The sequence below is a fragment of the Vibrio sp. Vb0888 genome (assembly GCF_033338835.1).
Taxonomy (GTDB): Bacteria; Pseudomonadota; Gammaproteobacteria; order Enterobacterales; family Vibrionaceae; genus Vibrio; species Vibrio alginolyticus.
The window spans coordinates 230686-288356 of record NZ_JAWOTL010000004.1; the positions used below are offsets into that span (position 1 = coordinate 230686).

Here is a 57671-nt window from a genome sequence, read left to right on the forward strand (position 1 = left end):
GTTACGTTGAAAATGGACGAACATGGCGTGTTGCATCCGGCCTCCACCATTCATTTTCATGTGGAACCATTTGAAGGCGCTAACTTAGAAAAAGAAGCGCTTGAATTCAATGGTATTCGTGAACCTTTCAGCCCTCTTCGTGGTGCTGTTTCTGAGCAAGAGGCGCTAAAGGAAATTTATAAGCTTATTCGAAAGGAACAAAAAGCCGCAGATTGCTCACGTGCAATTATGGTTGCTCATAACGCAGCATTCGACTTGGGTTTTGTAAATGCAGCAAATGAACGCTGTAAACTAAAAAGAGTCCCTTTTCATCCCTTTGCTACTTTTGATACGGCTACATTAAGTGGCCTTGCTTATGGCCAAACAGTTCTCGCTAAAGCATGCAAAACAGCCGGGATGGAATTTGATAACCGTGAAGCACACTCTGCGCTTTACGATACACAAAAAACAGCAGAATTATTCTGCGGTATTGTCAACAAATGGAAGGCCCTCGGCGGTTGGCCGCTTGTCGACGAAGAATAATAAGTAAACACAACATATTAGGAAAAGTATGAATCCTGTCGTTATATCAGTGTGCGTCATGCTCGTGTTAGCATTGATGCGCGTAAACGTGGTGGTTGCCCTCACGTTTAGTGCCATCGTAGGCGGCCTAGTCGCAGGCATGAGCCTTGGGGATACGGTTGCCGCATTTGAAAGTGGTCTAGGTGGCGGTGCAACTATCGCGCTAAGCTACGCCATGTTAGGTACTTTCGCTGTTGCCATCTCGAAATCAGGCATCACGGATCTACTGGCCAAAAGTGTTATCAAGCGCTTAAATGGTAAAGAAAACTCGGCGTCAACTACCGGGTTAAAGTACGCCGTGTTGGTGGCATTAGTGCTTGTCACGATGTCATCTCAGAACGTAATTCCGGTCCATATCGCCTTTATTCCAATTTTGATTCCACCTCTTTTGGGCGTATTCGCGAAACTTAAGCTCGACCGACGTTTGGTCGCGTGTGTTCTTACCTTCGGTTTGATCACACCTTACATGATCTTACCTGTTGGTTTCGGCGGTATTTTCTTAAACAACATTCTATTAAAGAACCTACATGACAACGGTTTGGAAAACGTGGTTGCAAGCCAAGTCCCAACCGCCATGTTACTGCCAGGTGCAGGCATGCTGTTTGGTCTATTACTGGCTATCTTTGTTAGCTATCGTAAACCGCGTGTCTACAAAGAAACTGAGTTGACTGTCGTTGACGAAACCGATCATGTCATCAATAAAAAGCACATCTTAGTTGCGGCACTTGGTATTGTCGCTGCATTGGGTGTTCAGCTTTACACGGGTTCAATGATTATCGGTGCTCTAGCTGGCTTTATGGTGTTTACTTTCGGCGGCGTTATTGCATGGAAAGAGACGCACGACGTGTTCACTAAAGGTGTACACATGATGGCAATGATTGGCTTCATCATGATTGCAGCGGCAGGTTTTGCAGCAGTAATGAAGCAAACTGGCGGTGTTGAAACACTAGTACAATCGCTATCAACCAGCATCGGTGACAATAAGCCTTTAGCTGCACTACTGATGCTGATCGTTGGTCTGTTGGTAACAATGGGCATTGGTTCATCGTTCTCTACGATTCCAATCCTTGCAACTATCTATGTGCCTCTTGCGCTAGCATTCGGCTTCTCGCCGATGGCAACGATTGCACTGGTAGGTACTGCGGCTGCGTTAGGTGATGCAGGCTCTCCAGCTTCTGACTCTACATTAGGCCCTACATCTGGTCTAAATGCCGACGGTCAACATGAGCACATTTGGGAAACAGTCGTTCCAACCTTTATCCATTACAATATCCCTCTAATCATCTTTGGTTGGATTGCAGCAATGGTGCTTTAATACTATTGCTTGGATGGATATACATTTAGTTACGAAAAAGCCGCTCAATGAGCGGCTTTTTGTTATTCATAACTGTGGTTATTGCGCTGGTATATTGTCAATAATACGCTCACGAATCAGCTTCAAGGTTGGTTCTGTCGACAGGTAATCGATGGCAATCGGAAAATAAGCGTCGTTAATTTTAAGAACCAAGCTAGGGTAAGAGCTCACACCTAGGCTCTTTGCAAGGCTCAATTGATCTTCGAACACACCTTCTAAGAAAGAGCCATCCATGTCATTCTTGAATTGCTGAACATTCAAGCCAATTTCTCTCGCTAGTTGCAAGTGAGTGGCTTCTTCATGAGGAGGCATCGCACGTAAGTAATACGCATGCTGAATCGCTTCTAGCATCTGCTCATAAGAGTCTTGAAAGCCCGCTGCAATAACCGCACGACAAGATTGGTAAGTGCTTCTAACTGGCGTACAAAGCTTCCAGAAATCGTAGTTAAACTTAGTGCCTAACTGGCGCTCAATCTGCTTCCAAATACCTTCGAGTTTTTGTTGCATCTCGGGCGGCATCGGTAAATTAGTATCTGGCGCAAGACCACCAACCACATACTCAAACTGAATCACACCTGGCAGTTGCTGTTTTAGTTTATCCAGCGTTGGTTTGTAACCCCAACACCAACTGCACATTGGGTCATGCACGTAGTAAAGCTTTATGTTCATTCCACTAACCTAAAAAGAAAAAGGAGCCAGTACGGCTCCTTCGTATTCTATCGCTAAATGTGAGTATTTACGAATTACTCAGCTTGATCTTCAGCGCGCGCTGCTGCTTCTTTGATTAGAGGCTGCAGTTCACCTTTTTGGAACATTTCTAGAATAATGTCACAACCGCCGATAAGCTCACCTTCAACCCATAGTTGAGGGAAAGTTGGCCATTGCGCGTACTTTGGTAACTCAGCACGGATATCTGGGTTTTGCAGAATGTCTACGTAAGCGAACTTCTCACCACATGCCATTAGTGCCTGTGACGCTTGAGAAGAGAAACCACAGCTAGGTAGTTTCGGTGATCCTTTCATGTACAGCAGGATTGAGTTTTCAGAGATCTGCTGTTTGATTTTGTCGATAGTTTCCATCGCTTCCTCATTCATGGGTTTGAACTTTATTTATTTGCCACATTCTACTCAATAACGACAGAATAAAAACCATATAATTAATAAGGCTTAATTTTAGGTTGCTCATTGGCGAGCAATGCAGCACTTCACCACTGCTAACCTCTTAAAATATTTTCATATCGGGGTTTTAATAAAGTAAAAACTTGCTAAAATACTTAGCAAGTCAGCCTTAAAGGCGACATAGCTATAAAAAAACACTGGAAGCAATCGAAAGGTCATCCTTTCAAATCAATGGAGAATCGAGTAATGGCATTTGAACTACCAGCTCTTCCTTACGCGAAAGACGCACTAGAACCACACATCTCAGCAGAGACTCTAGACTACCACCACGGTAAGCACCACAACACTTACGTTGTTAAGCTTAACGGTCTTATCCCTGGTACTGAGTTCGAAGGCAAAACTCTAGAAGAGATCATCAAGACTTCTACTGGTGGCGTATTCAACAACGCAGCGCAAATCTGGAACCACACGTTCTACTGGCACTGTCTTGCTCCAAATGCGGGCGGCGAGCCAACTGGCGCAGTTGCAGACGCAATCAACGCAGCATTCGGTTCTTTTGAAGAATTCAAAGCGAAGTTTACTGATTCAGCAATCAACAACTTCGGTTCTTCATGGACTTGGCTTGTTAAGAAAGCTGATGGCTCTCTAGAGATCGTTAACACTTCTAACGCTGCTACTCCTCTAACAGAAGAAGGTACAACACCACTTCTAACTGTTGACCTATGGGAACACGCGTACTACATCGATTACCGTAACGTACGTCCTGATTACATGAACGGCTTCTGGGCTCTAGTAAACTGGGACTTCGTAGCTGAGAACCTAGCGAAGTAATATACTTCCCCCTAAGTTCAATTTAGTCTTATTCAAAAGCTCGCTATTTAGCGGGCTTTTTTGTTTCGCCTTCCCTAGCACCTTTAAATAATTCCCTCTTTTACTAAAGTTCTTCTTATCCACGCCGTTAAAAGAGCATCGAGCGAGGAACATCATGCAAATTCATACTTTAGACAAAGCTGCAATTATCAACGAACTTCAGTTCGCTAATGGTATTAACCATGCCGTACACGACGGTCGTCGTGCGGATTTCTCGCTGATTCTGTCTATGTTCTCTAATGATGTTCGCGATGTGGTCCCAGTTGAAGAGGTCCAGGAAGTCATCACCAGTGACAGTATTCTTCGCCAACAATTGGGTTTATCGCAACCTCAAGCTCTTCGTTCTGATAGCAGCAGCTATGAACTCGCAGCTGAACAAGCGAAACAGTTTCACGATGCAGGATTGCCTTCCGCAAAGCTGAGCCATTACCTAAAACCAGATGCGCTGACTTACCTGCCTGAAGACACATTCAACCTACCAGAGGAGGTTTATCACAACCTATCTGGTCATGAGCGACGCAGATTGGGCGAACGCAACAAACAACTGATCCCAGATGCTGGGCTATATAATCAGCTAGTGACGGCTCAACGTCAGCATCAAATTCAAGCTAAAGCATAGAGATCCGCTTTTTATCCAATAGCTTGCAATACCTACACGTCAGAAATGTGACATCTTACAAATTACCGCACAATAGTCCTCACTCGAAAGCGTTAGTTTGAAGCCTTTCACACTGAACCCAACGAATTTCAACCATGCTATTAGCACAAACCACTGGTGTATTGTTTTTCACATATGGATACAGTGAAGGTGCTATGGATATCAAAGAATCAATTATTCTCGTCACGTCTGCAGGTTCGGTTATAGGAAGAACCTGTGCAAATCACTTTGCTCACCTTGGAGCAACGTTGATTCTTTGTGACCAAAATTCTAGCGCTTTGAGAGCGAGCTATGAGCAAATCAGCGCTTTCACTGACAAAGTGTATGCGATGAATGTGTGTAGTGATAACACAACGTCCATTAACTTATTGTTTGACCAGATAGAATCACAGCTACGTGCGACACCAGATGTGATTGTTAATTGCTGGACCAGCTCCCCTATGCCTGGCTTAATGGCGCCAGAACCAATGAGTACTTACATTGATCACTTGTCGTCTGCGGCACGCTTCCTTTATACCTACGGCCAAGTAGGAGCAGAGCGCTTTCGAGCCAGAAACAAGAAAGGCGTCATTGTTAACGTCATTTCTCATGACAACCATGAAGACTTTACGGGAGTTGAAAGCATGGCGGCGTTGGTGTCAGGTTTTACTCACAGCTGGGCAAAAGAACTCACACCATTCAACATTCGAGTGGGCGGCGTTATTCCCTCGGTAAATCATACAAAAGAGGAGCTCAACGAGAGACACTGGGCTGAGATCCAAGACGAACTAGTCCGCAACACAGCATACATCGTCGCGAATGAATACTTCAGTGGCCGAGTAGTTGCGACCGAAGTGTAAGCATACACAGCAACTCTGTTTTCCCGAGCCAGATGTAACTCCTGCACCAAAATAAAAAAAGCCCCAGTCACTTGACTGGGGCTTTAACCTTTTCCCGATTAAGGTTCCGTGCTAGCGAAAACCTTGCTCACTCGATTTTTTAATTACGCGTCAGCTTTTTCTTTCTTTGCTTTAGGTGCTGCTTTTGCTGCTTCTTGGTCTGCTTTCTTCTTGATAACAGTTGTACCTTCGAAAGTTTCGCCTTCAACAAATGCTTTACCGTAGTAAGAAGCCATCAACACATCTTTAAGTTCGCTGATTAGAGGGTAACGTGGGTTCGCACCAGTACATTGGTCATCGAACGCTTCTACCGCTAGCTCATCCAGTTTCGCTACGAAATCTGATTCAGCAACACCTGCCGCTTGGATAGACATTGGGATGTCTAGGTTAACTTTTAGTTCATCCAACCATGCTAGTAGACGTTCAATCTTCTGAGCAGTACGGTCACCTTCTTGGCTTAGGCCTAGGTGGTCAGCAACTTCAGCGTAACGACGACGTGCTTGTGGACGGTCGTATTGAGAGAACGCAGTTTGTTTAGTTGGATTGTCGTTCGCGTTGTAACGTACCACGTTAGAGATAAGTAGTGCGTTAGCTAGGCCGTGTGGCAAGTGGAACTCAGCACCCAGTTTGTGAGCCATTGAGTGACAAACACCTAGGAATGCGTTCGCAAATGCAACACCAGCGATAGTAGCTGCGTTGTGTACTTTCTCACGAGCGATTGGGTCATTTGCACCGTTCGCATAGCTTGATGGTAGGTACTCTTTTAGCATCTTAAGTGCTTGAAGAGCTTGGCCATCTGAGTATTCGTTAGCAAGAACAGAAACGTAAGCTTCTAGAGCGTGAGTTACTGCATCGTAACCACCAAATGCTGTTAGAGACTTAGGCATGTTCATTACTAGGTTCGCATCAACGATTGCCATGTTTGGCGTGATTTCGTAGTCAGCTAGTGGGTATTTAGCACCAGTCTTGTCGTCAGTAACAACCGCGAATGGAGTAACTTCTGAACCAGTACCTGAAGTTGTAGTGATACATACAAGCTCAGCTTTTTTACCCATTTTAGGGAACTTGTAGATACGTTTACGGATGTCCATAAAGCGCATTGCTAGTTCTTCAAAGTGAGTTTCTGGGTGCTCGTACATTACCCACATGATTTTCGCTGCATCCATTGGTGAACCACCGCCTAGCGCTAGGATAACGTCAGGTTGGTAGCTAGCCATTTGAGCCGCACCTTTTTCTACTACAGACAGTGTTGGGTCAGCTTCAACATCGAAGAATGTTTGAACTTCCATGCCTTGAGCTTTTAGTAGGCTTACTACGTCATCTGCGTAACCGTTGTTGAATAGGAAACGGTCAGTTACTAGGAATGCACGTTTCTTACCTTCTAGGTCGCCCAGTGCGATTGGAAGGCTACCACGACGGAAGTAGATTGACTTAGGTAGTTTATGCCACAACATGTTTTCAGCTCGCTTCGCTACAGTTTTCTTGTTGATTAGGTGTTTAGGACCTACGTTCTCAGAGATAGAGTTACCACCCCAAGAACCACAACCTAGCGTTAGAGATGGCGCAACGTTGAAGTTGTACAAGTCACCGATACCGCCGTGAGTAGTCGGGATGTTGATTAGGATACGAGCTGTCTTCATCTTGTCACCGAAGTAACGGATACGATCAGCGTTAGTATCTTGGTTAGTGTAAAGACCAGATGTGTGGCCGATACCACCAATCTCAACCATAGTTACCGCTTGAGCAACCGCATCTTCGAAGTTGTCAGCACGGAATAGACCTAGAGTTGGAGATAGTTTCTCGTGAGCGAATGCGTCATCGTGAGATACTTTACCCAGACCTTCACCAACAAGAACTTTAGTGTCTGCTGGAACTTTAACGCCTGCCATTTCAGCGATTGCTGCTGCTGGCTGACCTACGATTTTCGCGTTTAGCGCACCATCGATAAGAAGCACTTTACGAACTTTATCAGCTTCTGCTTTGCTTAGGACATAAGCTTTGTGAGAAGCAAAACGCTCTTTCACTTCGTCGTATACTTCATCAACTACGATTGCAGCCTGCTCAGAAGCACATACTACACCGTTGTCGAAAGTCTTGGACATAAGGATAGAAGCAACAGCACGTTTGATGTCTGCTGTTTCATCGATAACAACAGGAACGTTACCTGCACCTACACCGATTGCTGGCTTACCAGAAGAGTAAGCGGCTTTAACCATGCCTGGACCACCAGTTGCAAGGATAAGCGCGATGTCATCGTGTTTCATTAGAGCGTTTGAAAGCTCAACAGAAGGCTGGTCGATCCAACCGATGATGTCTTTTGGTGCGCCTGCTGCTACTGCTGCATCTAGAACGAGTTTAGCTGCATCGTTAGTTGAGTTTTTCGCACGTGGATGTGGTGAGAAGATGATACCGTTACGAGTCTTCAAAGAGATTAGAGATTTGAAGATCGCTGTAGAAGTTGGGTTAGTCGTTGGTACGATACCGCAGATGATGCCTACAGGCTCAGCGATAGTCATAGTACCTAGGTTGTCATCCTCTTCTAAGATGCCACACGTTTGTTCGTCTTTGTATTTGTTGTAGATAAACTCAGAAGCAAAGTGGTTCTTGATTACTTTATCTTCAACAATACCCATACCAGATTCTTCTACCGCTTGTTGAGCTAGCGGGATACGGGCCTGGTTAGCTGCAAGCGATGCTGCACGAAAGATTTTATCTACTTGCTCTTGAGAGTAAGTAGCGAACTCTTCTTGCGCTTTCTTAACGCGAGCAACCATTGCATCTAGTTCAGCCATATTAGTTACAGGCATAGGGAATCTCCTAAAATTAACAAATATTAAAAACTTTTTACTAAGGCTATTACTTATCGTTTTTACTGTTTATCAGTCACTTAGAAAACAAACGTCTTAGTAAATTGCTTTCAGGACTGAGTATAATATTTCAGAGTGTGAAAAAAATTGACTTGGATCAGTTCTCACCACCTAAATACTACCAAAGTGGTGCCTCATCACACCAAAATGACATAAATCACTGATAAACAAATAAATTAACTTTCATTTTTTATTGAGTAAAAAAGAAGCAAATGGACAAATAAATAAAAGAAACTACAACAACCTGTAAAAAAGTTTCATTTTTGACCAACAAAATTACATGTAGGCCCAATTCTTTGTGCTACTGAGAGTATATCGAACCGAATACATCTCTCTACAAACCACCTTGGTTTTTATCAAAAATGTGCGAATGTTAACGTTTATGTAAAACAGTGCAATTTATCAGCAACTTTATACGTAACATTTCCTTTCCAGATTAGATACAGTTTATTAAAGAATTAGTTTTTCTCACTTAAATGGCAGGGAATGCGTTAGTTTTTTTCATTTCTTACAACCTAACTTTTGCCTTACATTACGCCCAAATTACCCCTTCTCCTTTTCACTAATGTGAACTTTGATGAGTACGCAACATGCAAACTTTTGAACTTGCTATCTTCTTGCAGTTTTTTCTCGGTTTGGTCGCCGCAGTAAACCCTGTTGGTATCATGCCTGTGTTTGTGTCACTAACCGGGCATATGACACCAGACGAAAAGCGCAATACGGCAACAACAGCAAATGTGGCTGTTGCGATCATCCTGATCATTTCGCTTTTTGCTGGTCAGTTACTGTTAGACATGTTCAGTATTTCTCTGGATTCGTTTCGTGTCGCTGGCGGGTTGCTATTACTTAGCATCGCATTCTCGATGATGAGCGGTAAACTGGGGGAAGATAAGCAGAACAAACAAGAGAAAACGGAATACGTCAGTCGTGAACAGATTGGTGTGGTCCCTCTTGCAATGCCTTTAATGGCAGGTCCTGGTGCAATCAGTTCGACTATTGTTTATGGTGCACGCTACCCAAGCATGTTCGATACCGTGGGCATTAGTATTACGATTGGTTTGTTCTGCCTTTGTTCATGGCTATTATTCCGTTCTGCCCCATTGATCGTACGATTTTTAGGTCAAACTGGAATCAACGTCATTACTCGTATCATGGGTTTGATATTGGGCGCGCTTGGCATAGAGTTCATTGCGAATGGCTTACGCAACTTATTTCCAGGATTAGCCTGAGTTTCTATAAAATTGTATGATAGAGCGATTCAACAATGGATCGCTTTGTCATGACGACTGACTCTCTTAAACATACTCTATATGTCACCATTTTTGGTACTCATACCAAAGCTGGTAAAACGTTCGATATTGCTCTCATTATCGCGATCATCAGTTCGTTAATCGTACTGGTGTTAGATTCGATACCCTCCGTTCGGGCCGAGTGGGAAAAAGAGCTGAAGTTTATTGAATACACATTTACTGGCCTATTCACGATTGAATACCTTCTAAGGCTTTATTGCTCTCCTAAACCTGCCGCCTACGCAAAGAGTTTTTATGGTGTCGTCGATTTACTTGCGATTTTGCCCACTTATTTAGCACTCTTCTTCCCATCCGCTTCGTTTATGGGTGTGATCAGGGCGCTGCGAGTGATGCGAATATTCCGCATACTCAAGTTAGTCCGATACCTCCAAGAGTCCAATATCCTCTTACGTTCACTGCTTATGGCGCGCAGAAAGATTTTTATCTTCTTTAGTTCCGTCGCCATTATGGTAACGATTTTCGGCTCGTTGATTTTTATCATTGAAGGACCTGAAAACGGATTTACTAGCATTCCTAAGAGTATTTATTGGGCGATCGTGACCATCACAACGGTTGGGTATGGTGACTTGGTCCCTCAAACAGACCTAGGTAAAGGGCTTGCATCACTCACCATGTTACTGGGTTATTCCATTTTGGCGGTACCTACAGGTATTTTCACTGCCGAACTGCACCAAGAGATGCAATCGCACAAAGTATTGGTGAAATGCCCAAACTGCTCCCACGCAGGGCACGACTCTGACGCAATTTACTGTAAACATTGTGGTAGTGAACTGGCCGATCCAGACAAAAGAGTCGTTCGAACGGAAGACGACGCATGAAAAAAGAGCTCCCTAAGGAGCTCTTTTATTTTGTCATCAAATAAAGGATTGATGTGATTATGCTTTCTCAGACAGAATAATTCGCAGAGTACGACGCAACGGCTCCGCAGCACCCCAAAGCAGTTGGTCACCAACAGTGAAAGCATTTAGGAAATCATCACCCATTGCCATCTTACGTAGACGACCCACTGGTACAGACATTGTGCCCGTAACTTTTGCCGGTGTTAGCTCTTGAGCAGTGATGTCACGGTCGTTAGGAATCACTTTCACCCAATCGTTATGAGTGGCGATGATTTCTTCGATTTCGTCCATTGGTACATTTTGTTTAAGCTTGATAGTAAGTGCTTGAGAGTGACAACGCATCGCGCCAATACGCACACAAGTACCGTCAATTGGAACAGGTGAACTTTGAGAACCCAAAATTTTATTCGCCTCAGCGCCCGCTTTCCACTCTTCTTTACTCTGACCATTATCGCGCTTCACATCGATCCATGGGATCAACGAACCAGCTAGTGGCACACCGAACTTATCGGTAGGGAAAGAGCCGCTGCGCATTGTATCCGCGACTTTCTTATCGATATCTAGGATAGAGCTTGATGGGTTTGCAAGTTCAGAGCTAACAGAGTCATTGATAACGCCCATTTGCGAGATCAATTCACGCATATTTTGCGCACCAGCACCAGATGCGGCTTGGTAAGTCATTGCGCTTGTCCACTCAACAAGGCCTTTCTCAAATAGACCACCTAGCCCCATTAGCATTAAACTAACCGTACAGTTACCACCGACAAATGTGTTCGTGCCACCGTGGATGCCTTGTTGGATTTGCTTTAAGTTCACTGGATCAAGTGTGATGATCGAATCTTCAGCCATACGTAGCGTAGAGGCCGCGTCAATCCAGTAGCCTTTCCAACCAGCCTGACGAAGTGCAGGGAAAACTTTTTCTGTGTAGCTACCACCTTGACAGGTGATTACCGCATCAAGCTGTTTTAAGCTTTCAATATCATACGCGTCTTGCAGTAAGCCTGCGTCTTTTCCTAAGTTAGGAGCAGGAATACCAACTTGAGAAGTACTGTAGAATACTGGTTCGATTAGGTCGAAGTCTTTCTCTTCAACCATACGCTGCATAAGGACTGAACCAACCATACCGCGCCAACCAACTAAACCAACTCTCATCGTATTAACTCTCCATGTATTAAAAAAACTACCCCATAGTTAATTTTTCACAGCAAAATCTCAACCCCTATTTTGTAAATAAGCGCGTTTTTTAACCTTTTCCTCTGAAAAACCGGGTTACACGAGATTTTTTAGTGTTTGGTTTGCGGTTTTAACCATTTTTCAAGTAGGGAAAGCACTTTAGCCCCCTAATTGGTCTTACCACTCAATGAGAAAATAACACATGAAGCACAATAATTTCACATTACACAACATTTAAAACCAAAAAAGTTAAAACAAACTAACAGTTAATTTCACAAGCAAACGTTTTTACCGACGAACATCAAGATAAAACACCAAATGTTCGAAATATAATTTTTGTTAATGTATGTTATGCGCGATTACAACAAGGAGCGCCTTCCTCTATTGCTCCAAGATTGACAGAGGCACATATGAAGCAAGTTACACCACGCCTACCAAGCTTGATACAGGTATTTATCTCGCTCGGTTTATTTCTCCTGCTGGCATTTTCGTTCACAGCCAAGCTAGACCTACCGATTCAGCTAGCGCTATACATCGGTTGGTTCATTGTCATGATATTGGGCATAAAGCTTGGCCATCAGTATAAAGATCTGGAAAAAGCAGCACTAAATGGCATCTCCAATGGACTTGGAGCCGTTTTAATCCTTTTGGCCGTTGGCGCGCTTGTAGGTACTTGGATCTCTGGTGGTATTGTTCCAACCATTATTTACTACGGCCTTAAAGCAATCCACCCTTCCATCTTTTTGCTCGCGACCATGATCATCTGTTCATTGACTGCGCTAGCGACTGGCACGTCTTGGGGTGCGGCTGGCACGGCAGGTATTGCAATGATGGGTATCGGTCAAGGTCTTGGTGTTCCTGCACCAATCACTGCAGGTGCCGTACTTTCAGGCTGTTACTTTGGTGACAAAATGTCGCCTCTATCGGATTCAGTAATCCTTGCTTCATCTATGTCTAACGTTGAAGTGATGGAACATATTAAAGGCATGTTGCCGATAGCACTCATTAGCTACATTATTACAGGCATTATGTTTACTGCATTTGGCTTCCACTACGCAGGTCAAGTTGACATGAGCCAGGTAGACTCTGTCATTAAAGCGATGGAACAACAGTTCTACATCACCCCTTACTCATTTGTTCCTGTGATCATCGTATTGTCACTTCTAGCGATGCGTATGCCTTCATTCCCAGTGATCAGTTTTGGTTCTCTGCTAGGTATTATTTGGGCAGTGATGATCCAAGATGTCGATTTCCTAACCGCGTTCAACACGGCTTGGGCTCCGTTTGCAATCTCATCTGGCGTAGATTTCATTGACTCAATCCTTAACCGTGGCGGCATGTCTTCAATGCTTGGGTCGGTAGCGGTTATCGTATTTGGCCTTGGTTTTGGCGGTCTACTAGATAAAGTAGGCGTGCTAGAGACTATCGCGAAGCTGTTTGAAAAACGCGTTCAAAGTGCAGGTTCATTGGCAACAAGCACAATTGGTACGGCCTTTATGGGCAACGTATTTGGTTCAGCGATGTACGTTTCACTTATCCTGACCCCAAAAATCTGTGCGAAGAACTATGACCGTCTAGGCTACAAACGTAAGAATTTGTCTCGTAACGCAGAATTTGGCGGCACGCTAACCTCAGGTATGGTCCCTTGGAGTGACAACGGTATCTACATGGCCAGTATTTTGGGTGTTGCTACACTGTCTTATGCCCCGTTCATGTGGCTGAGTTTTGTATGTATCATCGTAACGATCTTCACTTCTTACATGGGTTGGTTTGTTGATAAGTGCGAACCAACAGCAGAAGCAGTTGAAGAAGCTGAAGGCGAATTAAAGCAGCAAACCGCTTAACTTCGCAGAGATAGGAAGAACCTCCCTTTCGAATTCAATACTAAAAAAGAGCGCTTTAAAGCGCTCTTTTTTTATTTCCAAAACAAATCGTTAGCTTTGTTTGACTAGCGTTTTCACGGCTGCACGCTTCCCAAACCAATAGCCCAAGCCAAGCGGTGCAAAGAATATAACGGCAATGAACAGAATAAAGTAGATGATGGTACTTTTGACAAGTTCAATCAGCTTAGTCATTGCGAGATTCACAACCTCTTGCGACACTCGATCCATATCTTGAGCAAACTTCTCGCGCTCATGGGTAATGATCTGTGCGATTTCTTGGCGCTCTCTGGCAACCATCAGCTCTATAGCTTGGCGTTCTTCACCCAACTGAGATAAACGCGCCTCCGTCCTTTGATCGATATCGTCAACCAAAGGTTGTAACTCCAGCGCCATTTGTTCTGCCAAATAACGCATGTACTCTGGGTTGTTATCGATAAAATCCCTCATCGAATCAGCGGTAACTTGCAAACTATTGAGCGCCGCATTGACTTTTTCGATACTGGCAGAGCTATTCAAGGCCAACAACTGCGCTTTCCACGTCATAATTTTTGGTGTCTGCTCTGATACCAGACTTAGACGATCAGAGACATCCCCAAGTGCTTCTGGCATCGTGCCTAGCGTTGTAACGGCTTCCTCTTCGCTAATTTGGTTTGCATCTAACCACCTACGGTAAGCCGGAGTCCTAATCATGCTTAAATCAGCGAATGGATGCTGCTTGGCGAACTCTGCAACAAACGTTTGTGTCTTGATGTATGCTTCTTTCTTCAATAAAGATTGAGCCAGTTTATCTACCTCTTTCGCTAAATAAACGGAAACTAACTTGGCCTCATCAGACGCAAAGAGCTCATTACCAGAAGCGGTAGTAAAGAACTGTTCCATTTGTAGCGTGAAAGTCCATGTATCAATCAGTGCAGCCATTGGGGACACTTGGTATGCAGAAGCTTGGATGCCTTCTTCAGCATTTATCTTCCAAAGTAAAATATAAGATTGATGAACTTTATCATGAGGCTCATATTGTTCGTGTAGTGCGTCTGCTGCTTGCTCAACCTGAGCAAAAAACTGCTGCGCATACTCACGAGTCAAAAGACGCATATTGAGCTCTTGTTTGGTAAGAGGGACGGTTTGACTCTCGATCTTGACTTCGAGCAGGGAACACCCTGAAAGCATCATAACCAGCCCTATCAACATCATTGAAGACATTCGGCGAACGGACATGAAAACACCTTTAACAAATTGTATAGAACAGGAATAAAGCGAACTAAGTCATATAGTTCGAGCCTTTATTACCTCAACTCTTATGACATTAAGTCAGAGCAATATCAATCTGTTAGCGCTTCTGTTATCTTTTCACTATTGAGAACATTATTAGCAAAAAGTATGGTTTGTTTTAGGACATCATCTAAACATGCCAACTTCTCTTCCGGCACTTTTTGCCCTTGTTTAATCAACAGTTCAATATCACCCGAAATACAGTGCAATGGCATTGCACCTAAACTCCCTGAGACCCCTTTAAGACTGTGTGCGGCTCTTTGCGCTTGCTCTTTATCCTCTTCTAACAGCTGATACATTTTAGTGCCATCGCCAGAGTGGTCCTGAATAAAGACCTCCAGTAACATCCGCACAGCGCCCTCGTCACCAGACAGAGAATCTAACATTTTATTGATATCTATGTACGGCTCACGTTCCACTACTTCCACTTGTGATGAATTCACCTCATTACAACTTTCTTCGTTCATTTGGACGTTTTGAAAATTTTCTGACTGAGCTGAGGGAACAGCGTTAGCTCCATTTTCATCATCGCCAACTTGCTCTGACTTTTTATCATCGGTTCTGGGTAGTGGTATCGGTTGAATCGTTTTTGGGGAGAAGGCTCCCCATGAAATGAGGAAAAGGAGCAAACCACTGATTACAGACAACCAAACAATAAAAGTCATTAGCTTCTGTTCCAACTGATCATTTATCGAAGTTAACTGGTTCGGGAAATCTGGATTAAGCAGTTGATTAGATAAATAACTGCCCTGTGCCTGAGCAGATAGTGCGCTTGAGGTTTGAGCAAGCTGGCGCTGAAGAGCGCTTCGCTCTTCGGGAGAGAGCGTCTCTGATTCAATAAAAAGTCGGTCTAAGTCACGGTAAGTATCGCTATTCGTTGCAGAGTCACTAAAGACAGACTCAAAAACAAGCGCACCTAAGCGATAGTACATTGCCTGAATTTGCTCAGAGTTTTCTGTTCGAGCACGGCTGCTTCGTAACTGTTCTGCTAACGAAACCAATTCACTGTCACTTCTTACAAAAGCTCGAGCACTTTCTAAAAATCGGTCGGTCGTATAAAGTAATTGAGTGATGTCTGGTGTGATTTTCCCTTCAGAAAACTCACTTTCAAGCTGTAAGCGAACTGCATAAGCCAACTGAAGTTTCAGTGAAATTTGGTCGACGTGTTTAACACGGTAAGGCAGATCGAAGTTAAAAAAGTGCCTGACTTCTTCAACTTTACTTCCTAACTCATTTACAGTCGAAATCGTTTGAATCGTTTGTTTGGCTTGCAGCCAAATGCCAAGTGCTAAAACACACCACAAAACGAACCAGAACCAAACAAACCGCCGTATTCCTTCTTTTAGCTTCAGCAACACTTGCCCCTCGCATATCTCCATTAATTACAAGCATATACTATGGATGTTTCTTATTCACATAAAAAAAGAGAGCCGTTTGCTCTCTTTATTTAACGATATGATTTTAATTGCGACTTAACTGATCTTTTAGATTTGGAGGCGTCCCTTTAATCGTTAAGGTATCCGTCTCTGGATCATAAAAAATACGCTCGCCAAGTAAGAGACTATCGAAGCTAATATTCAAACCACCACCAGCTCCAACAAATTTAGTCAGTTTGCGAACCGTCGCACGATCACCTGGGAAAGACTCTTCAAGCTCGTACCCTTGCTCTTTGGTGAAATCCATAAAGCTCGTGCCATCTTGGCTTTGAGGAAGCTCTCCGGAAAGCTCTGAGATTTGAACCTCATCACCGGATTTAATTTGCTCATTGCAGTAGTCGTAAACTTGTTTCTTGTACTCGTTCACTTCTTGCTTTTCTAGCTTCGAGTCAGCACAAAAATCATCTACCGCCTGCATCAACACTAAGTTTTGTTGTTTAGTATCTAAGCCAATATCCGCTTGCAGAAAATCTAGGAAGAAGTCCGCCACTTTACGGCCAACGCGTCCTTTAATGTATTGCAGATAACGATTGGATTCCTTGTCGGTCTCGTAGCTCGACAGGTCGATGCGTGCGGCAATATCCATTTTGGTGATATCTAAGTAATCTGTCGCACTGATGTCCAAACCTTCGGTCACTTTTAAACTCTGATTCATTGGTAAGATACCGATGAACAAGTAGTCCGTTGCTAAACTCTGATACTCAGCGAAAACCAAGATACCTTCATCCGCAAATGGGTACTTAATCAACTCTTCTTTCAAGCGATTTGCACTAATTTGTGAGAAGTCGTAAAAATCTCGCTCTCCTTTGCGCATTTCTTGAAGCCAAAATTGAAATTCGCTGTCTGACTGGAAAGCGCCAAAACCTTTACCAGCTTTAGAATGGAATACTCGGTGAAGCTCAGCGACTAAGTTTTCTGTAGATGCATCGTTCTCTAATGATGCTGGACGAAAGTTTACAACCAGCTCGTCCTGATCGTTTTTGCACAGTTGATGCAGAATAACGTTTGAAAGATGAAGACTCATAGTGATTTTATCTTGCTACAAGGTTTTAGTTGATGGGCATTGTAGGTTATCATAAGCCGCTTTTACTATCATTATTAGAGTCTTTATGCCGATTACATCTAAATATACTGACGAGCAAGTAGAAAAAATTCTTGCTGAAGTAGCAACAGTTCTTGAAAAACATGCTGCTTCTCCTGAGTTGACGCTAATGATTGCCGGAAATATCGCAACCAATGTCTTAAATCAACGTGTTGCTGCTTCACAACGCAAAGCGATTGCTGAAAAATTTGCTCAGGCGCTGATGTCTTCTTTAGAAACACCAAAAACACACTAATCACGGACAATAGAACACATACATGGTAGACAGCGGAAACTCATACGGCGAACGTGTATCTCGACTAGTTGGTTGGGGTCACTGGTTTGCATTCTTCAATATCGTTGCATCGATGTTGATAGGCACACGCTACATTGTTCAGTCTCCTTGGCCCGAGACGTTACTTGGTCAGTTTTATCTGGCGGTTTCTTGGGTTGGTCACTTTGGCTTTCTAGTTTTCGCACTTTACTTGCTTGTTCTATTCCCGTTGACGTTTATCCTGCCATCGCGGAAATTGTTCCGTTTGGTGGCAGTGATTTTCGCAACCGTTGGGCAAACCATATTATTAATTGATACCCAAGCGTATCAGTCGATCAATTTGCACTTAACTCCCGTTGTCTGGGAGTTACTATTCAGCGAAGACAAAAGTGCACTCAGCACTGACCTACAACATTTATTTGTTGTGATGCCGCTGATCTTCCTTATTCAACTCGCACTATCCGAATGGGTATGGCGAAAACAGCGCAAACTATCTCATAAGCACGTAGGACGCCCTCTCGCGGCCGTCTTTTTCCTCAGCTTTATGACCAGCCATTTGGTTTACATTTGGGCAGATGCGTATTTTTACAACCCAATTACTAGCCAGCGTTCAAACTTCCCGTTGTCTTACCCGATGACAGCGAAGAGTTTTATGGAAAAACATGGTCTACTTGACCGTGAGGAATACCTAAAACGTTTAGCAGAAAACGAAGGCAACGTAGAGTTAGTCAACTACCCTCTTGAAAAGCTTGAGTTTAACCGCCGAGTTAATAAGCTCAATGTGTTGATGATAAGCATAAACAATTTACGAGCGGATGCGCTGAACCAAGAAGAGATGCCTAACCTCTATGAGTTTGCTGAAAACAATCAGAACTTCCGTAATCATTACAGCTCAAGTAATGATACATACGGGGCCTTTGGTTTGTTCTATGGCTTACCGACCAGTTATGCATCAAGCATCAAGGCGCAAGGTGCTTCCCCAGTATTGCTCGATGTACTGAAAGATCAGGGCTACAACTTTGGTTTATTCAGTGGCAGTGGGTTTGAAGATGATCTCTACTCAGAAATTATTTTCCGCGACTTGAACTTAGCGGAAGACCTAGATGGCACGCAAGCTCATACCGATAAACAATCTATCGCAAACTGGAATACATGGTTAGCAGAGAAAGCAAGTCAGCCATGGTTTAGTTACATCGAAGTCACCACCGTTGATAATTTTGAATCGATTCCTTCAAATAATGACGAAGAAATGCCCGCAAGTGAGCGATTCAAAAAAGCTTATGAATATGCAGTGAAGTCGGCGGATAGAACTATCGCCGGTATTATTGATGAACTAGAAACGACGGGACAACTGACAAACACCATCGTAATCATCACTTCTAATCACGGTAGTGAATTTAACGAAACCAATACGAACAGCTGGGGAGCAAACAGCAACTACAGCCGTTATCAATTACAAGTTCCGATGGTGATCCATTGGCCTGGAATGCTGGCTGGCGAATTTAATCACAGCACAAGCCACCTGGACCTCTCGGTTACACTATTGCAAGATATGCTCGGCGTATCTTCCAACCCATATGATTACAGTAGTGGTCGCAACCTATTCGATGAAAGTCGTCGTCGCTGGATCTTGGCGGGCGATACTCGCGAGCTTGCCTTAATTACTAGCTCACAAACCACAGTGATCGATAAGTTTGGCAACTACAAGCTGTATGACAAAAACTACAAACGACTTCGAGATGATGCACCGAAGTTGCCAGTTTTGATGCAAGGTTTAACTGAGTTACAGCGTTTTTATTCTAAAAACGATTAATACCTAGCAATCCATATACTATTCAAACTCCCCTTTTTGGGGAGTTTTTGTTTATTTAAACAACACAAACCACAAATTTGCGCAGTAAACATCCAATCAGTTCAACTAGGGGTTTACAACATTTTCAAAGCCTTATATTATGCGCCTCAACAACGGAGAGATGGCTGAGTGGTTGAAAGCACCGGTCTTGAAAACCGGCATACGTTAATAGCGTATCTAGGGTTCAAATCCCTATCTCTCCGCCACTTTTAAATGAACAAAGCTCTGATTTTTCAGGGCTTTTTTCATATCTGATGCATACCAAAAGTCACCACTACATAGAGGTGATACATATGTATCTATTAAAACTCCCTTCCAGTGTTTACTACCACCGCTCCCCTGTACCTGTTTCACTGCGTGAACGAGGCTTTCCAAACGAAGTTCGCCTTTCTCTACTTACCAAAGATCGCCAAATTGCATTAGAGCGCAATATCCATGTATCTCTAGCAGTGAAGCAAAAATTCAGCCTTGCCTTTACCGATGACACACTAACCTACAATGACATCAAAGAAATTTTAATACAGAAACTATCTGAATTAAGAGCAGGTTATGTAGCTGACACTACCCAAGTATGGCGTCCTAACATTATTGCCACAAAGCCAAAGCAATTTGATGCTAGACATGCATTGTGTGAGTTTTTACAAGCTAAAGAATCAGATAGCATTACGGCGTTGACCCTGCACCAGCTCGAACAGCGTATAACGCATTGCTTAGATTTTCTTGATAGTTCGTCAAAACCTTACAATGAAGAAGCTCTAGAAGCGTATCTTGAGCACTTAAAATCTGAAGGGCGTTCAGCTAAAACGAACAAAGACTACTTTGCTGTTGTAAAACAATTTTTTGCGTGGTGCCACAGTAAGCGCTTAATCAAAGTAAATCCCTGCCAGAATCTCACGCCGAAGTTTAAATCTGACAAACATGCCAGTGAACAGCGTGATACGTGGAAAGCTAACGAGTTAGATTTATTGTTAAGCAGCGCAATATACAAAGCAAAACCAGATGACTTCCGCTATATCACCGAGTTGCAGATTTACCAAGGGTTACGTCCAAATGAAGCTTGTCAGTTGTACGTTGCCAATGTTCAACAAGAAGAAGGCGTCTGGTTTCTAGACATTACGGATATAGAAGAAAAGCAGCATTTAAAAAATGCTCACTCAGTCAGGCAAATCCCATTGCATCCTGATGTAGTGAAGAACGGCTTTATTGAGTTTTTTCAAGCAAGAGCTGCCTCAAATTTATCGAACTCTCCTCTTTTCAATTATCAGCCATATGGTGCGGACTATGATTGGTCAAAGTACTACCGTGTAGAGTTCGGTAAGTTGCAAACAGCTATTGGAATGAAACCTGGAGCTAGACCAACACCCTATGGTTTTCGCCATACGTTTATCGATGTGTTGAAAAACGCCGAATTAGCCGAGTCTCTTGTCAGTGAATTCGTCGGGCATTCAAATCAAGGAATCACGTTTGGTCGTTATGGAAAAAAACTCAAGCTTGAGAAGCTATTAAAAGTAGTTCAAACATTTGCTCTTCCTTCAAACAAGACAGGAGGCACCAGATGAAAAAGCTTACCGATATCATTCTAAAAGACATATTAGCTAGAAGAAAATATGTCGAAGAGTGGCAACGAGATTGCTCTAACCTGCTAGCTCAAGGTGTCTCTTTGCGTCAGATTGGCTTGGTAATCGATACCGCAAACCAGCTAGATGTTGCTCCGTGGCTTACCGATGATGATTTAATCAATGATGGTGTCGCGCTTAAAGAAATTCAGAGTACATTCACAAGTATTGTGAGACTCAAAAATTTACTCGGAATCAGCTACCATTTTGGGGACTACCTAAAGTCTAAAAATTTCGACCCTTCAACAGGGATAGAAATTCCATACTTCATATATCAACATTTTTATGAAGAAATCCGCAAAGACTATAGCATGGACTTTAAGCTAGATTGGCAAATATGTGTGGATTTGGGGAATAACTTAGTGTTGTCATCACTTCCACTTTTTGGAAAGTATAACGCTATTATACCAGCCACAGATGAAGAGGCGGCAGGCATTACTGCGGCTTTACTTGCTGACCGTTACCAATGTCTAAGCTATGACCCACTTACTAGCCTGTTACAGCTAGAAACGATAGATGATAAGCGCAAAGTTCAAATTGAAGTGCGCTGTCTCTCATCCAAATTTAAAAGCAACCGTCACTGTGGTGTTTGTGTTGTCGATGACAATGAAATATGCCATCCAAGAAGCAAGCAAAGTAAGAGGTTAAGCTTTTCTCATTTGTTAAAGCGACACATGCATGTCTGACTAATTTACTCACTCACTGACTAACTTTCTATGAAGGTTAGTCAGTCCTTCTCTCCCTCAAAAAATACACCCCTTATGTATACTATTAGCATAACTTATGTATAAAAATTCACTCGCTAACATTTTTTTGAAAAAAATTTAGGTTGATTTTCTTGTAGGCAGATCTGTACTTTAACCAAGTAAACAAAGGATAAACCCACGTTGACTTTTGTTTAAGTTATTGTATTAAATAGTTTTGTTGACTTTTATTTTGTTGCCATGGGATTTTTATTATGTATCATTGTTTATAAAAGAAGCATAAATAATAAAAATAAGGTAAATAATTATGCCAAATTACAACATTGATAGTCGGTCTGTTTTTACACGTCAAACATTAGAAAAATTTGAAGATTTTGCGTGGCTATTTTTTTCATCGAGAGAAAACACGCACGCGACGTCGACTTTACGTGCAGATAAAGCACGTATAAATAAACTTTGCAAAATTTTTGGACCGATGCTGATTTCAGCAATTAAGCATTCAGACTTGCTGAGGTGGTTGATGGCGATGGAATCAAAATATAAGCCAAAAACGACGGTTGAATATCTCAATCTATTAAAAGGGATTTTTAAGCTAGCAGTGCATGAGAAAGCAATTACTGAATCTCCTGCTGAACCACTTTATGTAGAAGTTGAGCCTTACTCCGCTCCAGATCCGTTCTTGAGGTCTGAGCTAGAAACGATGTCAGTAACACCAACTGAGTATATCTCCGATCATAATTTAATTATGTCCGATGCGACGTCTGGAGCCAGGGTATGTGAGTGGCTTGCCTCAAAGATGAGTGGTGTAAATTTGATCAAAGGGACCGTTCGCATAGATTCTAATCAGGTCCTTGGTGAAGCAAAATCGACGAAAAATACATACTCAGAGCGTTGTATAGAAATGAGTGAGCCGCTCAAGGTGATTATCACTGAGCAGATGAAGATCGCTGCAAAAAATGCTGAAATGACGATTACAGAAAAACTGAGAAAAACGAATCGTACTAAAACGTATCAAGACCGATACTTGTTCGTTAATCCTCGAACTGGTTTACCTTACAGAGATGTAAAAGATTTTAGCCAGCGGGTGTGGAAGCAATTTATGGCTGATGCGTCTGCTCTACATCAACAACGACATGGCAAGCCTATTAGATATCGCGGAATGTCTCAGCTCAGGCACACCTATGCGAGTCAAGCTCTTAGCGCAGGTGCAAACCCTGTTTGGTTAGCAAAACAACTTGGCCATGCTAATACTGACATGATATTCAAACACTATGCGAAATGGATTAAAGAAGACGCTCAGGTTGATAATAATCAAGCCGTTAGCCATCAATTTAGTCGACTGATCGGAGGGACAAAAGACCCGATCATTGTGGGTAGTATAAAAAAGCGAGCAGAGCTGAAAAGCTTGATGCAAGTAAAGCAAGCGCTGGTTTATTCAGAAGATAACTCTTTAAAACAAAGCATTGAGAACGCTATCCAAGAACTAAAAATGGAAATTGCACACTTCGATGAGGTGAATCATGGATAAGACAGAGCATGATTTTCATGAAGAGTGTAAAAAAGTTGGTATCAAAGATCCTTCACGCTTGAAGTTTACGTTTAATCACTACCTAGCTGTCTTTGTCGAAATGACAAAGAATGGGAAAGAGCGGATTAAAGTTAAAGAATACCATCGTGCTGTTGGAGGAGGTGAATATAAGGTAGCAAAAGTGGCTTACAAGCTGTTCACAACCCAAAGTGAAAAGTCCGAACACGCAGGTACTCCCCCTCCGCAATGGTATCAACAATTTGTTGCGAGTACTGCTGGTTTTGCTCAAGGTCTCTGGAGTGAAATTAGTACTGAAATTCAACGTGAAGTTGAAGAGCGTGTGCAAGTATCCGAAGCGGCTAGAAATAAAGCCGAAAGAGAGCAAGCAAGCACTGAAGATTATCTTGAAGAAGTCATTATTGAAAAACAAGAACTTGAGACCACAATCGAAGAATTAGCTGGATATCGAGAGCGAAACGAAGAACTGCATCATGAATTAAAGGATCTAGCGCGAGATAAACAGACAATTGAAGAAAAGTTGTCAGAAGCGATAGAGGAATTAAATTGCCTGCGTTTGCAGATGACCGAGCTGCAATCCTTAAAGATCCAATTTGCTAAAGTGGAAACTGAGCTTGAATTTAAAGCACAGCAAGTGATGGAGTTACAAGCCACTTTAGGAGTGTTCAACAACTTAAGAATGGTGTCTGATGCTACCGAGAGCCATAGTGAGCATGCCGTAAACCAAGAGGAGTGTGATTCATGATAACTCCTCGAATAATAGAAAAATGCAAGCGCGGGAGCGCTTGCTTATTCGTGCTTGGTGTGGCGTTGCTGGTGAAGGGAATGCGACAAATAAAGAGTAGAAAGGAACTGATACGCTTTAGTAACCCGCTACGCTTTCGTCACACTTTTGCGGAGCAAAAGATGCACGAAAGCTGCGGTCCAGAGAAGCTTCTCTGGACTCTCTCAAACATAACCTCGCAAGGAGGTTATGATGGCTAATCAAAATAGAACGATTCGTCTGTTCCACCGCCACGTTAATTTCAATTCCACCTCTAAGGACCGTAAGAAATGTGATAAGTCGCTCAAGCACTCTTTGAGAATTGCGCCATCTTCTGACTCTGTGAAACAACTGGAATGGAATCCCGAACTCACAAGCAACAATTTACTGTATATGGCGGGCAAATTCTATCGCCTGAATAATCAAATAAGCGATGACCAGCGATGGAAAGTGCTACTTGATATTGCTCCAAAACCCAAGCTCAAGATGCACACTAAGTATCAAACGCAGCATCGGCAATACCGCAAAAAACTTAAAGATGCAGCCACAGCAGAGAGAAAGCTTGGTAATGAAGTCAGTGCAGAGTGCCTAGAGCGTATTGTTCAAGAAAAAGGGGTAATTAAGCGGAAGCATATACAAGATATCCATCAAGTTGGATTCTCTAGGTATAAACAACGTATAGGCGCGATTCGGAAGTATGTGATAGCACACAATAAGCTTTGCCAGTATCCACCTAGCGCAAACAGTACGTTCGTACAAGAAGGAATTTTTAAAATCCCCCATCAATGGAAAGTCACATCTGATGATATTTCTTTACGAGAGTATGTACTTACAACCAAGCAGTTTCTAGAATCTCACTTTCCCGAGCATCCTATAAAAGCAATTATCGGTCATGATGACGAGCGTAGTGAGAATGAAAAAACTGGCTTGCACACCCATTACTTTCTCGACGGGAAAAATCAAAAAACTGGTGAATATGACCTGCGGAAACGTCAAATCTTGGTGGTTAATGAGTATATAGCTAAGAAAAGGCCTGAGGATGAACTTCTTCCCATCAATAAAGACTTAACTCGTCAACAATCTAGAGCGTTTGGGCATTATTGGCAGTGTTTAGTTCAGGATTTCATGAACGCTAAATTGCTCAACCCTAAGCGTTTGCATGCAGAGTTTAGTGACGAAACAGAGAAGAAAACCGAGCAGTATCAGTACATGATACGTCAAGGTAAATTGCCCAAATCACAACGCGATTTCAGCTATCAAACTCGTCTCATTGATAAGCTTAACCTGGAAATTCAGGTGCTCCAAAATGAGCGAGAAGGCGAATCGACGCGACTTAATACCATTAGCACTACCCTTGAGGAGCTAGCGGAGAATCTCAAAGCAAAGGCTTTTGAGTTAGAACAGCTTGAGTCACAAAAACACCAACTCCATCAGGAACTACAAGAAGCAGCGCATCGCTATATCTATTTAGAAGAATGCTTCGAGGAGAAAGATGCCAAGCTAAATCACGTTGAAATGCTACTCGCAGAGAAAGAGGCTCAATTTGCTGATATCGACATTAGAATGAAGCAACAGATGAAAGAGATCATACTAGACGCTTACATGCTAATGCAGGCGAGGCATAAAAAGTTTCCAAAGGCAGCGCGAGAGTTTGCACAGAAGATATCTGATCGACTAGACGGTGATATACCGAGTCAATTGTCTCCTCTGCTTGATGCAGCATTGACAGAGAGCGGGTATTACACTTCAACCAACGAGACTCTTGATTTTTAAGACTTAAGTTTGTGAGCGGTGTGATGTTGCTAATTGATAAATAAGAGCATTTATGCGGTTCGTAAAACGCGAACCGTGTTTTGCGAACTAAACTTATCAGGACGGTCTGAAAGCAAGCGAAAACCCTTTGAGTCGAAATAGTAAATCAGCCAAACTAACCTCGTTATTTTGAATTCATTTCGCGCTGGCAACTAGGAAGAAATCCTTCTTCGCGAATCACTTTCGCCCCAATCCTGTTGTCGAGTCGTTTACAGTTCTTGGTTGGTAACTCACTATGCTAGACAATATCTAATGTCTAAAACTCAAATATACTCTATAGGGTATATTACTTCCGTATACCCTGTGGAGTATATAATACGTACTATCTTTATGTCTAATGGAGGATATCATACCGCTAGTTGACATCCCCGACAGCCATCGGCAATGCTATACGCGAAACCCGAAAGAAAAACGGATTAAAGCAAACAGATCTTGACCTGAGATAAGCAACGGTATCTAGTTTTGAAAGCAATCCTGGAGAATCCACGATAGAAACCCTATTCAAGTTCTTATCTATCAATGAGCTAGAAATGCATAGTATGGCAAAGGGAACGAACCTTACTGAAATTAAAGTAGTCGCTGACAAATGGTGAATCGGCTTCATACTTACATGAATCGCGTCGAGGTTTCTTTTTCTAATCTGACAGAAGCAGTTTTTCCCCATTGTTGGCTAGTGTAAATAATCATACAAATCTTATTGACACGTATTTGTCCTAAAAACATATCGGAATCACACATATCTACACTGACTGTTACGTGAGGCGCAGTAGTTCAGTCAGTTCTTAACACTATAAGATAAAGTTACAGAGCATCGTATTTTTTCAGAAAAATAAACGATTAATTATAAGGTTTGCCCGCTAAGTTTGTATAAAGTTGAAGTTCGGAATACAAAGGGGTGGAAGGCTATATTAATCCAAGTTCTATAAATAACAGGAAGAAGTTCCTCAGTATCTTTCTCATACCCACCCCCCTTTGACTTGGCTGTTTTTTGTACTAATGTCATATGCAACAACAAAAAATTCTAAGCCGCAGAGGAACCCTGATCATGGTTTCGGATATAACAGCTATTACTATTCACGGACGAAGTCTACGATATTTAAAGCGTTTCTTATTTATCTGCTTATTATTATCAACGGTATCATGTACTACATATGATAGTTTTTCGGTAATTCCAAAAGAGCCTTCAAACTATGTAAGAGACCAACCAAAAGTCAATCTATCACCTCTAATTCAAAGTGACGAATACAACATCTATCAAGACAGTAGCGATGATAGTTTACTTTACCTTATTCCTACCAAATTACATCTAGGCAAATCATACAACCATAATTTGTTATCAATTAGTGTTGAAAGAAGCGATGGTGAACACATGATCCTTACGTCTTTGTTTATCCCAAATGAGCGATTACTAGAAACTGCAAAGATACATTTAAATCAACACGGTGTGAGCTATAAAAGACTCACCTACTACCCAATTAAGAATTTATTCATCGAACCAATAACAGACCCACAGGAGCCAGGATTAATCAAATTAACAGCAGTTCCAGGCTTAATTGGAACCGAACACCCTTTCTCTGTTTTGACAGTGTTTTATGTTAGTGGATATGAAAATATTCTTGGATTCAAGCAGGCAGTAAAGTCTGAGCTAGGCTATGTATTGTCTTTGAGGTTTTTTATAACCTTTGATGGCGATTTTGCAACAGAGAAAAGTAAGAGCATTCAACTTGTTTTAAAAGATGCTGTCGTAACAAACTTAACAATATAGAAGGACATTAGAAATGACTATCCAAATATATGAAACAGCTGCAGCAACAAACTTTATGACAGTTTATAGAGACTCTGACGATCCAAAGCTTTTCTACTATGTACCAAAATTTGCGGTAATCTCCAAATCTCAAGATGGAAGGCTAAGATTCGGAGCGAGATTGTTTGAGAGAAACCCTAACGATCCAAATGATGGGTTTGCCATCTACAATTTCGGTGTGACAGGAGTTACGCCAAGTCAGGATTTCAATCAAGTAAAGCAGCAGTTGGAAGCAAATTACGGGAAAGGCGTGCGACTTGCTGTAATATCTCCTGACGCGCAACATCCTTCCCTTTACCCACTTACTGGTGGGATTTATAGAAGTATCAATTGCCAAACTCGCGGAATCAATCTGTATACAGATTTGGCATGCTCATTCACGATTGATGAGTCACTTGAACCAGATATGTCACAGTTTTTTCAGCAAACGAACAACGGATGGGCTGGTGCGATAAACTTTGCCGTAAGGACATTGAAAACGGAATTTGAGTGGACAATAACAGCTAATTGGCACCGCGTCTTAGAGCACTTCAAATCGCAAGTGTCTGTTAAATATTGGTTTGTAAGCGCAAACCTCGCATATGAAACACAAAAATTGATTGAAAATGACACTATAAAAATAAAGATAAAGGGGGGAACTCCAAGCCAACGTGAAAAAATATACACATTTGCAGAGAAGATAGCTGCGCGACTGTTTGTCCCTACGCTTCAACCCAGCCCAACACCAGGACACCCAAGTGGAGCTGCCGTTTGCTTCAGCTTAAGCAAGTCGGTAGTTGAAGAAAACAGAGTGTCTGTTTGGGAAGGAAATGAAAGCGCTTATGAAGTGAAAGAACTTGGCCTTGCTGCCTATATTGGCAACATACCCGCTGATTATTTTAGTGGATATGATGGAACTAGGATTGATTATGACCTTGATGATACCGAAGAAGTATTTCGCTATCTGAAGCCATAGTTGTAAATTGTTTCTATACAGGAATTGGCAGAGGGATATTATGACCGCAGCAAAAAACTGGAGTGTTAGCTACCTTGACGCTTCCTTTTACCACGACTCATCCGATACAAGCCTATTGCACTATGCGCCTCGGCTTAACTGGGGAGAGTTTTCCTCAAGATCGATTGGAAATTCTATCACAACAGTACATTGTGAAATCGACCTTGGTTACACAGCAGACACTCTAGGAGATTTTCAACGTAAATTCCCCAATCACAGACTGGCTCCACTTATAGCCGAAGACGTAATAAACACACTCTCTCTAAGGGATGGTGTAGAAGAACCACATCAATCAAAGATAACCCTCATCAATACGGTTCCTTTCCCCAAAATTGTGTTAAATGTCACAGTCAAGCATTCCGATCCTAACTACAAGGCCCTTTTAGGGAAATTAAAGGATGACTGGGAGCATAAACGTATTTTTCAGGGAGATGTTGTATTAACTTATCCTATGGTGCTAGTGAGAAGCTCCTACAGTGTAGAGGTTAAGTATAAAGAAATTGCTGAAAAATTAAACGGAATCATTGGAACAGATGAGTTATTTTCAGCAAGAGCTGAGGATGCGGTTTTTGAATTTTTTGAAAGCAATCACCACCAATATTGTAAAACGTTATCCCCTGACAAAAGCTCGCCGCAACTCGAGTTTGTGAAAGAGTTTTTGCGGAATAAGATTATCGCAGGGGTTTTTCTGGAAGGAATTAAAGTGCATAGATTTGACTCAGGTGAGGAAGTGTTTGCAAAAAAAATTCGAGAAAGCTCATCACTACGTAATGACCCAGCGATTCGTTTAGGTTCGACTGAAGATACAATAGAAGTTCTTCGGTTGGAGACCTAGGGTCTGTTGACCCTTCGAGCTGATTTTTGCAGCAGTTTGTGGATTCTTTATACAAGGCAGAAGTTTTAAAATGTAGTTATTCTACCTGAGAAGCCGATAACGCAGTAGAAAGGAGCCACAAATGCTGCCCGAAGGGTTCGGCTAAAAGCGTTTTACTCTTTGTTGAGGTATTTTGCTTAGAATGACTAGGCTACAAACCTTTCGCCTCGATTAAAACGCTTTTATCTCGAACAAAATTTAACCGCAAAAGTTCAACAGACCCTAGGTAGTACAAAATACCTAAGCTTGATCCTTATTAATTGAATCAATTAAGCTTTATTACACTCATTTAAGTTACAATCGCTCAGACATGGAATACGTTCTCCATCGGAAAAGATTAATACTTTCAGAGTCATCTGGGCGCCAATATTCAAGAAGTTGAGTTCGTCACATAACAAATAAGAATAGGTGTCGCGCAGCCGATACCTTATTCGGGTGTTGAACAAGTCCGTTTCGTCTTTATTCAGTAAATAGCTCCGTTGAGCACAGGAAGACACTTCGCCCATCACTTATATCGGGACGAGCGCTGCTAGGATGTGAGAGGAAAGCCTTTCACCTCAATGTGTTACTTAACCCATCAAGGTAGTTTGCTGTTTCTGCTGTCAGGGAGACAATCAAACAGAAAGGAGATAGACATGAGTAAAATAGATGAAACAAGTGTAGACGAAAGTGTTGTAGATCTTTACCCACAAAACTTAACTGATGAAGACATTATAGAGTTCTTATCATCAGGTGAAGCACATAACCACCTTGAAGAAATTGACGGCTATGAAGATAAGTTGTCGGATACTGATGATCTAGAATTAAAAACAGCAGGATATAACGCACGCTATAGAGGGTGGTACGGCACAAAAAATAAGCCTCGATGGTGTCCTCAGCAAAGCAAATTTAATGGGCGCGGTGGGAATCATAAGGGGGTAGATTTAGCCGCTCTTTCTGGCACTAGGCTTGTTGCCTTAGTTAATGGATCCATTCAGTGGAACCCAAAAGGTTCTGGCGGTAAATGGGGCAATCATATATTTTTAAATTTTCGAAGTGGCAGAAACAATTACACATTTGTCTATGCCCACTTAGGTGGCCTCGTCGGAAGCGGAAACAGAAAAGTTAAAAAAGGTGAAGTTATCTGCACCAGTGGTTGTTCAGGTAATACTACCTATTGTGGTACTGCTAATAAATGTGGCAAGAAAGAAGATCATGTTCATCTCGAACTGTTTGGTCCTGAGGGTAGAATGGATCCTGTAGCAGCCTTGGGGTGGAATGTCGAGTACTCGAATGATATAAGGTGTATCTATCCTAGCTGCTAAGTTTAACAAGGACAGTCATAATGACACAACAAAGCTGCGCCTCTGCCCGCTCCGTTACCACATAGAAATTGTTATCCGAATTTCACCTGATACAGCCGACGACCTAACACACTTTCTTTTTAAAAAGTTTGCCAATAAAGGAGCGGGTATACTTTAGGTTGACGAACCTGATTCAATGACTTATGGTTTATGTGAATCACATTTGTTCAACCCTGACTTTGATGCATCAGGGTAATATCCTGAAATAAAAAGGATGTTTTTTAAGATAGCAGATTGAAATAGGGTTCAAATCCCTATCTCTCCGCCACTTTTAGAAAAAGCCCGCTAAGAAATTAGCGGGCTTTTTCGCATCTCCAGACTTAAAAAGATTTGTACAAATCGCTTATCACTTCTTGAACGCAACTAAGCACTCCGCCACTCTCAGAAAGAACCCACAAAAAATTAATGCCCTTTTCGTTCGTTTCAGTGTTGAATCAATTTGATATTTACGTCTAGTTGTATCTACTCATCAATAAAGACTTCTTTAGCGGCATTGATAAGCTGCAAATGAATTGGGACGAGGTCAACATGATTCGTTCGATATCCACCTCCAACGACAGCTGCGACAGGGATACCTCGAGATTTCACTGTTTGCATTAAAAATCTATCACGTTCTAAAATCCCTTGCGTCGACACATCAAAATATCCAAGCTCATCGTCTTGATGTATATCGACACCAGCATCGTAGATAACCAAATCAGGGCGATGAAGATTAAGTGCCATATCGACCACTTCTTTAAACGCCATTAAAAAATCCTCATCACCTGTTCCTCGCACCATAGGCACATCGAGGTCAGACTGAGGCTTCCTCGCTGGGAAGTTTTTATCACAGTGGAAAGAAAGCGTGATTATATCTGGCTCATCGTCACATAAAGTTGCTGTTCCATCCCCATGATGAACATCACTGTCAATGATCAATACTTTATCGACATGCTCGACTTCGAGCGCTTGCCTGGCCGCGATCACTAAGTCATTAAATAAACAAAAACCACTGCCAAACTCTTTGTGTGCGTGGTGATACCCACCACTCAAATGAATGGCCACACCGTACTCAAGTGCCTTTTTTGCGGTCAGAGCCGTGCCCGCTGCTGAAGTTAGCGTTCTGGTAATGAGAGACTCACTCCAAGGAAAACCTATTCGGCGCATCTTCGCAGCTGGCATGTTTCCACTAACAAGTAACTCGACGTATTCCTCGTCATGAACACGTTTTACTTCCCCAACAGTTAATGCTTCGGGCTGGAAAAACTGCGTGTGCTCTTTCCAGTTATCTTTCTCCATATGCACCAATACCGATTCATAGAGGTACTGGTATTTCATAATTGGGTAACGATGCCCCTCTGGCAACTCAAGTTGAGAATAAATCGGGTGGTAGATAAATGGCAGCATGAGAAATTCTTAATAACAATGGTAACGAAATAGTATCAACTTAAAGGGTTGAATAAAACGCAATTTAATTGATAATGATTTTCAATATCAATTAAATTTAATATACATATGAATTCTACTTTCTTTGCTATTCTCGGCGCACTGTTTGGCTCTCTTTGTGCCCTATCCCTATTTTCATCTCTTGTTGTTGGTGCGTGGTGGTTGGTTGATTTTATTGTGCTTAACTAACACAATGACTTTCAACTGAAATCAAAAAAACATAGGTGTTTGTATGAGTCAAACCGTCTTTATTACCGGAGCAAATCGCGGCATTGGCCTTAGCTTAACTGAGCTGTACCTGAAGCAAGGCCACCAAGTACATGCTACTAGCCGTTCCTTAGAGAACAGTTCAGAACTACAAACTCTAGCCTCACAATTCAGTAATCTGGTTTTGCACGAACTGGATGTCACTCATTACGAACAAGTCGCTAAGCTTGCCGATAAACTCCCTGCCATCGACTTACTCATCAATAATGCAGGATATTACGGCCCCAAGGGATATGGCTTTGGAAACACTGACGTAGAAGAATGGCGTAAAGCCTTCGAAGTAAACACCATTGCACCGTTAAAACTGGTTGAGCACTGTTACCCTCGCTTACAACAAGGCAAGATAAAAAAGATTGCTTGTATCTCATCAAAAGTGGGGAGCATGACCGAAAATACGTCCGGTGGCGGTTATATTTATCGCTCATCGAAAGCGGCGCTTAACTCGGTTGTGAAAAGCTTAAGTAATGATTTAACACCTGAAGGATTTACCGTTTTAGCGCTTCACCCTGGTTGGGTAAAAACGGCGATGGGTGGGCCAAATGCTTTGATAGATACGCAAACCTCCGCGCAAGGCCTAGCGAACGTGATAGAGCTGAGCACACCGCAGCTTTCAGGTCGATTTATTAACTACGATGGTACTGAGTTACCTTGGTAGCAGCATTAAGACACAACCATCACTAAACCAAATACCATCAAAGCCAGGCTTCATAATCGTGACTTGGTTGGCAAACATAATGTTCATCAGTGATCCACCAGCATAATTCACGCAATCTAACTTGAATTTATCTACATCCAATCCAGACTTAGGAAAAAGTAGAACAAATAAGGAGAAAGCACGATGGCAGCAGATAGGGATTTGGTTAATTTTAGCGAAGAGCACGAACTAAATTACTGCTTGAGAAGTGCTGGTAAACGCCAAACTCAAGCGAATCGAGATACATTAGTTGACTTGGGCAACCAGGTGAAAGAGGTACTGGACAAACGCGTGTTAACTCAAGGTGAAGTAAGAGGCGCGATCCAAAACCACGGTGATCTGTTCGAGTAATCTATTTTCAAGCATGCGCGGAGTTTAATTACGCCGCGCTTGTCCTATGCCTGCTTACCTTTGGTTGCACGAGATTTAGTCGCGCCACCATTCTTTGAATAACTGCGCTTTTTACGTTTAAACGCAGGACGTTCCACCTTGGGTAGATGACGTAATGAATCAGGGATAGGCCCTGCTTTTACTTGTGCCATCAAGCTATCAATGCGTTGTTCCAGTGCTTGCATGAACGGCTGATATGCTTGATTTCTCTCTGCCATACCTTGTAACTGGTGCTCCCAATGAGCCGTCATATCAGGGTATGTTGAATCTTCTGGCAAGGCATGAATGAGACCTCTTCCAGCAGGAGAACTGAGAATTGACTTACCTTGACGCGTAAGCAGTTGGCGTTTGAACAGCGTGTCCAAAATACCAGCGCGAGTCGCTTCCGTGCCTAGCCCATCAGTGTCACGAAGGATTTTTTTCAGTTCTTTATCCGCAACGTAACGGGCGATCCCGGTCATCGCTTGCAACAGCGATGCCTCGGTAAAATGCTTTGGTGGCTCGGTTTTTCGGTCTTTTATTTCCCCTTCACGACAAGTTAACACGGTGCCTTCGGGTAGCGGTGGCACGGCATCAATACCTTCATCTTCCTTGTCAGTTTTGCCCATTAGCGCTTTCCAACCCGGCGAAACTAACTGACGACCTTTCGCGACAAACGTACCACCAGCGATATCGAAAACCAATTTCGCTTCTGCGTAAACCGCCGCCGGATAGAACTGCATGAGGTACTGGCGCGCAATCAATTGATACACTTTCATCTCATTGCCGGAAAGCGCATTCACATTAGCTTGCTTCGGTGTAGGGATAATCGCATGGTGAGCATCCACTTTTTTATCGTTCCAGGCTTTGGACTTTAATGTTAAGTCTGCTCCCTGAACGGCAACTTGCAACTCTTTTGCGTTATTCGCAATAGCAGTTGTCACCGTCCCTGCTTGTGAGTAGTGTTCCATCGGTAAATAGCGACAATCTGAACGCGGGTAAGTGATCAGCTTGTGCTTTTCATACAATGCCTGACAAGTATCTAGTACTTGTTGCGCACTCATACCATAGCGCTTCGCGGCATCGATCTGTAAAGCAGATAACGAATAAGGTAATGGTGCTGATTGCTTGGTTTGCTTTTGTTCCGACTCCGTCACTTTTGCAGGTTGACTTGCGATACGGTTTGCAACATTTTCCACCAACTTACGGTTTAACACTCGACCTTCTTCGTCCTGCCAAGGCTTGCATGCCTCACTTGGCTTCCAACGAGCACGAATATCAAAAGTACCATTGGCATCTTGATATGGGATCAGAGCATGTAGGGTAAAATAGTCCTTCGGGACAAAGTTTTCGATTTCTTCATCACGACGCACCACTAAGCCAAGAACTGGCGTTTGCACTCGCCCTACCGAGAGAACACCTTGATACCCTGCTTTTTGACCAAGCAAGGTATAAGCACGAGACATGTTCATACCATACAGCCAATCAGCCCGAGAGCGGGCCAATGCAGAAACTGAAAGTGGGATAAACTCGCGATTACTGCGCATAGAACTGAGTGCGCGTTTAACCGCAGGTAAGTTCAAGTCGGAAATCAGCAAACGCTGTGTGGATTCCTTCTTGGTTTTAGATAACTTGCAATAGTCCAGAACTTCATCAACTAACAGCTGACCCTCTCGGTCTGGGTCTCCTGCATGAATGACTTCGTTAGCTTCTTTGAGCAATTTACGAATCACTGTTAATTGCTTACTTGCACTTTTCCTCGGTCTGAGCTGCCATTGCTGCGGAACAATTGGTAAATCTGCCATATTCCACTTTTTGTAACGCTCATCGTAAGCGTCGGGTTCGACTTGTTCGAGCAAGTGGCCGATACACCAAGTAACGATATCCCCGTTCCCACAGCGGATGAATCCTTGATCTTTCTTTTGAGGGTTTGGCAGTGCAGCGGCAATCGCACGGCCTAAACTTGGTTTTTCAGCAATAAACAGACGAGACATAACGTTTTGGAAATAAATATAATTAGGGCCACATTATCGAATGTAGCCCTAATAAATCAAGAAAAACTGTATAAATAAACAGTCAGTTTATTTAAGTTTTCAGTTATAGAAATTCAACAAACTGAGAAAGGTCACGCTCAGGAACTTTCATCGGTGTACAACCAGGCGTGCCTAAGTACAAGAAACCAACAATCTCATCGTCACCTTCTAAACCAAATGCTTGATGAACTTCTGGATGGAACATCCACTTACCTGAGCGCCAAAACCCTTGAAAGCCTTGCGCTACGGCTGCCATTTGCATCGCTTGTACAGCGCATCCCGCAGATAAGTGTTGCTCTAGTGCTGGTACTTTCTCATGTTCTGTTACTTTAGCAATAACAGTGATCACCATTGGTGCGCGAAATGGGGCATTCTTTACCTTTTCGACCACCGCTTCATCACTATTTTCAGCTTCTGCCGCTTTTACCAATATATCTGACAGTTTTTTCAAACCATCGCCCTGTGCGATAACGAAACGCCAAGGGGTTAATCCCGCATGGTCAGGCGCACGAAGGCCAGCACGAATGATGTTCTCAAGTGCTTTACCTTCTGGAGCAGGCGCGGATAACTTCGCGATAGATCGGCGATTGAGCAAAAGATCGAGAGCGTCCATGAAAGAGTCCTTATTGAATATCGTTGTTATTTTGTTTACGCCACTTTAGCACAATCTGCTCCTGCGAATAACAACCGGTTTTCTGTGGGCTTGATAACGTGCTTCACTTAACATCAATCTGGGTTTAATGTTAATTTATTCGCGAAATGAATAAGTTGAACATAGGCAGGTTGATGAACAAGGACAAACAAAACAGCATTTACGAAAAGATCGTTAATGACGAAGATGCCCGTGCCTGTAAGGCGATTCCTGAATCAGCTTGTCATCAAGTTCCCGGCAACTTTCTTAAAATAATTCTCGCTCAGTTTTTAACGAAAGTCGGCGATGCGTTAATCAATCCTAAAGTCACGTTGCCGTGGATACTACAAAGTCTCGGGGCACCGGTTTACTTAATTGGTTGGCTCGTTCCTATTCGTGAATCAGGTTCCCTTATCCCACAACTTAGCATCGCGCACTACATCCGACGCATTCCAGTAAGAAAATGGGTCTGGGTAATTGGCAGCATCTTGCAGGCTCTTTCCATATTTGCAATCGGAGTGGTCGCATTAACTCTGACAGGAGCTGCTGCGGGTTATGGTGTAATTGCATGTCTTGTGATCTTCAGCCTCTCACGCGGTTTAAATTCCGTCGCATCAAAAGATGTATTGGGCAAAACCATCCCTAAAAACCAACGAGGTCAAGTCAACGGCTGGTCTTCAAGTGCTGCTGGCCTGGTTACGCTGCTTTTCGCGAGCCTTCTGGCACTAGCCTGGTTATGGGACGTAGAGCCGACAGAGCGCTTTTACGGTCTGAGTTTAGGCTTAGCGGGCGTCATATGGCTCATCGCGGCATTCGTCTATGCGCGAATTAATGAGTATGCCGGTGAGGTAGACGGTGGTCGAAATGGCGTCCTCGAAGCATTTAAACAACTCGCGTTACTTAAGACAGACGTGACCTTTCGTCGATTCGTTATCACGCGGACACTATTTTTATGTTCTGCGCTGAGTGCACCGTACTACGTTGTGCTGGCACAGCAATCTCTGGGTGGACAGCTCTGGGTGCTAGCTCTCTTTATGTTTGCGAGTGGCTTAGCCTCCTTTGTGTCAGGTCCTTTCTGGGGAAGAATGTCCGATCGCTCTAGCCGCAGTGTGATGGTCATAGGCGCAATGATGAGCGCGCTACTTGGTGTTGTGTTATTTGTTTACGATACATGGGTCACCGCTAGCCAAAGCTTCCTATTCGTGATTCCTCTGCTTTACTTTTGTGTTTGTATTGCCCACGACGGAATACGAGTCGGACGAAAAACCTATTTAGTTGATATCGCAGAAGGTGACAAACGGACGAGCTATGTAGCCGTGAGTAACACAGTGGTTGGGATAATGCTGCTTCTAATGAGCTCTCTTGGTGTTATGTCGAACTTCTTGAGCCTTTCAGCTGTGGTGTTAGTGTTCTCTTTTATTACTTTTGCTGGCGTGGTAATGGCCAAACAACTGCCAGATATCAGTGACTAGTTCTATACAAAAAAAGCTGCGCTCAAAGCGCAGCTTTCATGGTAAACACACATTAAAAAGCTAGAGTTTTACCGCCAATTTAACACCTTGACGAATCGCACGCACAGCATCAAGTTCACCCGCATGGTCAGCTCCGCCAATGATATGAATCTTCTCTCCGAGTTCAGACCATTTATCTTCAAACGGACGTACAGACTCTTGCCCAGCACAAATGATAACTTTGTCTGCATTAAGTACCTGCGCGCTTCCGTCTACATGAATGTGCAAACCTTGATCATCAATTTTATCGTAAGACACACCACCGACTAAATGTACGCCCCGTTTTTCAAGGGTACGTTTATGGATCCAACCTGTTGTTTTACCCGGACCTTTACCTACACGACCTTTACGACGCTGAAGTATCCAGACTTCTTTATCGCTGACCGCATCAGGGTAAGGGTATAAACCACCCGGCTGAGACATCTCCTTGTCGATTCCCCATTCATGCAACCAGTCATCCAACGTTTGTCCAACTGGCTCTGTGAGCATGGTCGCGACATCTACGCCAATGCCACCAGCACCAACGATAGCCACTTTCTCACCGACTGGCGTTTTGTCTCGAATGAGAGTTTGATAGTCGACGACTTTCTCTGGGTTATCAATTCCATCAATATTGACTTTACGTGGCTCAACACCCGATGCCATCACTATCTCATCGTATTCTGTGAGTAAGTCATAGTTCGCTTCCGTCGATAAGTGCAGATTCACGCCTGTTTCATCAATACGGTTAGCGAAATATCGTATCGTCTCTCGAAACTCTTCCTTACCAGGGATCTGCATCGCAAGACGGAACTGACCACCGATGCGGTCGTTCTTTTCGAACAGATCAACCTTATGGCCACGTTCAGCCAGTGTGGTCGCACAAGCCAAGCCCGCAGGTCCAGCACCAACAACTGCAATGTTTTTCTTTTTAAAGGCTGGTTCAACAACAATTTCGGTTTCATAGCACGCTAGAGGGTTCACTAAGCAACTGGCGCGCTTACCTTTAAACACGTTATCTAGACACGCCTGATTACAACCAATACACGTATTAATAAACTGCGCTTTTTCCTGTTCGGCTTTAGCAACAAAGTAAGGATCGGCCAAGAATGGGCGCGCCATCGAAACCATGTCGGCATGACCTGAAGATAAAATACGTTCTGCTTCATCTGGCGTATTTATACGGTTGCAAGTGATAATAGGAACCGAAACGTGAGGTTTAACTTTTTCCGTAACCCATGTAAACGCACCGCGTGGTACTTGAGTCGCAATTGTCGGAATTCGAGCCTCATGCCAACCGATACCCGTATTAATAATCGTGACGCCAGCCTCTTCAAGTGCTTTCGCCAATTCGATAACGTCTTCAAAAGTGCTGCCCTGCTCGACAAGATCCAGCATAGAAAGACGGAAGATGATGATGAACTTGTCACCTACCGCCTTGCGTACCGCTTTAACAATTTCTAGCGGAAAACGCATACGTTTTTTATAGCTGCCACCCCATTCGTCGTAACGCATATTAGTACGTTTACATAAGAATTGGTTTATCAAGTAACCTTCCGAGCCCATTAACTCGACGCCATCATAACCAGCAAGCTGTGCTAACTCCGCACTATTAGCAAACGCGTCGATGGTTTTCTTTATCTGGCGGTCGCTCATTTCACTCGGAGCAAACTTTGCAATTGGCGCTTTAATGCCAGATGCACTTTGCGAGAATGGATGCATTGCATAACGCCCAGCATGGAGAATTTGCAACGCAATTTTACCACCGTGCTTGTGCACCGCTTCTGTCACAACTTTATGGGCTTTAGCATGTTTTGGCTTGCTGAATTCAGCACTCAACGGGTGTAAACGACCGCGTAAGTTAGGAGAAAAACCTCCGGTTACAATCAGTCCGACACCGCCTTTCGTGCGTTCTTCATAAAAAGCAGCGAGCTTGTGTAATCCTTCTTTATGCTCTTCTAAGCCCGTGTGCATTGATCCCATCAGAACTCGGTTTCGTAATTGTGTGAAACCGAGGTCCAGTGGCTTTAATAGGTTTGGGTACATGGCAGACATCACTTAACATCCATTGTTATTATCATGGTCTGACCAGATTAAGCCTGCTCAACCAAAAAATCAAACAAGCGTTTACATTTTTGTAACACCGATCAATCTCGTGTGAAAATATGCCAATTGTTGAGTGGTCGTGATAAGCTAAAAAAATGTTATCTTTTGAGATCTTAGAGATAAGAACCCATACTTTGTTAGACTCGGCGTAACTATCTCGTTATGGAGACAAGATGAAAAAACTCTTCAAATTTATTGGTTTGATATTTAAAGGGATATGGAAAAGTATCACTTTCATCAGACTCGCACTGGCAAACCTAATTTTCTTGCTGATGATTGCCGTTTTCTACTTTGCCTTTACTTATACCGGAGACGGTCAACCTGTCGTCGAAAAAGAATCGGCATTGGTGATGAACCTTTCAGGCCCAATTGTCGAACAAAGACGTTATGTAAACCCAATGGACTCTTTTGCTGGTTCCCTTTTGGGTAATGAGCTACCGAAAGAAAACGTCCTTTTCGATATCGTTGATACTATTCGCTACGCGAAAGACGATCCTAAAGTGTCTGGATTAGTGCTAGCACTGCGAGACATGCCAGAAACAAATCTCACGAAACTACGTTACATCGCGAAAGCGTTGAACGAATTTAAAGCGTCAGGCAAACCCGTTTACGCCGTAGGTGATTTCTACAACCAAAGCCAATATTACTTGGCAAGTTACGCTGACAAAGTTTATCTGGCACCTGATGGTGGTGTATTGATTAAAGGTTACAGCGCTTACTCAATGTACTACAAAACGTTACTTGAAAAGCTTGACGTTTCTACTCATGTTTTTCGCGTAGGTACTTATAAATCCGCTATCGAACCTTTTATTCGTGATGACATGTCCGATGCGGCGAAAGAGTCAGCAACACGTTGGGTTACTCAATTGTGGAGTGCTTTTGTTGATGACGTAACAACAAACCGAAACATTGATGCGAAAGTGCTTAATCCAACCATGGATGAGCTGATTAACGAGATGAAGTCTGTAAATGGCGATATTGCTCAGCTCGCAGTCAAACTGGGGCTAGTGGATGAACTTGCGACACGCCAAGACATTCGCACTCTATTTGCAAAACAGTTTGGTAGCGACGGCAAAGACAGCTACAACGCGATTGGTTACTACGACTACCTTGCAACGATTCGTCCCGATTACACACTACCTCAACACGACATCGCCGTTGTTCTAGCCAGTGGCGCGATTATGGACGGTCAACAACCTCGCGGAACTGTTGGTGGTGACACGGTCGCAAGCTTGCTGCGTCAAGCACGCAATGATGAAAAAGTGAAAGCGGTCGTGTTACGAGTAGATAGTCCAGGAGGCAGTGCCTTTGCTTCTGAAGTGATTCGTAACGAAGTAGAAGCTCTGAAGCAAGCAGGTAAGCCGGTTGTTGTATCCATGTCGAGTTTGGCCGCTTCTGGTGGTTATTGGATTTCAATGAGCGCAGACAAAATCGTTGCTCAGCCAACAACCCTGACGGGCTCCATTGGTATATTTAGTGTCATCACCACGTTTGAAAAAGGCTTTAGCAAGTTAGGTATTAATACTGATGGCGTTGGCACATCGCCGTTCTCAGGTGACGGTATTACCACTGGCCTTTCTGAGGGCGCGTCTCAAGTGCTCCAATTAGGTATCGAACACGGTTACAAGCGCTTTATTTCTCTAGTTGGCGAGAATCGCGATATGTCTCTAGAGGAAGTTGACAAAGTTGCTCAAGGTCGAGTTTGGACTGGCCAAGATGCACTATCCTTTGGTCTTGTCGATCAAATGGGTGACTTTGATGATGCTGTAGAGCTAGCGGCGAAACTAGCGAACGTGACCGATTACGGCATTTACTGGGTAGAAGAGCCTCTTTCTCCTACTGAACTATTTCTGCAAGAGTTTATGAAACAGGTGAAAGTCTCTCTAGGTATTGATGCAACAAGCTTGCTACCAAAAAGTCTTCAACCCGTAGCTCAACAATTCGAACAAGACGCAAGTTTGCTCCAAAGCTTCAACGATCCTAAAGGTCAATACGCATTTTGTTTGAACTGCCAAGTGCAGTAGTTTTTCCATCAATATTACAAAGGGCACTTCTACTTGAAGTGCCCTTTTTATTAGGCTTTGCATCTCCTCAGATGACTTTCTGATGCTGTGCGTATAGCCTCGCATCTCAAGGTTATTTAGGTATATAATCCCCGCCTCTGTTCCCCTACACGAAAGAAAAAACGATGACTAGAAAACACATCTACATCGCTTACACCGGTGGTACCATCGGAATGCAAAAATCCGACCACGGCTATGTGCCTGTTGCTGGCTTTATGGAAAAGCAATTAGCAAGCATGCCCGAATTCCATCGTCCTGAAATGCCGGATTACACCATCCACGAATACGACCCTCTGATTGACTCATCAGATATGACACCTGCTGACTGGCAGCAGATTGCGAATGATATTCGTGACAACTATGACAAATACGATGGTTTCGTTATCCTACATGGTACTGACACCATGGCGTACACAGCGTCCGCATTGTCTTTCATGCTTGAAAACCTTGGTAAGCCAGTGATTGTAACGGGTTCACAAATCCCTCTCGCAGAGCTGCGTTCTGACGGCCAAGCAAACCTATTAAACGCGCTACATATTGCAGCAAACTACCCGATCAACGAAGTAACTTTGTTCTTCAATAATCAATTGATGCGTGGTAACCGCAGCACAAAATCTCATGCAGACGGTTTTAATGCCTTTACTTCACCAAACCTTCCTCCACTATTGGAAGCTGGGATCAATATTCAAGTTAGCAACAGCGTAACCGTTGGTGCACAACCAGAAGGTGAGTTTAAGGTTCACAACATCACGCCACAACCAATCGGTGTGATCACCATGTACCCTGGTATTTCACACGAAGTTATCCGCAACACGCTTCGTCAGCCCGTGAATGCGATGATTCTTCTGACTTTTGGTGTCGGTAATGCTCCTCAGAACCCTGAGCTGCTTGGTCACCTGAAAGAAGCCTCTGAGCGCGGCGTTATTGTCGTAAACCTAACTCAGTGTTTGGCAGGTAAAGTGAATATGGGCGGATATGCCACAGGTTGTGCTCTCGCAGACTCTGGTGTTATCAGTGGCTTTGACATGACGCCCGAAGCGGCGCTGGCAAAACTACACTACCTTCTAAGCCAAAACCTTTCTTACGAAGAAGTAAAAGAGAGAATGCAACAAGTACTGCGTGGTGAAATGAGCCTGTAAGTTCAAGCTTTCTACGATCTAAAAAGCCCAATACAATTTGGGCTTTTTTCTTTCAAAATCAAAATAATAAAATTTTGAGAAATAAGGCGAAAGGATTAATCAATGTTCGGATTGACACGAACAATATCGCTCTCTTCTCCGCTGAATTGTTTTTTAAGCTCTTGTTTTGATTTAAAACTGATTTCACCACCGGCTGCAACCGTCATATGCTGCGCATCAGTATTATGTTTTGATTGATACAACATCACAGCTTGCATACACGAATCTCGCTGCTCTTTAGAAAGTGTTGTACCCTCAGGCCATCTTCCCGTTTCTACTGCATACACTAAGCGATCATAAACTTCTGGAGTCATCGCTTGTAATAGTTGTTCTGCGTCCATAGTGTACCTTCTTATTACATTCTATTTACAGAACATAACGGGTTAAGAAATTGAGTCAAGAATACGAAAATGAATTGGTGTAACGGATCACAAGCAAAACCATGAAAAAAACAAACTGGTTACTTCTCAGCCTCGCATGTTTTGTGCTATCGGGCTGTTTTGAAGGTAACGTGACAACCGAAGAGTTGTGCCAAAAAACACCAGAACTGCGTTGCGAGCAGCTCAATATGGATGACGGCCAATGTCGAATTCCAAGAACAAATTTGGTTTGGCATCGGTTTGAGCAATTGAAAAACCCATCGGAAGCAAACCAAATCATCGAATACGGTCTGGTCGCTGAATATAGGAAATGCTTAGAACTCGCCTCCCAGATCACCCCTATTGATCAAAGTGCTCTCAAAAGACAACGCTTTAATGCATTGGTACACAGTATTGATGAGCTAGAGCGCATTGTAAACGAGTTAAAAGGCTCAGAAGACCCGGCTACTTTGTATTTTTTATGGTCTCAAACGGGAGATACTCAAGCTCGGCGCGCATTTTTACAAATGGAAGGGTCTCCCCAATTAAATAATGCTGAGATGCAATATGCATTAGCCACTTTTTATACCAACCGAGATACCAAGAAAACCCTGGAGCTTCTTAATAACGCGTTGTCTTTATCTGATGAAGACAACATCAATCCGGTCATTCTCAAGTCAATGGCAAGTATTCATCAGGGGCTTGGAGACAAAGAGCAAGCGTATCTATGGGCAATGGTCGCGAAGAGATTCGACGTACCGCTTGCTGATGAAAAGCAGCTCCAACGTATGTTCAATTTCAGTCATCCAGAGCGATATAAGCAGTTGGATGAATTAGCCGAATCGGTGGCGAAAGCCATAGAGAAAGGTATCTATTCCCCAGCAATGATACCCACTGAGATATAAACGAAAAACTCCCGCAATGAGCGGGAGTTTTTCGTTTAAGTCGAGCGACACTCAGATCACCGTTGAGCATGAATCATCCTGAAAGGATAAAACAATCTCGAGCACAATTTTGTCGTTATTATTCTGATTTGTTGAAAATTAACGACACAGAATTAACACAAAAACGCTCTCCTGTGGTCTGTGGGCCATCTTCAAAAACGTGCCCTAGATGGCTATCACACGTTGCACAACGAATCTCTGTACGTACCATTCCGTGACTTAGATCTTCTAAATAGCGCACCGCTTGATCGTTGATAGGCGCATCAAAACTTGGCCATCCGCAGCCAGAGTCATACTTGTTATCAGAGACAAAGAGAGGGGCATTACAACAAGTACAAGCATAAACACCAGTTTCCTTATTATGCAGTAGCTTACCGCTGAAAGGAGGCTCTGTACCTTGCTCTCGGCAAACACGGAACTCTTCATCAGACAGTTGCTCACGCCACTGTTCATCTGACTTCGTCACTTTTTTCCCGCTTTGTTCCACGACTTTCGGCTCCTTATTTACTGTTCTTGGTATTGACTTTTTTAGCAAAAAACTTGCTTCTCTTAACAGTTGTAGCACATACTTTCTCACCAGGACACCATGCGTAATTAATTTGATAAGAGCACTTATCTCACCAGTTATATTACGCCAACTGGGCTACAGAAGAATCAGTTAAAAGTTTAAAAAACGTACATTTGCAAAGAATTGTTAAAAAAAGCGTCGCTTTTTTTTGACTTTAAACAAGTTAAGTCCGATTATCACTTGCAGATGTTTACTGGATTCTGTAATTTTACTACCAGTTATCTTTAATCAGAAATTAAGTTGTGGAGCAACTATAATGACTATCAAAGTAGGTATTAACGGTTTTGGCCGTATCGGTCGTTTCGTATTCCGTGCAGCGCAAGAGCGCAACGACATCGAAGTAGTAGGTATTAACGACCTTATCGATGTAGATTACATGGCATACATGCTTAAGTATGACTCAACTCACGGCCGTTTCAACGGTACTGTTGAAGTTGAAGGCGGTAACCTAATCGTTAACGGTAAAACTGTACGTGTTACTGCAGAGCGCAACCCTGAAGACCTAAAATGGGACGAAATCGGTGTTGACGTTGTAGCTGAAGCAACTGGTCTTTTCCTAACTGACGAGACTGCACGTAAGCACATCACTGCTGGCGCGAAAAAAGTTGTACTAACTGGTCCTTCTAAAGACGCTACTCCAATGTTCGTTAACGGCGTAAACTTCGACACTTACGCTGGTCAAGACATCGTTTCTAACGCTTCTTGTACTACTAACTGTCTAGCGCCTATCGCTAAAGTTCTTAACGACAAGTTCGGTATCGAATCTGGTCTTATGACTACAGTTCACGCAACTACAGCAACTCAAAAAACTGTAGATGGTCCTTCTGCTAAAGACTGGCGCGGTGGTCGTGGTGCTTCTCAAAACATCATCCCATCTTCAACTGGTGCTGCTAAAGCTGTAGGCGTTGTACTTCCAGAAGTAAACGGCAAACTAACTGGTATGGCTTTCCGCGTACCAACTGCTAACGTTTCTGTAGTTGACCTAACTGTTAACCTAGTTAACGGTGCTTCTTACGAAGACATCTGTAAAGCGATGAAAGAAGCTTCTGAAGGCGAACTAAAAGGCGTTCTAGGCTACACTGAAGATGCAGTTGTATCTCAAGACTTCATCGGCGAAGTTTGCACTTCAGTATTCGATGCTAAAGCTGGTATCGCGCTAACTGACAAATTCGTTAAGGTTGTATCTTGGTACGACAACGAAATCGGTTACTCAAACAAAGTTCTAGACCTAATCGCTCACATCTCTAAGTAATTAGAAAGTTAGCAATTAGCGAATAACTTCGTTAAAGAAAAGGCGGCTCTAGAGTCGCCTTTTTTGTATCTGGAATTTGAGAGAATGCAGGCTCGATGTTGCATTTAATGTGCGAAGCGCGTCTAAAAGCTCTCCCCAGCGATAGGAAACTACACATGGATTTAAAAACTCTCCCAGCCCTAACGGTGCTATCTGATAACGTCACTATCGTTGAAGTTGATCAGATAAAAATCGTCCGCGTGATTCATGACAAAGCAACGGCAGGCATCTCGCTACACGGTGGTCATGTCGTGTCGTTCACGCCTAAAGGTCAAGAAGATCTGATCTGGATGAGCGAAAAAGCTGTCTTCGATGGTAAAGCTGCTCTTCGCGGTGGTATTCCGGTTTGTTGGCCTTGGTTTGGGCGTATTGCTGCTCCAGCTCACGGCTTTGCCCGCACCGCAGAATGGGAGTTGGTTGAACATCGTGAGAACCATAACGGTGTGATTGTTGAACTTGCTCTGTTCCCGACAGAAGAAATCCACGATATTTGGCCCCATATGTTTGACGCTCGTTTGGTGATTGAAGTGGGCGATGAGCTAAAAGTGACGCTCAAAGTCATGAACATTGATGACGAGGCTTGGACCTTCTCTGGCGCATTACATACTTACCTAAACGTTGGAGACATTAAGCAAGCACAAACGACAGGCATGGGTGCCGAGTACATTGATAGCTTGAAAGCTGATGCGGTATGCCAAGGTGGTAATGTTCTACAACTAACTGACACCATTGACCGCGTTTACACGCAACCAGAAGCGAAAATTTTGGTAAAAGACCCGGTATTGGATCGTACGCTAAGCGTACACAACCAAGGCCACAACTCAGCAGTATTATGGAACCCTTGGGCAGAAGGTGCGCAAAGCATGGGTGACATGGCTGACGATGGTTATCAAACCATGTTGTGTGTGGAGTCTACTGTTCATGCACCAAGTATTGAGCAAGGTCAAACCCTCCAACCAGGTGAGACACATGAACTTGTCACTGTCATTTCAGCGCAGTAAGAATCACCATATAAAGGCCGGGATACCCGGCTTTTTTTGTAATAAAAGCTCTGCTTAGATGGTCCTATCTTTACTAACTTATTGGTTACTGGTCACTTTTGACGGTTTCATTAATAAATATCAAAAAAATTGATCATATAAACCGATAGCATACCGATACAAAACTCATAAATAATAAAAATATCAGGAATTAGTCTATGTTAGAGAGATACCGAAATCAAAGTGTCGGATTCCAGTTGAAACTGGTGATCACTTTGTGTCTATTCATTGCTTTCAGCAGTATTGCAGCGCTTGTTTACCGCAACGCTTCCGATGTTCTATTGGAAAGCACACTGAAAGAACACCAATCTAAAGTAGAATCAATGGCAAAAACCATTGCTGGCCAATTCGATGCTTACCTGCACACCGCTAAAGTCCTCGAATCTACTTTTCGCAATGGCTACCTTGCCGGTGTCTATGTCGAAAATTACACGGTTGACTTCATGGGACATGAAGTAACAAACATCACTCAATACAGTGAAAGCTTAATTAATGACACCAAGTTGGTCGACAGTTTCACACGTGATACCGGCGCTATAGCAACGCTATTCGCACCATTGGGTGACGACTTTATTCGGGTGTCCACCTCCCTAAAAGATCCACAAGGTCAGCGAGCGGTCGGAACCACGCTAGGCATCAACCATCCTGGTTATCAGCAACTTAAAGCAGGACAACCGTATTACGCTCAAATTAAATTGTATGGCGAGCGCTACATTACCTACTATGCCCCAATCAAAGATGCGACAGGAAAGGTAGCAGGCCTATCGTTTATTGGCTTACCAGTAGACCAAGCGACACAAACCTTATTCGATGCACTCGAAGAGATAAAATGGGGCGACACTGGTTACACCATTATCGTTGATAACGACGAAAACAATCTTGGTAAATACCTACTTCATCCAGCAAAAAGCGGCTCAGATTCGTCAATACTAGAAGTCGCCGACTACAATGGTCACAAGCCTTTTGGCCAGATTTTCGAACAATCTAGTGGATTAATTCGCTACCCTTTCGAGTACCAAGGTAACGTAGGCGAAAAGTATCTTGTCTACACAGAGGTTCCAGGTTGGAACTGGAAACTGCTAGGCGGTACGTTTATCAAAGAAGTTACAAAAGGTAGCGACACGCTTCTCACACTCATTGCCATCATTTCTTCGGTAGCGGCAATCATTACTTTTGTTGTACTGACACTTTTCTTGAATCACAGCTTACAACCTCTCACGACTCTAAACTCATACATGACTCGCTTAGCCGGCGGCGAAGTCAGCTTGAGCATCCCAGCGTCTTGTAAAGCATCAAAGAATGAAATTACGAACCTGAGCTCGGGTGTCGCCAGTATGGCAAGTCAGCTCAATGAACTTGTCGGTAAGATCCGTTCAACAAGCGACTTAGTGGAGAGCAACTCCACCAGCGTTGCCAACGATGCACATAGCAATTTGACCCAAGCCGACCGACAACAACAAGAAGTCGAGCAAGTTGTGACAGCGATTGAAGAAATGGCCTCTTCCGCTCAATCTGTCGCACAACAAGTCGAAAGCATTGCGGAAAACGTACGCTCAGCAAATACCGATAGCCAGTCTGGTCTCGCGATTGTTGAAGGCGTATGTATCGACGTTGCTCAACTTAACGATCAATTGGATCAATCAGCAACGGCTATCGAGCAAGTAAATCGCGATAGCGAGAGTATTCAAACCGTCACTAAAATGATTGATGAAATTGCTGAGCAAACCAATTTACTTGCCTTGAATGCCGCCATTGAAGCAGCACGAGCAGGTGAGCAAGGCCGTGGCTTCGCAGTTGTAGCAGATGAAGTGCGCACACTTGCGCACCGAACCCAAAGCTCAGTTCAGGATGTCGTGGAAATTATCGAGAAACTAAAAGGGTCGACTCATAATGCAGTTAATATGATGACAGACAGCCAACGCAGTGCAAACCAGGTCTTGGACAAAGCACAAGACGCGGGCACAGCATTAGAAGCCATCGCAGTACAAGTGCAGTCGATAGCCTCTCAAGCCGACGCCATTGCAGCGACTTCAGAAGAACAAGCTCAAGTTTCACAAGAAATTGCAGCAAATGCCCATTCTATCAGTGAACTTAACCGAGAAAGCCGCAACACGAGCGCAAAAACCTCGCAAAGTGCCATTGAACTTCAACAACAAGCACGAAACTTGAAAGAGCAAGTCGACTTCTTCCACTAATACTTAATAAGAGCCGACCCAGTCGGCTCTTTTTGTTTCACTTGAGACCATGCTTTTTGATAGAATTTGCCGCCCTACTTTCTGTTCGAGATCGTCATGAACTATCAATGCCCTCTATGCCACCAAGCTCTAGCGTTAAATGAAAAAACGTTTAAGTGCGAAAACAATCATCAGTTTGACTTAGCAAAAGAAGGCTACGTTAACTTGATGCCAGCGCACCACAAACGTTCTAAAGATCCTGGTGACAACAAAGAGATGATGCAAGCTCGTCGTCGATTCCTCGAAGGAGATTACTACAACCCAATGCGCCAAGAAGTGGCACAGCTGTGTGCAACATACACTGAGGGGAGCACCCATCAATTATTAGATATTGGTTGTGGTGAAGGTTACTACACAGATCAAGTACAAAAGACGATAGAAACACAAGCGAACCATGCCACGATTTATGGCTTAGACATTTCCAAAGTTGCCATTCGTTACGCGGCGAAGCGTTACACGCACTGCAACTTTAGTGTGGCTTCTAGTCACCGACTTCCCTTCGCAAATGAATCCTTAGATGCCATTTTGCGCATTTATGCCCCGTGTAAAGCTGAGGAGCTTCAGCGCGTTGTAAAAAACGACGGCGTTGTTGTCACGGTTACTCCTGCTAGCCGCCACTTATACCAACTGCGTGAGCGCATTTATCAAGAAGTTCGTCTTCACAATGAAGAACCAGAACATATTGAAGGGTTTGAATTAGAGCACCAGCAGCATCTTAACTATGTTATGGACTTGAAAAACGGAGCCGCAATCGATTTATTGCAAATGACGCCATTCGCATGGAAAGCAACCGATGCTCTTCGTGAAGAGTTGAAATCCGCTACACTTTTCCAATGTGAGGCTGATTTTATGTTGCGTGTATATCGCAAAAAAACACTCAATTAATAAGTCAAAAAAACAACAAACGCAAATAGTTATCATTTATATTGATTCATTGCTCAGCCTCCATTAATATCATCCGGACATTTTTGGAGGCTTTTCAATGCGCTTTTCTACTTTGAGCTTGCTCTTTGCAGGCTTACTTACTGGTTGCTCTTCATATACGCACACCAACTCTCACGCAACCTCAGCGGAAGTCACTAGTTTTTACGACTACCAACTATACACCCCTTCTGGCGAGCACATCGCTCTAAGCAAACTGCCAATTGAGCTGCAACAAGCAGATGTCATTCTTATTGGTGAATGGCACACACACGCCGGCGTTCATCGCTTTCAAACCGATATGCTCAAACAACTTACGTCCTACGACCGCTCACTCGCGTTATCTATGGAACAATTTACCCGCGACAAACAACCTGTTGTTGACGCTTACCTACGTGGGGAGATCGGCGAACAGTACTTAATGAAACAAGCCAACGCTTGGCCCAATTATGAAAGCGACTATCGCCCTCTCGTGGAGTTTGCTAAGCAGAAAAATCTCCCGATCATTGCAGCAAATGCACCAAAGAGCATTGTCCGATGCATTGGTCGACAAGGGCTAGATTACATTAACAAGCTCGATGATGATCAGCGGATGTTCATTGCACAAGCCATCAACACTGGTAGTAGTCCGTACAAAGAAAAGTTCATGGCATCCATGCATCACGGTAAGCCAGAGCAGACGGAAAAACAGTTTGCAGCTCAAGTTACTTGGGATGAAACTATGGCGGAATCTATCGTTAGCTACCTAGACGACAACCCAGGCGCTCAGATTGTCCATGTTGCGGGCAAGTTTCACACCGAGCAAGGGTTGGGTACGGCAGCATCAATCTTAAGCCGCAACCCGAGCTTAAAAGTGGTTGTAATTAGCCCAACAGATAACGTGCTTTCTGATAATACAGACTATCAGTTAGAGGTTCTCGCACCACCAGTACGGTATGTACAAGATGCTCACCGCATGGCGGCATATCAACATCTAACTAAACGCAATAACGATCTTCAATGTAAGTAGCTGGTCTTCAATTTAAGTTACTACCTTGTCGTTGCGTTGCATCATCACACCGCTCCGAGTTCATAGAGTGACAACGGTCTGCTTCCTGCTGGTCTATTTTTTGCTAATGATCACCAATAGAAACTAGAGGCGGCAAAAGCAGACCTGTTTTTATCCAAATAGCTTCAGAAATAAACTTTGCCGCCGATAAAAATATAACTGCTTTTTGCCCGCACTCAGTGACCGAGTGTCGATGTTCCAAGGAGTATTCGATGAATCCAGTAGGAAGCACTTCTGTTAATAGCTATGCCAAACAATCTGTCGCCTCTAAACAAGCAAGTATTGCACAAGAAGAAACTAGTGCTTCGCCTCTGAAAGTCGAACACAATAAGGTGACGCTTTCGACCGAGGGCAAAGCGCTACTTGCCGCTCTGCAACAAATCGAGCACGACAGCAAGAAAATAGAAGCAGAAGATAAATCTGTTGGTGAAAAGGTCGAATCTTTCACGCATGGTGCGCTTGGCATGGATCACCCTGATAAAATCGAGAAAGAAGAGGATGGCTCATATTCTGCGGGTCAATACCTGTCTGCGGCACTTACCGTTGGTGGCATCATATTGGCATTAGTCTGATAACCAGTCTGATAATCGTCACGACAACAAATCCTATTTGAACCAAACACTTACTGCAGCCCATAATTTAATAAGCCAAAGAACGATATGATGCAAACGTAAGTGAATTCGACCGCTCTTGTGGCCCGATAATACATGCTCGTTTATTTCTCCCTAAACTAGGTTTCTTGTGAAGGCACTGAATGGATAACTTTAGTCCATGCTTTCAACTCCTAAGCGTAATCCAAGCCCACGTTTGTGGGCTTTCTTCTTTCCAAACTAACGAACGTTAGAGAGCGACTCATTTTTTCTGCAAAACCAAACAAAAACGACAATTTGGTTAAACTTTTATTACCGACACAAAACTTTCATAAATCATTGCTTTAATGCCTGCGCTTTCAATAAACAAGGAAAATATAATGAAGCGCTTAGTATCTCCAATCGTTACGGCAGTGGCTGCATCTACCCTCTCTTTCAACGCACTCTCAGCTGAAATCAAAAACGTCATTTTGATGATCGGCGACGGCATGGGTCCTCAACAAGTTGGTTTACTCGAGACCTACGCAAAACACGCACCTAACTCGGTTTACAAAGGCGAAAGCACAGCGTTATACAAACTCGCTCAAGAAGGTGTGATTGGATCATCACTGACCAATCCAGAAGACGCAATTGTCGTCGACTCTGCGTGCTCAGCTACGATGCTAGCGACAGGAATCCCTACCGCTTCTGAAGTCATTGGCATTGATAGCCAAGGCAACCATGTCGAAACTATTTTGGAAAAAGCCAAAAGTAAAGGTAAAGCGACAGGGCTCGTCTCTGATACGCGTATGACCCACGCAACGCCAGCAGCATTTGCCGCTCATCAACCACATCGCTCCCTAGAAAACAATATTGCGGCGGATATGCTCGAAACAGGCGTAGACGTGATGATGTCTGGTGGACTTCGTCATTGGATTCCAAAGTCGACAAACGACAAGGGAGAGACATACGAGCAACTTGAAAAGCTCACTCAAGGTAATGTCTACCTAAAATCGAAACGCAAAGACGAACGCAACTTGCTTGCCGAAGCGCAAGACCAAGGCTATAGCTTAGCTTTCAGCCGCGATATGCTCACACAAGCTAAAGGTGACAAATTACTTGGACTTTTTGCTTACTCGGGCATGAACGATGGTATTGCCTACAGTCAAAGCAAAAACGATCCAAAACGCACGCAGCCATCGCTGAAAGAAATGACCACCAAAGCAATCGACATTCTTTCAAAAGACAAAGACGGTTTTTTCTTGATGGTTGAAGGCGGCCAAATTGACTGGGCTGGCCACAGTAACGATGCAGGTACGATGCTGCATGAAATGCTTAAATTCGATGAAGCGGTAAACTCAGTTTATGAGTGGGCAAAAGGCCGTGATGACACCCTGATCATTGTTACTGCTGACCACGAAACCGGCTCTTTTGGCTTTAGCTACTCATCAGCAAACTTGCCTAAACCACAAAAACGCGACGGCGAAGCATTCAAAAATCAGGATTACGCGCCAAACTTCAACTTTGGTCAGTTCGAGATCCTCGATGGTTTATACAACCAAAAGAAAAGTTACTACGGCATGATCAGTGAATTCCAAGCGCTTGATAAGAAAGAGCAAACTCCAGAGAAGTTTGCGGAAGTCGTGAACGCAAATAGCGATTTTTCGATTACGCCTGAGCAAGCAGAACGCGTATTAGCAAGTAAACCAAATCCATACCGACTCGCTGGACACAAATACTTAAGCGAAGAGAACGTACCGACAATCAATGACTTTGATGCTTTCTTTCCTTACAACGACCGTGGCAACTTGCTAGCGCGTGAGCATGCAACAAAGCAAAACACAGTATGGGGGACGGGTACTCATACGCATACTCCTGTCAACGTATTTGCTTGGGGACCTGCAGAAACTATCCTTCCGGTATCAAAAATCATGCACCACTCGCAACTAGGCGAGTACTTGAAGCAACAAATTAAATAATCAACTTGCACTTACTTCACAACTCGTGATGTTTCAACGCTCTCGCAAGGGAGCGTTTTTTTATGCATGAAAACAGTTGACGTTTTAAATCGTACACCACAATAATTATGGGTCTTTAATTATATGAATAAAGAAAATGTGCGAAATCTTTGCTAAGCAACCCCAAGACAACTATCAGTTCATCACCCGCTCTATCCGTATTGATGGTCACGCGACCAGTGTAAAACTTGAAGCGAGCTTTTGGACAATTCTTGAGGAAATCGCTAGTGCTCAAAACATGACGGTTCCTAAATTCATAAGCACTGTTTATCAAGAAGCACTCGAATACAATGGTAAAGTGAACAACTTTGCCTCCTTACTTCGATGCGCTTGCCTCACTTACGCCCGCCAACCTCAAGAGACCACTCGTCAAGCACTTGCGCAACTTGACAGTTAATAGCAACCAACCGACCAATAACCATCCTAGGCTGTGCATCCGTATTATAAACCCTTGAACATCTTCTAATTTGTCGTACTAGAGTACTACCCAGACTCCTTTTGAAATCGCTAACCTATGCGGACTATCAAGGAGTACCCATGACAAAAATGATTCACACCATGATCCGAGTAAGTGATCTGGACCGCTCTCTACAATTTTACTGTGACGTACTTGAACTAGAAGTCGCTGATCAATACATCTTTGATGGCTTTTCTCTAACCTATCTAGCCAACCAAGAAACTGGCTTTGAATTGGAACTGACGCACAATCACGACCAAAGTGAGCCCTACACTCACGGCTCAGGCTACGGCCACCTTGCCGTCAGCGTGGAGGACATTGAACAAGCCCACAAACGCATTAAATCTCTCGGCATTGAAACTGGTGACATCAAAGCCTTTGACCATCAACAAAAGCATTTAGCAACGTTCTTTTTTGTAACCGACCCTGATGGTTACAAAATTGAGTTCCTGCAACGCCAAGGGCGTTACCTATAACAAAAAGAGTAAACATTATGATGCACTTGACGGCTACCTTTCATGCACAACCGGGAAAAGAACAAGAGTTGAAAGAGGTACTTACCCAAGCGCTTGAACCTACTCGCAATGAAGAAGGTTGCGTTCGTTATCAATTGTTCCAAGATAAAGACAATGCATGCCACTTCGTTTTTCAGGAGCAATTTAAAGACCAACAAGCATTTGAGCTTCATGGTAAAACAGAACACTTTGCTCTTTTGATTAGCCAGATCGACAACTTGTTAGAATGCGAGCCGAAACTGGTGTTCTTCGACGAACTGTAACAATAACGCTAACCGAAGATCAAAAAAGGCACTCTACCTAGAGTGCCTTTCACTTGTTAGGACCTGTGATTAAGCGTCTTGCTTCTCCACCATATGCAAATGCACATCTTGTTGTGGGAAAGGAATCGAAATACCTTCTCGGTCGAAGCGTAGTTTCACCTCTTTTGTCACATCCCAGTATACATCCCAGTAATCATCCGTTTTTACCCAAGGACGCACAATAAAATCTACAGAAGACGTATTTAATGTATGAACTTTGATCATTGGCTCTGGAGTGCGAAGTACCGAAGGGTGAGAGGTAATGATATCAGACAATACTGACTCCGCTTTTAAGAGGTCATCCGCATAGCCAATGCCAAACACCATATCCACGCGGCGAATGCGTTCATGCGTGACGTTCTTAATAACATCTCCCCAGATTTTGCTGTTAGGCACAATAATAATTTGGTTATCAAACGTACGGATTGTGGTGTTCACCAAACTCATATGGCTTACCTTGCCATCCACACCGCCAGCATACACAAAATCACCAACATCAAATGGGCGATAAATAAGCAGCATCATACCCGCCGCGAAGTTGGATAACGTGTCTTGCAACGCGAAACCAATAATCACACCAGCAATACCGAAACCGGTTAGGATTGGCGCTAGGTTCAAACCAAGCTGAGATAAGCCCACCATGATACCGATCACCCACACGAATTTGCCGGACATCGAGATAAAGAAGTCCTGCATCAAGTGGGAAAGTTTTAAGTTTTTCGATGCAACTGCTTTACGGACGACTTTGCGAGTTAACTTAGCCAGTCCGCGAGCGATCAATAAAATCAGCGCAAAAACAAACAACTGGAAGATATGCTGCGGTGCATTCTCGGCAAACCAATCCAGTGCCGAGTTGGACCAGTGACTCAGTATTGACCACACAACTTTGGTATTCAGTAAATCATGGGTGATATTACCCGTCACTTCAAAAATTTGGCGTTTGTATTCAGACGTTTCTAAACCGACTTTATCACCAATTGAAATCAGGTTGCGTAAGCTTTCTGTCGCAATATTTAGCCTTTGTTTAGTAATGAGCTGACTAAGTTGCAACGACGCTTTTTCCGACTCTGGGCTAGACGAAAGTTGGGAGCCAATGATCTCACTTTGCTGACTCAAGTACTCAATTGAAGCAGACAGTAAGCGCATACGTTTATCAATTTTATCTTTTAGTTCCGCTTCTGCGCGCTCGTTTTGGGCCCCTAGCTCCTTCAACCAAGCGAGATTTTGCCAGCTCGAATCGAAGCTAACATCAAGATAACGCTGTAGCTCTCGATAATCATTAACAAGAGCAAGCTTCTCTTCATCCTTAGCCTTATTTAAATCCTCGACGACTTTCTTTATTTTTTCCGATAGATAGTTCGTCGCGTCCTCAGAGTATTGTTCTTGTTTTTTAACTAGCAAGATCAGCTTGTCGCGAGAGATAGTTTCACGTTCAATCGCTGACGCTAACTGGCTTCTTAATTCTTCATTCTTTTGGAATAGTTGCAGTTGAAGGGCATCACGCTCGTCGCCACTCGCTTGCGAGAGGCTTTGGGATAAATCCACAATCTCTCGGTTCAAGTTGTCAATCGAGATTTCGGCAGCAGAAGGCTCTTGGATATCGTCAGTAGCAGTCGCATGAACAGCCATTGGGGAGAACATAATGACGGCAAGTGCGAATAATGTCACCCAAGATGTCAGGCGCAGTTTCTGGGGGAAATGAAACGTCATGTTTACCTCATAGGAAACAATCCTGATCAAAACAATCAGGAATAGAAGTGTAAAGCGTTGAAATCATACTCCTAAGTTTACAACACTAAATAATAAACTGAGCAGCATTTCGTTAGCGAGACGTCAAAGTTGGGAGCCCCAATAGCAAACAAGCCTTTCATTTAATCAATGAAAGGCTTGTTTGTATTCGACTAAGGACGGTTGGGATGATTTAAAATATGGTCTTCCCAATCCACCACATCAATCTCGTAAACGACTTTGTTACGGACACTTTCCCCTGCCGCATGCATTGCGGACTTAGAGCCTGTAATCAGCGGATGCCATTCTGGTAAAGGCTGCTTTTCAGCCAACAGACGGTAAGCGCACGTGTGTGGCAGCCAAGTAAAATCGTCGATGTCTTCTCGGGTCAGCTTGGTGCACTCTTCACCCGAAGTGAAACGGTTTGGGTAATCCTTACATGAACACGTTTTACTGTTCAGCCAGCTACAAGCCACATTGGTATAGTAGATTTCATCGGTATCTTCATCCATAAGCTTATGCAAACAACATTTGCCACAACC

50 protein-coding genes and 1 tRNA gene (2 of these 51 only partly in view) are annotated in these 57671 nt (G+C 43.3%); 36 read left to right on the plus strand and 15 right to left on the minus strand.

All coding sequences use genetic code 11. From position 1 onward, the window contains the following. A protein-coding gene (rnt, locus tag R7P72_RS08605) for a ribonuclease T (RefSeq protein WP_137282275.1) crosses the window boundary here: on the plus strand, window positions 1-522 show its 3' portion. The gene continues 123 nt to the left of window position 1, outside the view; the window shows 522 of its 645 coding nt (coding positions 124-645); the start codon falls outside the window, past its left edge; its stop codon occupies window positions 520-522. Between the two features lie 28 nt (window positions 523-550). After that, complete coding sequence (locus R7P72_RS08610) at window positions 551-1876, plus strand: Na+/H+ antiporter family protein (RefSeq protein WP_017821192.1); 1326 nt, start codon at window positions 551-553, stop codon at window positions 1874-1876. Window positions 1877-1954: 78 nt separating this feature from the next. Here R7P72_RS08610 and R7P72_RS08615 read toward each other — a convergent pair whose 3' ends face one another. Continuing rightward, complete coding sequence (locus R7P72_RS08615) at window positions 1955-2584, minus strand: DsbA family protein (RefSeq protein WP_138939555.1); 630 nt, start codon at window positions 2582-2584, stop codon at window positions 1955-1957. 74 nt (window positions 2585-2658) lie between these two features. Further along, window positions 2659-2994, minus strand: a complete 336-nt coding sequence (locus R7P72_RS08620) for a Grx4 family monothiol glutaredoxin (RefSeq protein ID WP_017635833.1) — start codon at window positions 2992-2994, stop codon at window positions 2659-2661. Window positions 2995-3279: 285 nt separating this feature from the next. Here R7P72_RS08620 and sodB point away from each other — a divergent pair, with 285 nt between their 5' ends. The 3 genes from sodB to R7P72_RS08635 all read left to right on the plus strand — a co-directional run bounded on the left by sodB (window position 3280) and on the right by R7P72_RS08635 (window position 5400). Then, window positions 3280-3864: a superoxide dismutase [Fe] gene (gene sodB / locus R7P72_RS08625; protein WP_005396533.1), complete on the plus strand. Its 585-nt coding sequence runs from the start codon at window positions 3280-3282 to the stop codon at window positions 3862-3864. Between the two features lie 154 nt (window positions 3865-4018). After that, a complete protein-coding gene (locus R7P72_RS08630; RefSeq protein ID WP_213907170.1) occupies window positions 4019-4522 on the plus strand; it encodes a VC2046/SO_2500 family protein in 504 nt (167 codons plus the stop codon). A gap of 134 nt (window positions 4523-4656) precedes the next feature. Next, window positions 4657-5400 (plus strand): SDR family oxidoreductase, encoded by a 744-nt coding sequence (locus R7P72_RS08635; protein ID WP_005380732.1) that lies wholly within the window; start codon window positions 4657-4659, stop codon window positions 5398-5400. Between the two features lie 143 nt (window positions 5401-5543). On the opposite strand, the gene adhE is transcribed toward R7P72_RS08635, so the two are convergent. Further along, complete coding sequence (adhE, locus tag R7P72_RS08640) at window positions 5544-8246, minus strand: bifunctional acetaldehyde-CoA/alcohol dehydrogenase (protein WP_005380731.1); 2703 nt, start codon at window positions 8244-8246, stop codon at window positions 5544-5546. A 650-nt stretch (window positions 8247-8896) separates the two neighbouring features. Here adhE and R7P72_RS08645 point away from each other — a divergent pair. Continuing rightward, window positions 8897-9535 carry a YchE family NAAT transporter gene (locus R7P72_RS08645; RefSeq protein WP_005380729.1) on the plus strand — a complete coding sequence of 213 codons (639 nt, stop codon included), beginning with the start codon at window positions 8897-8899 and terminating at the stop codon, window positions 9533-9535. Between the two features lie 35 nt (window positions 9536-9570). Then, a complete protein-coding gene (locus R7P72_RS08650; RefSeq protein WP_005380728.1) occupies window positions 9571-10434 on the plus strand; it encodes an ion transporter in 864 nt (287 codons plus the stop codon). A gap of 57 nt (window positions 10435-10491) precedes the next feature. Here R7P72_RS08650 and asd read toward each other — a convergent pair whose 3' ends face one another. Continuing rightward, window positions 10492-11607, minus strand: coding sequence for an aspartate-semialdehyde dehydrogenase (gene asd / locus R7P72_RS08655; RefSeq protein WP_005380727.1), 1116 nt, complete (start codon window positions 11605-11607; stop codon window positions 10492-10494). A gap of 431 nt (window positions 11608-12038) precedes the next feature. Between asd and nhaC the strand changes: the two genes are divergently transcribed. After that, window positions 12039-13472, plus strand: coding sequence for a Na+/H+ antiporter NhaC (nhaC, locus tag R7P72_RS08660; RefSeq protein WP_005380726.1), 1434 nt, complete (start codon window positions 12039-12041; stop codon window positions 13470-13472). 90 nt (window positions 13473-13562) lie between these two features. Here the strand turns inward: nhaC and R7P72_RS08665 are convergent, their stop codons facing one another. From R7P72_RS08665 to yejK, 3 genes are all read right to left on the minus strand, one after another. Further along, window positions 13563-14726: a hypothetical protein gene (locus R7P72_RS08665; RefSeq protein ID WP_005380725.1), complete on the minus strand. Its 1164-nt coding sequence runs from the start codon at window positions 14724-14726 to the stop codon at window positions 13563-13565. Window positions 14727-14830: 104 nt separating this feature from the next. Continuing rightward, window positions 14831-16159 carry an Hpt domain-containing protein gene (locus R7P72_RS08670; protein WP_081007968.1) on the minus strand — a complete coding sequence of 443 codons (1329 nt, stop codon included), beginning with the start codon at window positions 16157-16159 and terminating at the stop codon, window positions 14831-14833. Window positions 16160-16241: 82 nt separating this feature from the next. Then, entirely contained in the window at window positions 16242-17240 is a 999-nt protein-coding gene (gene yejK / locus R7P72_RS08675; RefSeq protein WP_005380723.1) for a nucleoid-associated protein YejK, read from the minus strand. Between the two features lie 85 nt (window positions 17241-17325). Between yejK and R7P72_RS08680 the strand changes: the two genes are divergently transcribed. From R7P72_RS08680 to R7P72_RS08735, 12 genes are all read left to right on the plus strand, one after another. Next, window positions 17326-17553, plus strand: a complete 228-nt coding sequence (locus R7P72_RS08680) for a YejL family protein (protein WP_005380722.1) — start codon at window positions 17326-17328, stop codon at window positions 17551-17553. Between the two features lie 22 nt (window positions 17554-17575). After that, a complete protein-coding gene (locus R7P72_RS08685; RefSeq protein WP_005380721.1) occupies window positions 17576-19384 on the plus strand; it encodes a DUF3413 domain-containing protein in 1809 nt (602 codons plus the stop codon). Between the two features lie 154 nt (window positions 19385-19538). Beyond that, a tRNA-Ser gene (locus R7P72_RS08690) sits at window positions 19539-19629 on the plus strand. A gap of 87 nt (window positions 19630-19716) precedes the next feature. Beyond that, window positions 19717-20982 (plus strand): tyrosine-type recombinase/integrase, encoded by a 1266-nt coding sequence (locus R7P72_RS08695; protein WP_180764512.1) that lies wholly within the window; start codon window positions 19717-19719, stop codon window positions 20980-20982. Beyond that, complete coding sequence (locus R7P72_RS08700; RefSeq protein ID WP_140100823.1) at window positions 20979-21725, plus strand: hypothetical protein; 747 nt, start codon at window positions 20979-20981, stop codon at window positions 21723-21725. The genes R7P72_RS08695 and R7P72_RS08700 overlap by 4 nt, the downstream gene beginning before the upstream one ends. 325 nt (window positions 21726-22050) lie before the next feature. After that, a complete protein-coding gene (locus tag R7P72_RS08705; RefSeq protein ID WP_318110425.1) occupies window positions 22051-23271 on the plus strand; it encodes a tyrosine-type recombinase/integrase in 1221 nt (406 codons plus the stop codon). Next, window positions 23264-24034, plus strand: coding sequence for a hypothetical protein (locus tag R7P72_RS08710; protein WP_276405306.1), 771 nt, complete (start codon window positions 23264-23266; stop codon window positions 24032-24034). The genes R7P72_RS08705 and R7P72_RS08710 overlap by 8 nt, the downstream gene beginning before the upstream one ends. Before the next feature lie 228 nt (window positions 24035-24262). Further along, window positions 24263-25825, plus strand: a complete 1563-nt coding sequence (locus R7P72_RS08715; RefSeq protein WP_318110428.1) for a hypothetical protein — start codon at window positions 24263-24265, stop codon at window positions 25823-25825. A 1084-nt stretch (window positions 25826-26909) separates the two neighbouring features. Then, entirely contained in the window at window positions 26910-27629 is a 720-nt protein-coding gene (locus R7P72_RS08720) for a hypothetical protein (protein ID WP_276450511.1), read from the plus strand. 13 nt (window positions 27630-27642) lie between these two features. Further along, window positions 27643-28623: a hypothetical protein gene (locus R7P72_RS08725; protein WP_276405309.1), complete on the plus strand. Its 981-nt coding sequence runs from the start codon at window positions 27643-27645 to the stop codon at window positions 28621-28623. 40 nt (window positions 28624-28663) lie between these two features. Next, on the plus strand, window positions 28664-29497 hold the full coding sequence (locus R7P72_RS08730; RefSeq protein ID WP_276405310.1) for a hypothetical protein: 834 nt from the start codon (window positions 28664-28666) through the stop codon (window positions 29495-29497). 674 nt (window positions 29498-30171) lie between these two features. Further along, window positions 30172-30840: a M23 family metallopeptidase gene (locus tag R7P72_RS08735; RefSeq protein WP_276405311.1), complete on the plus strand. Its 669-nt coding sequence runs from the start codon at window positions 30172-30174 to the stop codon at window positions 30838-30840. Window positions 30841-31341: 501 nt separating this feature from the next. Here the strand turns inward: R7P72_RS08735 and R7P72_RS08740 are convergent. Further along, window positions 31342-32265 (minus strand): histone deacetylase, encoded by a 924-nt coding sequence (locus R7P72_RS08740; RefSeq protein WP_005380720.1) that lies wholly within the window; start codon window positions 32263-32265, stop codon window positions 31342-31344. A 271-nt stretch (window positions 32266-32536) separates the two neighbouring features. Between R7P72_RS08740 and R7P72_RS08745 the strand changes: the two genes are divergently transcribed. Then, window positions 32537-33226 (plus strand): SDR family oxidoreductase, encoded by a 690-nt coding sequence (locus R7P72_RS08745; RefSeq protein WP_017635826.1) that lies wholly within the window; start codon window positions 32537-32539, stop codon window positions 33224-33226. A 183-nt stretch (window positions 33227-33409) separates the two neighbouring features. Next, on the plus strand, window positions 33410-33616 hold the full coding sequence (locus tag R7P72_RS08750; RefSeq protein ID WP_005380717.1) for a hypothetical protein: 207 nt from the start codon (window positions 33410-33412) through the stop codon (window positions 33614-33616). 44 nt (window positions 33617-33660) lie between these two features. On the opposite strand, the gene R7P72_RS08755 is transcribed toward R7P72_RS08750, so the two are convergent. Together R7P72_RS08755 and R7P72_RS08760 are read right to left on the minus strand one after the other, a co-directional pair. Further along, window positions 33661-35628: a DNA topoisomerase III gene (locus tag R7P72_RS08755; RefSeq protein ID WP_005380714.1), complete on the minus strand. Its 1968-nt coding sequence runs from the start codon at window positions 35626-35628 to the stop codon at window positions 33661-33663. Window positions 35629-35731: 103 nt separating this feature from the next. After that, window positions 35732-36280, minus strand: coding sequence for an NAD(P)H nitroreductase (locus R7P72_RS08760; protein ID WP_005380711.1), 549 nt, complete (start codon window positions 36278-36280; stop codon window positions 35732-35734). Window positions 36281-36453: 173 nt separating this feature from the next. Here R7P72_RS08760 and R7P72_RS08765 point away from each other — a divergent pair, with 173 nt between their 5' ends. Next, complete coding sequence (locus R7P72_RS08765; protein ID WP_064376890.1) at window positions 36454-37770, plus strand: MFS transporter; 1317 nt, start codon at window positions 36454-36456, stop codon at window positions 37768-37770. Between the two features lie 60 nt (window positions 37771-37830). Here R7P72_RS08765 and R7P72_RS08770 read toward each other — a convergent pair whose 3' ends face one another. After that, window positions 37831-39843 (minus strand): NADPH-dependent 2,4-dienoyl-CoA reductase, encoded by a 2013-nt coding sequence (locus tag R7P72_RS08770; protein ID WP_213907168.1) that lies wholly within the window; start codon window positions 39841-39843, stop codon window positions 37831-37833. Between the two features lie 224 nt (window positions 39844-40067). Between R7P72_RS08770 and sppA the strand changes: the two genes are divergently transcribed. Next, window positions 40068-41918 (plus strand): signal peptide peptidase SppA, encoded by a 1851-nt coding sequence (sppA, locus tag R7P72_RS08775; protein ID WP_213907167.1) that lies wholly within the window; start codon window positions 40068-40070, stop codon window positions 41916-41918. Window positions 41919-42082: 164 nt separating this feature from the next. Next, the gene (ansA, locus tag R7P72_RS08780) at window positions 42083-43096 is read left to right on the plus strand and encodes an asparaginase (RefSeq protein WP_017635822.1); all 1014 of its coding nucleotides are present in this window, start codon (window positions 42083-42085) and stop codon (window positions 43094-43096) included. A gap of 95 nt (window positions 43097-43191) precedes the next feature. Here the strand turns inward: ansA and R7P72_RS08785 are convergent, their stop codons facing one another. Continuing rightward, complete coding sequence (locus R7P72_RS08785) at window positions 43192-43476, minus strand: YeaC family protein (RefSeq protein ID WP_005380700.1); 285 nt, start codon at window positions 43474-43476, stop codon at window positions 43192-43194. A 101-nt stretch (window positions 43477-43577) separates the two neighbouring features. On the opposite strand from R7P72_RS08785, the gene R7P72_RS08790 reads away from it, so the two are divergent. Further along, the gene (locus tag R7P72_RS08790) at window positions 43578-44399 is read left to right on the plus strand and encodes a DUF2989 domain-containing protein (protein WP_213907166.1); all 822 of its coding nucleotides are present in this window, start codon (window positions 43578-43580) and stop codon (window positions 44397-44399) included. Between the two features lie 118 nt (window positions 44400-44517). Here R7P72_RS08790 and msrB read toward each other — a convergent pair whose 3' ends face one another. After that, on the minus strand, window positions 44518-44925 hold the full coding sequence (gene msrB / locus R7P72_RS08795; RefSeq protein WP_005380698.1) for a peptide-methionine (R)-S-oxide reductase MsrB: 408 nt from the start codon (window positions 44923-44925) through the stop codon (window positions 44518-44520). 337 nt (window positions 44926-45262) lie between these two features. On the opposite strand from msrB, the gene gap reads away from it, so the two are divergent. From gap to R7P72_RS08845, 10 genes are all read left to right on the plus strand, one after another. Then, entirely contained in the window at window positions 45263-46258 is a 996-nt protein-coding gene (gene gap / locus R7P72_RS08800; RefSeq protein ID WP_005380697.1) for a type I glyceraldehyde-3-phosphate dehydrogenase, read from the plus strand. A 155-nt stretch (window positions 46259-46413) separates the two neighbouring features. Further along, entirely contained in the window at window positions 46414-47298 is an 885-nt protein-coding gene (locus R7P72_RS08805) for a D-hexose-6-phosphate mutarotase (RefSeq protein WP_005380695.1), read from the plus strand. Between the two features lie 197 nt (window positions 47299-47495). Further along, window positions 47496-49532 (plus strand): methyl-accepting chemotaxis protein, encoded by a 2037-nt coding sequence (locus tag R7P72_RS08810; RefSeq protein WP_005380692.1) that lies wholly within the window; start codon window positions 47496-47498, stop codon window positions 49530-49532. Window positions 49533-49628: 96 nt separating this feature from the next. Continuing rightward, window positions 49629-50456 (plus strand): 23S rRNA (guanine(745)-N(1))-methyltransferase, encoded by an 828-nt coding sequence (gene rlmA / locus R7P72_RS08815; protein ID WP_005380691.1) that lies wholly within the window; start codon window positions 49629-49631, stop codon window positions 50454-50456. Window positions 50457-50553: 97 nt separating this feature from the next. Then, the gene (locus R7P72_RS08820; RefSeq protein ID WP_054729694.1) at window positions 50554-51501 is read left to right on the plus strand and encodes a ChaN family lipoprotein; all 948 of its coding nucleotides are present in this window, start codon (window positions 50554-50556) and stop codon (window positions 51499-51501) included. A 251-nt stretch (window positions 51502-51752) separates the two neighbouring features. Then, window positions 51753-52112 (plus strand): hypothetical protein, encoded by a 360-nt coding sequence (locus R7P72_RS08825; protein ID WP_005380688.1) that lies wholly within the window; start codon window positions 51753-51755, stop codon window positions 52110-52112. A 398-nt stretch (window positions 52113-52510) separates the two neighbouring features. Beyond that, entirely contained in the window at window positions 52511-54088 is a 1578-nt protein-coding gene (locus R7P72_RS08830) for an alkaline phosphatase (protein ID WP_005380687.1), read from the plus strand. Window positions 54089-54224: 136 nt separating this feature from the next. After that, entirely contained in the window at window positions 54225-54524 is a 300-nt protein-coding gene (locus R7P72_RS08835; RefSeq protein WP_213907165.1) for a ribbon-helix-helix domain-containing protein, read from the plus strand. A 140-nt stretch (window positions 54525-54664) separates the two neighbouring features. After that, window positions 54665-55060, plus strand: a complete 396-nt coding sequence (locus R7P72_RS08840; protein ID WP_005380685.1) for a VOC family protein — start codon at window positions 54665-54667, stop codon at window positions 55058-55060. A gap of 17 nt (window positions 55061-55077) precedes the next feature. Then, the gene (locus tag R7P72_RS08845; protein WP_213880855.1) at window positions 55078-55362 is read left to right on the plus strand and encodes a putative quinol monooxygenase; all 285 of its coding nucleotides are present in this window, start codon (window positions 55078-55080) and stop codon (window positions 55360-55362) included. Between the two features lie 69 nt (window positions 55363-55431). Here the strand turns inward: R7P72_RS08845 and R7P72_RS08850 are convergent, their stop codons facing one another. Both R7P72_RS08850 and R7P72_RS08855 read right to left on the minus strand, forming a co-directional pair. Then, window positions 55432-57111 carry a mechanosensitive ion channel family protein gene (locus tag R7P72_RS08850; RefSeq protein ID WP_005380681.1) on the minus strand — a complete coding sequence of 560 codons (1680 nt, stop codon included), beginning with the start codon at window positions 57109-57111 and terminating at the stop codon, window positions 55432-55434. A gap of 191 nt (window positions 57112-57302) precedes the next feature. Further along, window positions 57303-57671, minus strand: partial view of a YcgN family cysteine cluster protein gene (locus R7P72_RS08855; RefSeq protein WP_005384948.1) — the 3' portion only. Its footprint extends 72 nt past the window's final position; 369 of the gene's 441 nt are visible here — the last part of the coding sequence; its start codon lies off the right edge, out of view — the gene reads right to left on this strand; it ends in the stop codon at window positions 57303-57305.

Bases quoted from the DNA above. Each gene is read 5' to 3' on its own strand.
- R7P72_RS08610 (WP_017821192.1), top strand. From the start codon at position 551: ATGAATCCTGTCGTTATATCAGTGTGCGTCATGCTCGTGTTAGCATTG.
- R7P72_RS08615 (WP_138939555.1), bottom strand. From the start codon at position 2,584: ATGAACATAAAGCTTTACTACGTGCATGACCCAATGTGCAGTTGGTGT.
- R7P72_RS08620 (WP_017635833.1), bottom strand. From the start codon at position 2,994: ATGGAAACTATCGACAAAATCAAACAGCAGATCTCTGAAAACTCAATC.
- sodB (WP_005396533.1), top strand. From the start codon at position 3,280: ATGGCATTTGAACTACCAGCTCTTCCTTACGCGAAAGACGCACTAGAA.
- R7P72_RS08630 (WP_213907170.1), top strand. From the start codon at position 4,019: ATGCAAATTCATACTTTAGACAAAGCTGCAATTATCAACGAACTTCAG.
- R7P72_RS08635 (WP_005380732.1), top strand. From the start codon at position 4,657: ATGCTATTAGCACAAACCACTGGTGTATTGTTTTTCACATATGGATAC.
- adhE (WP_005380731.1), bottom strand. From the start codon at position 8,246: ATGCCTGTAACTAATATGGCTGAACTAGATGCAATGGTTGCTCGCGTT.
- R7P72_RS08645 (WP_005380729.1), top strand. From the start codon at position 8,897: ATGCAAACTTTTGAACTTGCTATCTTCTTGCAGTTTTTTCTCGGTTTG.
- R7P72_RS08650 (WP_005380728.1), top strand. From the start codon at position 9,571: ATGGATCGCTTTGTCATGACGACTGACTCTCTTAAACATACTCTATAT.
- asd (WP_005380727.1), bottom strand. From the start codon at position 11,607: ATGAGAGTTGGTTTAGTTGGTTGGCGCGGTATGGTTGGTTCAGTCCTT.
- nhaC (WP_005380726.1), top strand. From the start codon at position 12,039: ATGAAGCAAGTTACACCACGCCTACCAAGCTTGATACAGGTATTTATC.
- R7P72_RS08665 (WP_005380725.1), bottom strand. From the start codon at position 14,726: ATGTCCGTTCGCCGAATGTCTTCAATGATGTTGATAGGGCTGGTTATG.
- R7P72_RS08670 (WP_081007968.1), bottom strand. From the start codon at position 16,159: ATGGAGATATGCGAGGGGCAAGTGTTGCTGAAGCTAAAAGAAGGAATA.
- yejK (WP_005380723.1), bottom strand. From the start codon at position 17,240: ATGAGTCTTCATCTTTCAAACGTTATTCTGCATCAACTGTGCAAAAAC.
- R7P72_RS08680 (WP_005380722.1), top strand. From the start codon at position 17,326: ATGCCGATTACATCTAAATATACTGACGAGCAAGTAGAAAAAATTCTT.
- R7P72_RS08685 (WP_005380721.1), top strand. From the start codon at position 17,576: ATGGTAGACAGCGGAAACTCATACGGCGAACGTGTATCTCGACTAGTT.
- R7P72_RS08695 (WP_180764512.1), top strand. From the start codon at position 19,717: ATGTATCTATTAAAACTCCCTTCCAGTGTTTACTACCACCGCTCCCCT.
- R7P72_RS08700 (WP_140100823.1), top strand. From the start codon at position 20,979: ATGAAAAAGCTTACCGATATCATTCTAAAAGACATATTAGCTAGAAGA.
- R7P72_RS08705 (WP_318110425.1), top strand. From the start codon at position 22,051: ATGCCAAATTACAACATTGATAGTCGGTCTGTTTTTACACGTCAAACA.
- R7P72_RS08710 (WP_276405306.1), top strand. From the start codon at position 23,264: ATGGATAAGACAGAGCATGATTTTCATGAAGAGTGTAAAAAAGTTGGT.
- R7P72_RS08715 (WP_318110428.1), top strand. From the start codon at position 24,263: ATGATGGCTAATCAAAATAGAACGATTCGTCTGTTCCACCGCCACGTT.
- R7P72_RS08720 (WP_276450511.1), top strand. From the start codon at position 26,910: ATGGTTTCGGATATAACAGCTATTACTATTCACGGACGAAGTCTACGA.
- R7P72_RS08725 (WP_276405309.1), top strand. From the start codon at position 27,643: ATGACTATCCAAATATATGAAACAGCTGCAGCAACAAACTTTATGACA.
- R7P72_RS08730 (WP_276405310.1), top strand. From the start codon at position 28,664: ATGACCGCAGCAAAAAACTGGAGTGTTAGCTACCTTGACGCTTCCTTT.
- R7P72_RS08735 (WP_276405311.1), top strand. From the start codon at position 30,172: ATGAGTAAAATAGATGAAACAAGTGTAGACGAAAGTGTTGTAGATCTT.
- R7P72_RS08740 (WP_005380720.1), bottom strand. From the start codon at position 32,265: ATGCTGCCATTTATCTACCACCCGATTTATTCTCAACTTGAGTTGCCA.
- R7P72_RS08745 (WP_017635826.1), top strand. From the start codon at position 32,537: ATGAGTCAAACCGTCTTTATTACCGGAGCAAATCGCGGCATTGGCCTT.
- R7P72_RS08750 (WP_005380717.1), top strand. From the start codon at position 33,410: ATGGCAGCAGATAGGGATTTGGTTAATTTTAGCGAAGAGCACGAACTA.
- R7P72_RS08755 (WP_005380714.1), bottom strand. From the start codon at position 35,628: ATGTCTCGTCTGTTTATTGCTGAAAAACCAAGTTTAGGCCGTGCGATT.
- R7P72_RS08760 (WP_005380711.1), bottom strand. From the start codon at position 36,280: ATGGACGCTCTCGATCTTTTGCTCAATCGCCGATCTATCGCGAAGTTA.
- R7P72_RS08765 (WP_064376890.1), top strand. From the start codon at position 36,454: ATGAACAAGGACAAACAAAACAGCATTTACGAAAAGATCGTTAATGAC.
- R7P72_RS08770 (WP_213907168.1), bottom strand. From the start codon at position 39,843: ATGTCTGCCATGTACCCAAACCTATTAAAGCCACTGGACCTCGGTTTC.
- sppA (WP_213907167.1), top strand. From the start codon at position 40,068: ATGAAAAAACTCTTCAAATTTATTGGTTTGATATTTAAAGGGATATGG.
- ansA (WP_017635822.1), top strand. From the start codon at position 42,083: ATGACTAGAAAACACATCTACATCGCTTACACCGGTGGTACCATCGGA.
- R7P72_RS08785 (WP_005380700.1), bottom strand. From the start codon at position 43,476: ATGGACGCAGAACAACTATTACAAGCGATGACTCCAGAAGTTTATGAT.
- R7P72_RS08790 (WP_213907166.1), top strand. From the start codon at position 43,578: ATGAAAAAAACAAACTGGTTACTTCTCAGCCTCGCATGTTTTGTGCTA.
- gap (WP_005380697.1), top strand. From the start codon at position 45,263: ATGACTATCAAAGTAGGTATTAACGGTTTTGGCCGTATCGGTCGTTTC.
- R7P72_RS08805 (WP_005380695.1), top strand. From the start codon at position 46,414: ATGGATTTAAAAACTCTCCCAGCCCTAACGGTGCTATCTGATAACGTC.
- R7P72_RS08810 (WP_005380692.1), top strand. From the start codon at position 47,496: ATGTTAGAGAGATACCGAAATCAAAGTGTCGGATTCCAGTTGAAACTG.
- rlmA (WP_005380691.1), top strand. From the start codon at position 49,629: ATGAACTATCAATGCCCTCTATGCCACCAAGCTCTAGCGTTAAATGAA.
- R7P72_RS08820 (WP_054729694.1), top strand. From the start codon at position 50,554: ATGCGCTTTTCTACTTTGAGCTTGCTCTTTGCAGGCTTACTTACTGGT.
- R7P72_RS08825 (WP_005380688.1), top strand. From the start codon at position 51,753: ATGAATCCAGTAGGAAGCACTTCTGTTAATAGCTATGCCAAACAATCT.
- R7P72_RS08830 (WP_005380687.1), top strand. From the start codon at position 52,511: ATGAAGCGCTTAGTATCTCCAATCGTTACGGCAGTGGCTGCATCTACC.
- R7P72_RS08835 (WP_213907165.1), top strand. From the start codon at position 54,225: ATGTGCGAAATCTTTGCTAAGCAACCCCAAGACAACTATCAGTTCATC.
- R7P72_RS08840 (WP_005380685.1), top strand. From the start codon at position 54,665: ATGACAAAAATGATTCACACCATGATCCGAGTAAGTGATCTGGACCGC.
- R7P72_RS08845 (WP_213880855.1), top strand. From the start codon at position 55,078: ATGATGCACTTGACGGCTACCTTTCATGCACAACCGGGAAAAGAACAA.
- R7P72_RS08850 (WP_005380681.1), bottom strand. From the start codon at position 57,111: ATGACGTTTCATTTCCCCCAGAAACTGCGCCTGACATCTTGGGTGACA.